This window comes from Streptomyces sp. NPDC102406 (genome assembly GCF_044765725.1).
In the GTDB taxonomy this organism is placed as follows: Bacteria; Actinomycetota; Actinomycetes; order Streptomycetales; family Streptomycetaceae; genus Streptomyces.
In genome coordinates this window covers 280773-337950 of the sequence record NZ_JBIWKP010000005.1, presented here as the reverse complement: position 1 = coordinate 337950, position 57178 = coordinate 280773, and the positions used below count along the sequence as shown (strand labels likewise).

Sequence of the window (57178 nt, the reverse complement as noted above, 5' to 3'; positions counted from 1 at the left end):
CCAGGGGCAGCGCGGCCTGCCGTCGGGGCCGGGGACGGCGTCCCCCAGCGGCGTACTCACCGCAGGTCCTCCCCCGTCTCGCTCCCGAACCCGCCGGGCGGTGCGAAGCCGCTGCCGGGTCCGCGCTCGGCCGGCTGCCGGGCCTGGGCGCCGGCGAGGGCGGACTCCAGCTCGCAGATGCGGGCGTCGCGCTCGGCCAGCTCCGCACCGAGCCGGTTCAGCGCGTCGTCGACCTCCGCCATGCGGTACCCGCGCACCGCCGTGGGCAGGCGCAACTCCTCGACGTCGGCGCGGACCACCGGCCGGTCCTGGGGCAGCGGGTCCGCGTAGAACTGGGGCGGCTCCTCGCGCAGGGTGCCGCCGTCACCCCCGCCGAGGACCGCGAGCGTCACCGCCGCGACCACCACGACGAGCGCGGCGACCAGAAACAAGAACATGACCATCGCTGCCGTCCCCTGGGTCCGATCGGGCCGGTACGTGCGTACACGGGCATCCCGAAACCGTCAGGCTCCGATCGTGCCATGCCGCACCGACAGTTAAGGTCGCAGGCGACTGTTGCAGCGGGATCCAGAGGAGAGTCACAGGGATGCTCAGGTTGGGCCGGCGCGAGTTCGACGCGCACGAGCCGGTGATCATGGCGATCGTGAACCGGACCCCGGACTCCTTCTACGACCAGGGCGCCACCTTCCAGGACGAGCCCGCGCTCGCCCGGGTCGAGCAGGCGGTGGCCGAGGGCGCCGCGATCGTCGACATCGGCGGGGTGAAGGCGGGCCCCGGCGAGGAGGTCGACGCGGCGGAGGAGGCGCGCCGGACCGTCGGGTTCGTCGCCGAGGTGCGGCGCCGCTTCCCCGACGTGATCATCAGCGTGGACACCTGGCGGCACGAGGTCGGCGAGGCCGTCTGCGAGGCGGGCGCGGACCTGCTCAACGACGCGTGGGGCGGCGTCGACCCGAAGCTCGCCGAGGTCGCGGCGCGCCACAAGGTGGGCATCGTCTGCACGCACGCGGGCGGGGCGCAGCCGCGTACGAGGCCGCACCGCGCCACGTACGACGACGTGATGGCGGACATCCTGGCCGTGACGGTCGGGTACGCGGAGCGGGCCGTCGCGCTCGGGGTGCCGCGCGAGTCCGTGCTGATCGACCCGGGCCACGACTTCGGTAAGAACACGCGCCACTCCCTGGAGGCGACGCGGCGGCTCCCGGAGATGGTGGAGACAGGCTGGCCGGTGCTGGTGTCGCTGTCCAACAAGGACTTCGTGGGCGAGACGCTGGACAAGCCCGTCAAGGAGCGGGTCATCGGGACGCTGGCGACGACGGCGGTGTCGGCGTGGCTCGGGGCGCAGGTCTACCGGGTCCACGAGGTCGCCGAGACCCGGCAGGTCCTCGACATGGTGGCGTCCATCGCGGGACACCGGCCCCCGGCGGTCGCCCGCCGGGGACTGGCGTGACGGGCTACTTACCGGTCTCCTTGGTGACCAGGGCGATCGCCTCCTCCACGTCGTCCGTGACGTGGAACAGGAGCAGGTCGACCTCGCTCGCCTTGCCCTGGGCGATCACCGTGTTCTTCAGCCAGTCGACCAGGCCGCTCCAGTACTGCGTACCGAAGAGGACGATCGGGAAGCGGGTCACCTTGGTGGTCTGCACGAGGGTGAGCGCCTCGAAGAGCTCGTCCAGGGTGCCGAGACCGCCGGGCAGGACGACGAAGCCCTGGGCGTATTTCACGAACATGGTCTTGCGTACGAAGAAGTAGCGGAAGTTCAGGCCGAGATCGACGTACGGGTTGAGGCCCTGCTCGAACGGCAGCTCGATGCCGAGACCGACGGAGATGCCCTTGGCCTCCACGGCGCCCTGGTTCGCGGCCTGCATGGCGCCCGGGCCGCCGCCTGTGATGACCGCGAAACCGGCCTCCACGAGCGCCTTGCCGATCTCGACGCCCGCCGCGTACTCCGGTGAGTCCACCGGGGTGCGCGCGGAGCCGAACACACTGATCGCGGGCGGCAGTTCGGCGAGGGTTCCGAAGCCCTCGATGAACTCCGACTGGATGCGCAGGACCCGCCAGGGGTCGGTGTGCACCCAGCCCGAAGGCCCCTCGGTGTCGAGCAGACGCTGGTCGCTCGTCCCGGGCTGCACCTGCTCGCGGCGACGGATCACCGGCCCCGTCCGCTGCTCCTTGGGATGCCGCTTGCCCTCCGGGTTGCTCATGTCCGCTCCCTCCATGCGCAGATATCGCGCGCTTACGTAGAGCAAGGGTAGGTCTACGCGGGTTACATGCGAGGGACCTCGGAGTGTCAGGCGGTGAGCCAGGCGGCCAGGCGTTCCTCCGCCTCCAGGATGAGCGCCGTGTCGACGCGCTCGTCGATCTTGTGGGCGAAGATCGGGTTGCCGGGCCCGTAGTTCACCGCGGGGACGCCGAGCGCGCTGAAGCGGGAGACGTCCGTCCAGCCGAACTTGGGGCGCGCCTCGCCGCCCACGGCGGCCAGGAAGGCCGCGGCGGCGGGGTGGGTGAGGCCGGGCCGCGCGCCGCCCGTGTGGTCGTCCACGACGAACTCCTCGATCGGGCAACCGGCGAAGAAGTCGCGGACGAACTGCTCGGCGTCCTCCATCGACCGGTCCGGCGCGTAACGGAAGTTGACCGTCACGGCGCAGGCGTCGGGGATGACGTTCGTGGCGACGAAGCCCTCGATCCGTACGGCGTTGAGCCCTTCGTGGAACTCCAGGCCGTCGACGACGGGCTTGCGCGGCTCGTAGGCGGCGAGCCGCTCCAGGATCGGCGCCGCCGCGTGGATCGCGTTGTGCCCCATCCACGCGCGCGCGGAGTGGGCCCTTTCGCCCTTCACCTTGAGGATGACGCGCAGGGTGCCCTGGCAGCCGCCCTCGACCAGGCCCTCGGTTCCCTCCAGGAGGATCGCGAAGTCGCCCGTCAGCCAGTCCGGGTGGGCGTCGGCGATGTGCCCGAGGCCGTTGAGGTGGGCGGCGACCTCCTCGTTGTCGTAGAAGACGAAGGTGAGGTCGCGGTTGGGCTCCGTGACCGTCTGCGCGATGCGCAACTGGACCGCGACGCCCGACTTCATGTCGCTCGTCCCGCAGCCCCACAGGGTGCCGTCCGCGTCGAGGCGCGAGGGTACGTTGCCGGCGATGGGGACCGTGTCGATGTGACCGGCGAGGATGACGCGTTCGGCGCGGCCGAGGTGGGTGCGCGCCACCACGTTGTTGCCGTGGCGGTCGACCGTGAGGTGCGGCAGGGGGCGCAGGGCCGCCTCGACGGCGTCGGCGAGCTCTTTCTCGCTGCCGCTGGGCGACGGGAAGTCGACCAGTCGGGCGGTGAGAAGGGCGGCGTCCTGCGTGAGGTCGAGAGAGGTGCGGTCCATGGCGCCGACCTTATCGCCCGCGTGGCGGCGGCCCCGTGGCCCCTCAGGGCGTCCAGTACCTTGGACGCGTGTCAGAGCACCCCGTCCTCGCCCGTCGCGGCCGCCTCCTGCGGATCGGCGCGGCCGTCGTCGTGCTGCTCGCCGTGGCCGGCTACGTGGCCGTGCAGTACGCCACCGGGAGCCGGCCCACACCGAGATGCGTGGTCGTCTCGGCCCCCACCGACCAGGACTCAGGCGCGCGTTACGAGTTCACGGCCGAGCAGGCGGCGAACGCGGCGACGATCTCCGCCGTCGGCACCTCGCGGGGCATGCCGGAGCGCGCCGTCACCATCGCCCTCGCGACGGCGCTCCAGGAGTCGGGGCTGCGCAACATCCGGCACGGCGACCGCGATTCGCTCGGCCTGTTCCAGCAGCGCCCCTCCGCGGGCTGGGGCAGCGCGGAGCAGATCATGGACCCGGCGTACGCGGCGGAGCGGTTCTACGCGCATCTGGACAAGGTGCCGGGCTATTCGCGCCTGCCGCTGACCGTGGCCGCGCAGCGGGTGCAGCGCAGTGGCTATCCGCAGGCGTACGCGAAGCACGAGCCGGACGCCACGCTGTTGTCCGCCGCGCTGACCGGGCGCGTCGCGGCGTCGCTGACCTGCGAGGGGCGGCCGGTCGGCGGTGAGGGGGCGCGCCCCGGCGAACCGGACCGCGTGCGGGCCGCGCTCGTCCGGGACTTCGGGCGTGACGTGCGGGCCGCGGCGGGCCGTGACGCACGCTCCGTGCGGGTGCCCGTGCCCGCGACCGTCGCCTCGGCGCAGGGCGGTGAGCGGCAGCGCGGCTGGGAGCTGGCGCAGTGGGCGGTGGCCAACTCGTCCGCGTTGCGCATCGATCGGGTGTCCTACGCGGGGCGCGAGTGGGTCGCCGGCGATGCGGGGAACGCGTGGCACAAGATGTCGGTTCGCGGGCGCGCGGGTGCCGCTTCGAAGGCGGCGGCGTCCCTCGACGAGGTCCGAATCGTCACCGGTCAGTAGTGCGGACGATCACTCGATCGGGGCATGTGACGCCTGCACGGCGGGCTGGGCCGGGACCGCGCGGGGCGGAATGCGGTCCGAGCGCGGTTTCCCTTGTGAGCACGGAGACGTAAGGGTTCTTCAGCGGTGTGGGCATATGCGGAATGACCGGTTTTGCCCGGAGCCGATTATGCGACGCATTACCAACCCTTTGCGTTGCCGACCCGCAACCTTCATGGGGCCTGGGGCTGTTGTCACGGCGTCCGATCGCCGCACGGCTTCCGGACGACACAGTTCTCTCCCGTCTGAAGGAGCACCATGTCCCTCCCCCTGACCCGCCGGATCGCTCGCGTCGCGCTGCTCGTAGCGGCGGGAGCGGCACCCGTGGTCGGTGCGGCCGGCTCCGTGAGCGCTGCCGAACTCCCGGCCACGCCCGACCTCGGCGGTGTGACCGCGCTCGACGGCGCGAACCTGGGCAACACGGTCGACGGCGCGAGCCGCAACGTCAGCGGTGTCGCGGGCGACACCGGCAGCAAGGCCGTGAAGAAGGCCGTCCCGGCCGCGGGCAAGACGGTCGGCAAGGCCGCCAAGACCGCCACCCCGGCCGCGCAGAAGGCCGCGGGCGACCTGGCCGGCAGCGCCGGTGACGTGGTCGGCAAGACGGCCGGTTCGGCGACGGACGGTGGCCTGCCGGCCGCCGACGTGCCCACCGGCGCGCTCACCAAGGGCGGCCTCCCGGTCTCCGGGCTCCCGCTCGGCTGATGACCCGGTGACACCGACGGGGGTGCGAGGAGCGGATCCGCTCCTCGCACCCCCGTTCTCGCTGCCCGCATCCGGCGGACCGGCCGTCAGGACAGGCGGGCCGCCGCCGCCTCGATCCGCTCGTCACTGGCGGTCAGGGCGACGCGGACGAACTCCTCGCCCGCCTCGCCGTAGAAGTCGCCGGGCGCGACCAGGATGCCGAGATCCGCGAGGCGGGCCACCGTGTCCCAGCAGGACTCGCCGCGGGTCGCCCACAGGTACAGGCTCGCCTCGCTGTGCTCGATGCGGAAGCCGTGCGCGAGGAGCGCCGCGCGCAGCAGCTCCCGGCGGGCCGCGTAGCGGGCGCGCTGCTCGCGGACGTGGCTGTCGTCGCCGAGCGCCGCGACGACGGCCGCCTGCGTCGGGGCCGACGTCATCATGCCGCCGTGCTTGCGGATCTGGAGCAGATCGCCGAGGACCGAGGCGTCACCGGCGAGGAACGCCGCGCGGTAACCCGCCAGGTTCGAGCGCTTGGAGAGCGAGTGGACCGAGACCAGGCCCTCGGTCGAGCCGCCGTTCACGTCCGGGTGCAGGACCGAGACCGGGTCCGCCTCCCAGCCCAGCTCCAGGTAGCACTCGTCCGAGAAGACCAGGATGCCGTGGCTGCGGGCCCAGGCGACGATGCGGGTCAGTTCGTCCTTGGACAGGACCCTGCCCGTGGGGTTCGACGGGGAGTTGAGCCACAGGAGCTTGATCCCGGCCGGGTCCAGCTCCGTGGGGTCGTCGTACGTCACGTGCTCGGCACGGGCCAGCCGCGCGCCGACCTCGTACGTCGGGTACGCGAGGCGCGGGTGGGCGACCTTGTCCCCCGGGCCGAGGCCCAGTTGCGTCGGGAGCCAGGCCACGAGCTCCTTGGAGCCGACCACCGGGAGGACGTGGTGGTGCGTGAGGTCGCGGGCGCCGAGGCGGCGCTCGCACCAGCCCACGAGCGCGTCCCGCAGCTCGGGCGTGCCCCACACCGTCGGATAGCCCGGCGAGTCGGCGGCGTCGACCAGCGCCTTCCGGATCAGCTCGGGCACCGGGTCGACGGGCGTCCCGACCGAGAGGTCGACGATGCCGTCCGGGTGCGCCGCGGCCGTCTTCTTGTACGGCTCCAGCTTGTCCCAGGGGAACGTGGGGAGACGGTCGATGGGGGCCGGGGCTACGGACACCTGGTCAGCTCACTTCTCTCGCGTGGTGGACAAACGCCCCGGTCCCGTACGGCAGTCGAAAGCCGTACGGGACCGGGGCAGCGCCTGTGCGTACCGCTGAGCGCGATTACTGGTTCTGCGGCGGCAGGGCGGCGATGAACGGGTGGTCCTTCTCGATGAGGCCCATCTTCGAGGCACCACCGGGCGAGCCGAGCTCGTCGAAGAACTCGACGTTCGCCTTGTAGTAGTCCTTCCACTCCTCCGGAGTGTCGTCCTCGTAGAAGATCGCCTCGACCGGGCAGACCGGCTCACAGGCACCACAGTCGACGCATTCGTCCGGGTGGATGTACAAGGACCGGGAGCCCTCGTAGATGCAGTCGACCGGGCACTCCTCGATGCACGCCTTGTCCTTGACGTCGACACAAGGCTGCGCGATGACGTAGGTCACGCTGTCGTTCCTCCTCGATAGGGCGCTGGCGGGCCTCCACAGGCTCCGCCGCCTGGCGCGCGGGAGCGCGGCGTCGTCGATGCCCGCCCCTAGTATCTCCGTTCCGGGGCATGATCCGAACAGGAGGGGTGGAACGAGCTGTGGAATTCACTGCGAGCGGACGGCTCGAGCTTCGCTTGACCCCCGCTGACGTGGGCAAACGCGTATCCGTGCGGCGGATGGACGAGGAACCGTCCGCGGGTCGGAAGTTCACCGATACGGTCGGGGTTCTCACATCGTGGAATAACGGTGTGCTGCTCATCACACGGCGGTCCGGTGAGCGGGTCTCGATCGACGCCTCCACCCTGGTCGCGGGGAAGGTCGTGCCCGCCGAACCCGCGCGGCGCCGGGGCCCCTCCGCCACCTATCCGGAGCTCGCGCGCGTCGCCTCGCGCGCGTGGCGGCCGATCGAGAGCGAGCGGCTCGGCGAGTGGGAGCTGCGAGCGGCCCAGGGGTTCACCCGGCGGGCCAACTCCGTGCTCCCGGTGGGCGACCCGGGCCTCCCGCTCGACGACGCGCTCGACCGCGTACGGGACTGGTACGCGGAGCGCGGGCTGCCCGCCTACGCGCAGACGGCGACCGGGGCGGCGGGCACGCAGGAGGTGTTGTGCGCGGAGCTGGAGGCGCGCGGGTGGGCGCGGGAGGTGAGCGCCGAACTGCGGATCGCGGCGCTCGCGCCGATCGGCGACGCTCCCGACGGCCGTCCGGTGCTGCTGAGCAGGGAGCCGGGGGCGGCGTGGCTGGGGCGTTATCAGCGCAAGGGAGCGAGTGAGGTCGCGTCGCGGGTGCTGTGCGCCGGTCCGTCCGTGTGGTTCGCGACCGTGCCCGGCGAGGGCGAGGTGCCCGCGGCGATCGGCCGGTGCGTGGTCGACGGACGGTGGGCCGGGTTCGCCGCGGTCGAGGTCGACCCCGCTCAGCGGCGCCAGGGGCTCGCGTCGGCCGTGATGACGGCGCTGGCGCGCCGGGCCCTCGACGAGGGCGCCTCGGCGGCCTGGCTCCAGGTCGAGTCCGACAACGCCGGGGCGCGGGCGCTCTACGACCGTCTGGGTTTCGCCACACATCACGCGTATCACCACTACCGTGCTCCGGAGCGCGGCACCGGGTGACCCGTCGTCGATCGCGCTATCGATCGGTCTGAGAGGGCACGAAACTCGTATGTCCCCCCACTTGTCCCCCCGCTCCACGGAGCTTCGGCGCCGGTTCGCCGAGGAGGCACGGTCCGAGCGGCCCGATCTCGCGCTGTTGTGCCTGCTGCTCGCCGCGCAGGCCGACGGCTCGCTCGACGAGGCCGGTATGGACGCCGCGCAGATCGAACTGGACGACCTGGCCGGGCAGTTGCCGTTCCGGCCGGGCGGTCCGCGGTCCTGGGCCACCGCGCTCGCGGAACTGCTCGGTTCGCGGCTCGGGTTCCACGGGGTGGCGGCCGACTACCAGCGCCTTGAGTCGTCGCTGCTGCACGAGGTGCTGCGGCGCAGGCGCGGGCTGCCGATCCTGTTGTCGGTGGTGTGGATGGAGGTGGCACGGCGGGCCGGGGCCCCGGTGTACGGGGTGGCGCTGCCGGGGCATTTCGTCGTGGGCTTCGGCGACCCGGGGGAGCAGGTGCTCGCCGATCCGTTCGGCGCGGGGCGGGTGCTGACAGGGCCGGACGCGGAGCTGTTGGTGGCCGGGGCGACGGGGGCGCCGTTGGATCCGTCGATGCTGCGGCCCGTCGATCCGCTGGAGGTCGTGCTGCGCATCCTGAACAACATCCGCGCGTGGGCGTCGACCCGCCCCGAGCGCTCGGACGTGGCGCTGTGGGCGGTGGAGCTGTCGCTGCTGCTGCCGTCGCATCCGGCGCGGCTGCGCTACGACCGGGCCCAGTTGCTGGTGCGGCGGGGCGACTTCGTCGCTGGAGCCGCGGAGTTGGAGGCGTACGCGGAGGTCGTCGGGGCGGTGGACGCCGCGGCGGCGGAGCGGGTGCTCGGCCAGGCCAGGGCGGCTCGCGCCATGTTGAACTGAACGGCACAGGTCCCGCGAGGCGTCTGCCCGCGGGACCTGTGCCGGGTGTGCCCTGCGGACCCGACTAGGTGGGGTTCGTGTCGATCGTCGCGGTGCGTTCGGCGGGGGTCTTGCCGAGCAGGGCCTTGCCCATGGCGGCGGCGACGTCGGTCGGCTGGACCGGGGTCTTCTTGCCGTTGCCCCGGGTGATGAGGACGCCGTCGAAGACGTTGCCGTAGAGCTCCTTCAGGGCCGGGAGGTCGTACGTCTCGACGAGTTTGCCGTCGACCGCCTTCATCCCGAGGATCTTCGGCAGTGACTTGTCCGGGCCGAACGGGATGGAGGCGTTGCCCGCCTTGATGGTGACGAGGCCGGACATCGCGGGCTCGGCGAACTGCTTCATCTTGCGGTCGACCTCGGCGTCCGAGACCGTCGGCTGCCGGGTCGTGGTGGCCACCTGGACCGGCGTCGACGTGCCCGTCTCGACCTGCTTCTGGTACGCCTCCTCGACGGCGGTGGTCGACTTGTCGACGTCGATGCCCTTGCCGGTCTTGCCGTAGACGGCGACGGCCTTGCCCGGGACGAACTTGATGGTGCCGTCGCCGGACGCGGCGGCGCCGCCCGCGGCCTGCTCCAGAGCCGCGTGCAGCTTCTCCTCGTCGACCGGCATGACGGGATCGACGACGCGCTCGTTGCCGAACAGCGAGCCGATGACGGAGACCGGGTTGTAGTCGCTGCCCGCGGCGGCGGAGACGGTGGCGGCGCTGTCCAGGGAGAGGCCCGCCTGGTCCGGCTTGAGCGGCACCGTCTTCCCGTCGACCTGGAGCTTCAGGTCCTGCCCTGTGCGCTTGCCGAGGGCCTCGTCGAGCTTGGCGGCGGCTTCGTCGCGGGTCCCGCCGCCGATGTCGACGCCGAGGACGGTGGTGCCCTTGGGCACGTCCGAGTGGTTCATCAACAGGCCCGCGCCGTACGCGATTCCGGCGACGCCCACGATGCCCGCGCCGAGCAGGACCAGCTTGCTGCGGCCCTTCTTCCTGGCGGGGGTCGCCGGGGCGCTCTGCACGGGGTCGGGCAGCTTCGGCGGGGTGTGCGGGGTCGGGGCCGGGGCGCCCGGCGCGAACGGGGAGCCGGGGCCCTTCCCGCCCTGCGGGACGACCGGCATGCCGCTGGTGAGCGTGTCGCCCGAGACATGTTCCGGCCGCTCGGGCGCGGGCTTCTGCGGCGTCAGGATGGCGGTGTCGTCGCTCATCCGCGGCGGGTGCTGGGCGCCCGGTCCTGGACGGACCTGCGGGTCGGCCGCGAGGGGCGGCACCATCGGGCCGTCACCGGTGACGGGACCCGTCGTCGGCCCGGAAGGACCGGAGGGGCCAGCGGGGCCGGAGGGGCCAGCGGGGCCGGAAGGACCACCGGCACGGGGAGCGCCGGCACGGGGAGCGCCGGGGGTCGGGGCACCGGAGTTGCCGACGTCACCCGGGTTACCCGCGTTGCCCGCGTTACCGGAGAAGTAGGGCAGGTCGCCCCGGTCGTCGCGGTTGCGGGCGGGCGGTGTGGCACCGTCGCCGAGCGGTCCGGCCGCCAGGGCGCCGGTCACGTCGAAGCCGCCGGACGTGCCGGAGGGAGCGCCAGGGGCACCGCCCGTGGCCGGGCCCGACGCCGCGGCACCGGCGCCGTTCGCGGCGGCACCGCGGCCGGTGGCGCCCTTGCGCGGCGCGAACCAGTCGCTGGTCTTCTCCTCGCGGGACGCCTTGGCGGCGCCGTCGCGCGGGCCCGTGCCGGGGCCGGGGTCCGAGGCGGCGCCGTTGCCGTTGCCGCCCGCCGGTTCCCCGGTGGCGTACTCGGCGAGGGCGGAGGCGCGGCCGGGGCCCGGCTCGGGCGGCCCGGCCGGTGCCTCGGCATCACCCTGCGGTCCACCGTCGACATCGCTCATCGGCGTGCGCATCACGACCGGCGGGATCGGACGCGAGCCGGGGATGTTGATCCGGATCCGCGTCGTCAGCGTGGTCTCGGTCTTGGGGCTGTCCTGGTCGCCCGGGGGCACCTGGCCCAGCGGGTCCGCGTCACCGGCCGCCGCGCCCTGGGCGGACGTGCCGTACGGAGGCGTCCCCGACGGGTAGGCGGCAGCGCCGCGCCCCTGGGGCCCGGAGGACGAACTGTCAGTTTCACGACTCAAAGCAGGTTCTCCCGGTTGGCTCCGCCGCCCGTCTCGACCTCACGCGGGCTGCTCGGCGGCGCGCACCACCATACTGGCCGCGGCTGGACGGCACGGTGTGACGGATGGTGAATCCCGTGCGGGACACGGCGCATGGTGGCCGCAAGTGCGACGTCACTTCCCAAGTCGGGCGGCGGAGGCGGGCGGTTGCCGCGAAAGTCCGAGGGTGGCACACATCACAGCGACGGCCATGCCACCGATGAGGAAGAGGTAGGAGCCGAGTCCCGCGCCGAACAGGAAGTCGCCCTCGGGACGGGTCGCCGTGAGCAGGATGACCGCGACGAGCCAGCCCGCAGCGGGCGCCAGGGCCCCGGATCTGCCCCCGGTCAGCCACACCCCGCCGTGGAAGAGACCGGCCGTGCCGAGCAGTGCGAGCAGCAACCCGCCCGGGAACCAGCCGCCTTGGAGCAGCGCGCCCGCGACGCCGACGAGGGCGCCGAGCACGAACAGGACGAGGAACGCGGCGGCCCTGGCGGGGGTGAGCGACATGCTGAAGGGGAGGTCGACCTGGGGTGCCGCGGCCTTGCCGCTCGTGGCGCCGCCGGTCTTTTCGCTGCTCATCACGCGCGTTCTCCCTCGATGCCCTCGAACAGGTCCTTCTCGTACGTCGATCCGGGCTCGCCCCGCACCAACTCGTAGTACTCGGTGTCGAACAGGGGCTGCGCGAGCCCGTTCGAGAGCGCGAATACCCGGAAACCGCCGGTTTCCCCGCCGACGGTGACCTGGGTCGCGTGCGCGGCCATCGCGGCCGCCTTGCGTGCGGCGTGGGGCCCTCCGTCGATCTCGGCGGTGATCCGCTCGTCGTCGACGACGCCGGGGACGTCGCAGACGGCGGCGGCGACGGTGAAGGGCGTGCGGTGCAGTTCGTCCGCCAGTACGCGGAAACGTTCCTCGGCGACCGTGCGGGGCACCCGGTTCCAGTAGATCTTGGCGATGGTGTGGGCGGCGCCGAGGTCGCGCCGGAAGGCCGGTTCGGCGGCGAGGTCGGCGGCGCGCATGGCGACGCGGTGCGCCTGGATGTGGTCGGGGTGGCCGTAGCCGCCGTCCGGGTCGTAGGTGACGAGGACCTGCGGTCTGACCTCGCGGATCACGGCGACCAGATGGGCCGCCGCGTCGTCGAGGTCGGCCGACCAGAACGCCTGCGGGCGCTCGTTCTGCTCGGCGCCCATCATTCCGGAGTCGCGGTAGCGGCCGGGGCCGCCGAGGAAGCGGTGGTCGGTGACGCCCAGCTCCTTCATGGCGGCGGCCAGTTCACCGATGCGGTGCGGGCCGAGCAGATCCTCACGGTCCGGGGCGAGATGGGCCAGTTCGTCCGGAATGACCTCGCCCTCTTCGCCGAGGGTGCAGGTCACGAGCGTGACGTGGGCGCCGTCGGCGGCGTACTTGGCCATCGTGGCGCCGTTGTTGATCGACTCGTCGTCGGGGTGCGCGTGCACGAGGAGCAGACGCCGACCAGGCAGTTCCGTCATGCCCCCAGCCTAGAACCCGCGCCCCTCCCGTCAGAACTTGATGCCGCTGATCATGCCCGCCACGTTCGTCGTCAGCTCCTGGATCGTGGGGGCGATGGAGGAACTCGCCAGATAGAAGCCGAGGAGCACGCAGACCACCGCGTGTCCGGCCTTCAGACCGGACTTCTTGACCAGGATGAAGACGATGATCGCGAACAGCACCACGGCCGAGATCGAGAGTGCCACAGCGGTCCCTCCTCCAAAGTGATCGATCGCCGACGGATGTCCCCTGTTGGATACCCACACAGCGCTACTGATCATAACTATCCGTCGCCCCGCATGAGTCGTCATGCCGGAGCATCGGGGGCGGGCGGGAGCGCGTGGGGGCGCATGGTCGACTCGCGCCCTAGTCTTCGGGGATGACCAAAGAGAGCGGCGACGGCGCCGGGCCCGGTAGTGGGAACGAGACGTATTCCTTTCCTCGTCAGCACGCGCGTACGCAGCGCTTCACGTCCGGCGCCCCGCGCGCTTTCACGGTGTCGCCGGACGGGGAGCGCGTCGTCTTCCTGCGCTCCGGCGCGGGCACCGACCGGGCGAACGCCCTGTGGGTCCTCGATGTGGCGAGCGGTCAGGAGCGGGTGGCCGCGGACCCGTCGACGCTGCTCGGCGGCTCGTCGGAGCGGTTGTCGGCCGAGGAGCGGGCCCGGCGCGAGCGCAGCCGGGAGGGCGGCGCGGGCATCGTGGGGTACGCGACGGACGGCGCGGCCGAGCTGGCGGCGTTCGCCCTGTCGGGCCGCCTGTTCGCGGCGGAGCTGAGGGCGGGCACGGCCCGTGAGCTCCCGGTGCGCGGGCCGGTGCTGGACCCGCGCCCGGCTCCGGACGGCCGGCACGTCGCGTATGTGGCACGGGGCGCGCTGCGGGTCGTCGGCGCTCAGGGCGAGGACGACCGGGTTCTCGCCGCCCCCGAGTCGGAGACGGTGACGTACGGGCTCGCGGAGTTCATCGCGGCCGAGGAGATGTCGCGGTACCGGGGTTTTTGGTGGTCGCCCGATTCGCGGCGGCTGCTCGTGGCCCGCGCCGACGACGCGGACGTGCGGCGCTGGTTCATCGCCGATCCGGCGCACCCGGACCGCGAGCCGGTGCGCACCGCCTATCCGGCGGCCGGGACGCCCAACGCCGAGGTGCGGCTGTTCGCGTACGGCCTCGACGGCAGCCGGACCGAGATCAACTGGAACCGGTCGGCCTACCCGTACCTGGCCCGCGTCCACTGGTCGGCGGACGGCGCCCCTCTGATCCTCGTACAGGCCCGTGACCAGCTCAGCGCGTTGTACCTGGCCGTGAACCCGGACGACGGTTCGACGCGGATGGTGCACGCCGACGAGGACGACCAGTGGCTGGAGCTGTTCCCGGGAGTGCCGTGCTGGTCGCCGAGCGGGCAGCTCGTGCGGATCGCCGACGAGGGCGGGGCGCGGGTCCTCGCGGTCGGTGAACGCCTGTTGACAGGGCCGCAGTTGCACGTGCGGTCCGTGCTCGACGTCGGCGACGGCGACGTCCTGGTCTCGGCTTCGGCGGGCGCCGACGCGGCGGCCCCGGAGACCGGCGAGATCCATGTCTACCGCGTCAACGAACTGGGCGTGGAGCGCCTCACCACCGAGCCCGGCGTGCACACGGCCGCCCGCTCGGGCAACGTCACGGTGCTGGTCTCCGCCACCCTCGGCTCCCCCGGCGCGCGGGTGCGCGTGGAGCGCGACGGCAAGCAGGTCGCCGAGATCGCCTCGCACGCCGAGCGCCCGCTGCTCTCCCCGCGCGTGACGCTGACGGAGGCCGACGGTATCCCGTGTGCGGTCCTGCTCCCTTCCTCGTACGCGGAGGGGGACGGCCCGCTGCCGGTGCTGCTCGACCCCTACGGCGGCCCGCACGGGCAGCGCGTCGTGGCGGCGCACAACGCGCATCTGACCTCGCAGTGGTTCGCCGACCAGGGCTTCGCGGTCATCGTCGCGGACGGCCGGGGCACGCCCGGCATCTCGCCCGGCCGCGAGAAGTCGATCCGCGGTGACTTCACGCTGACGCTCGACGACCAGGTGAGCGCCCTGCACGCGCTGGCCGGCCGCTTCCCCCTCGACCTGTCCAAGGTGGCGATGCGCGGCTGGAGCTACGGCGGCTACCTCTCCGCGCTGGCCGTGCTGAAGCGGCCCGACGTCTTCCACGCGGGTGTCGCGGGCGCGCCGGTGACGGACTGGCGGCTGTACGACACGCACTACACGGAGCGGTACCTGGGCGATCCCGGCACGTCCCCGGCGACGTACGCGGCGAACTCGCTGGTGACGGACGACGGGCTCGCGGAGCCGGCCGGGCAGCACCGGCCGCTGCTCATCGTGCACGGGCTCGCCGACGACAACGTGGTCGTGGCGCACGCCCTGCGGCTCAGTTCGGCCCTGCTCGCGGACGGCCGCCCGCACGAGGTGCTGCCGCTGTCAGGGGTGACCCACATGACGCCGCAGGAGCAGGTCGCGGAGAATCTGCTGCTGCTCCAGGTGGACTTCCTGAAGCGGTCCCTGGGCCTGGGCTGAACGGCGACCGGGCCGGGGCGACCTGCGCCCCGGCCCGGCCAACGGCACCCGCACGGCCGTACGCGGATCATCCTGGCGCGTCCGTGTGGCGGCGCTGCGTCCGCGGAGTTGCACGCTTGTAAAGGCATTACTGCTCGGTGGGCACGACCTGCTTCTCCTCGGCGAAGTGGCAGGCCGAGGGGTGCTGCGCCGGGCCCGCGTCGCCGAGGCGGAAGACGGCCGGGACGGCGAGCAGCGGGACCTCGTCGGCGCAGCGCTGCTGGGCCTTCCAGCAGCGGGTGCGGAAGCGGCAGCCGGAGGGCGGGTTGGCGGGCGAGGGCACGTCGCCGGTGAGGATGATGCGTTCGCGGTGCTCGCGCGCGGCCGGGTCGGGGACGGGTACGGCCGACAGGAGCGCCTGCGTGTAGGGGTGCGTCGGATGCTCGTAGATCTCCTCGTCGGAGCCGATCTCCACGATGCGGCCCAGGTACATCACGCCGACCCGGTCGGAGATGTGGCGCACGATCGAGAGGTCGTGGGCGATGAAGACGTAGGAGAGGTCGAACTCGTTCTGGAGCCGGTCCAGGAGGTTGATCACCTGGGCCTGCACGGAGACGTCGAGCGCGGAGACGGGTTCGTCGGCGACGATGATCTCGGGGCGCAGCGCGAGGCCGCGGGCGATGCCGATGCGCTGGCGCTGGCCGCCGGAGAACTGGTGCGGGTAGCGGTTGATGTACTCGGGGTTGAGGCCGACCACGTCGAGGAGGTCCTGGACGCGCTTCCTGCGGTCGCCCTTCGGCGCGACCTCGGGGTGGATCTCGTAGGGCTCCCCGATGATGTCGCCCACCGTCATACGCGGGTTGAGGGAGGTGTACGGGTCCTGGAACACCATCTGGATGTTGCGGCGCACGGCCTTCAGGGCGCGGCCCGAGAGGCGGGTGATGTCCTCGCCCTTGTACTTGATGACGCCGGCCGTGGGGCGTTCCAGGTTCACCAGCATCTTGGCGACGGTCGACTTGCCGCAGCCGGACTCCCCCACGATGCCGAGGGTCTCACCGTGTCCGAGGTCGAAGTCGACGCCGTCGACGGCCTTGACCGCGCCGACCTGCTTCTTGATGAGGACGCCCTGGGTGAGGGGGTAGTGCTTGACCAGCCCCCGTACCTCCAGGAGGGGTTCGTGTCCGGACTCCGAGCCGTTCTTCGCGAACGCGGACTCGGCCTGCGCCTGGTGGAGGAGGTGTTCGGCGATCCGGCCCTCGCGTCGGAGATCGCCTTTGCTGACGTGCGAGCCGCCCTCAGCGTGAGGCATCGATCGTCTCCTTCCAGAAGTGGCAGGCGCTGCGACGGTCATCGGAGACGCGGTAGAGCGGCGGGACGTCCGTGCGGCACACGTCCTGGACCATCGGGCAGCGCGGATGGAAGGCGCAGCCGGGCGGGATGTGCATGAGGTTCGGTGGCAGGCCCTTGATGGCGAAGAGTTCCTGCCCCTTCTGGTCCAGGCGCGGGATCGATTCGAGGAGGCCCTTGGTGTACGGATGGGCGGGCGCCCGGTAGATCTCGTGGACGGGGGCGTGCTCGACGATGCGGCCCGCGTACATCACGGCGATCTTGTCGGCGACGTCGGCGACGACGCCGAGGTCATGGGTGATGAGGATGAGCCCCATGTTGAGTTCGCGCTGCAATTCGGCGAGCAGGTCCATGACCTGGGCCTGCACGGTCACGTCGAGGGCGGTGGTGGGCTCGTCGGCGATGATCAGGTCGGGTTCCAGGGCGAGCGCCATCGCGATCATGATGCGTTGGCGCATACCGCCGGAGAACTGGTGCGGGTACTGCCCGACGCGCTCCTTCGCCGCCGGGATGCGGACCCGGTCCATCAGCTCGACGGCCTTGGCCTTGGCGTCCTTCCTGGACATCCCGCGGTGGACGGTGAACAGCTCGCCGATCTGGTCGCCCACGGAGAGGACCGGGTTGAGGGAGCTGAGGGCGTCCTGGAAGATCATGGCCATCTCGGCGCCGCGGACCTTCCTGCGCTCCTCCTCCTTGAGCCTCAGCAGGTCCCGGCCCTTGAAGAGGACCTCGCCGCCGGTGATGCGGCCGGGCGGGATGTCGAGGATGCCCATGATCGCCTGGGCGGTGACCGACTTGCCGGAGCCGGACTCGCCGAGCACGGCGAGGGTCTCGCCCGCGTCGACGGTGTAGTTGACGCCGTTCACGGCCTGGGCGATGCCGTCCCGGGTGCGGAACTCGACGTGCAGGTCGCGTACTTCGAGCAACGGCATGGGCGCTACCTCAGCTTCGGGTCGAGGGCGTCGCGCACCGCGTCGCCGAGCATGATGAACGCGAGGACCGTGAGGGCGAGGGCTCCGGCCGGCCACAGCAGCATGTGCGGGGCGTTGCGGATGTAGCCGGAGGCGGCCGAGATGTCGATGCCCCAGCTCACCGCCGGCGGTTTCAGACCGACACCGAGGTACGAGAGGGTCGCCTCCAGGGCGATGTACGTACCGAGGGCGATGGTCGCGACGACGATGACGGGCGCGACGGCGTTCGGGGCGATGTGGCGCAGCAGCATCCGGGAGTTGGAGGCGCCGAGCGCGCGGGCCGCCTGCACGTAGTCGTTCTGCTTGGCGGTGATGACCGAGCCGCGGGCGATGCGGGAGATCTGCGGCCAGCCGAGCAGCACCATGAAGCCGATGACGGGCCAGACGGTGTTGCTGGTGACGACCGACAGCAGGACGAGGCCGCCGAGGACGACGGGGATCGCGAAGAAGATGTCGGTGATGCGGGAGAGGACCGCGTCCCAGAACCCGCCGAAGAACCCGGCGAGTCCGCCGAGGACCGAGCCGAGCAGCGAGACGCCGATCGTGGCGCAGACGCCGACGGTGATGGAGTTGCGGGCGCCGTACACGGTGCGGGTGTAGACGTCGCAGCCCTGGCCGTCGAAGCCGAAGGGGTGGCCCGGCTGGGAGCTCTGCTGGCGCTTGGACAGGTCGCAGGAGAGCGGGTTGCCGGAGGCGATGAGCTGCGGCCAGATCGAGATGACCACCAGGAAGAGGATGACCAGGGCCGAGATGATGAAGACGGGGTTGCGGCGCAGGTCGCGCCAGGCGTCGGACCACAGGCTGCGGGGCTTGCCCGCGGGGCCGCCGGGCCCGACGGCCGGTCCCTCGATGAGCGCGCCCTCGCTCGTGGCGAGGTCCATCGCGCCGCCCATGCCGGTCGCGGCGATGGCACCGTCCTCGGGTACGCGCCCGCCTCCGGACGCTCCGGGCCGCCCGGCGGGGGGCTCTGGCGCTTGCGGTTCAGGCATAGCGGATCCTCGGGTCGAGTACGGCGTACAGGAGGTCGACGATCAGGTTCACCGCGAGGAAGACCAGGACGAGGATGGTCACGAAACCGACCACGGTCTGGGTGTTCTGCCGCAGGATGCCCTGGTAGAGCTGGAAGCCGACGCCGTGGATGTTGAAGATGCGCTCGGTGACGATGGCGCCGCCCATCAGCGCGCCGACGTCGGCGCCGATGAAGGTGACGACGGGGATGAGGGAGTTGCGCAGCAGGTGCCGGGTGATGACACGGCGTCTGGGCAGGCCCTTGGCGATGGCGGTGCGCACGTAGTCGGCCCGTTTGTTCTCGGCGATGGAGGTCCGCGTCAGGCGGGTCACGTAGGCGAGGGAGACGGAGGCGAGGACGAGGCCGGGCACGATCAGTTCGCCGAAGGACGCCTCCGTGGACACGGCCGGGTTGATCCAGCCCCATTGCACGCCGAGCAGCAGTTGCAGGAGCAGACCGGTGACGAACGTCGGGACGGAGATGACGACGAGGGTCAGCAGCAGCACGCCGGTGTCGACGGGGTGGCCGCGCCTGAGGCCGGTGACGACACCGAGCGTGATGCCGACGACGATCTCGAAGAGGATCGCCACGATGGTGAGGCGGATGGTGACCGGGAACGCGGTCGACATCAGCTCGGTGACCTTCTGGCCGTTGAACGCGGTGCCGAAGTCACCGGTGAAGACGTTCCCCATGTACGTCAGGTATTGCTGCCACACGGGCTTGTCGAGGCCGAACTCCTTGGAGAGCTGGGCCTTCGTGGCGGGGTCGCAGGCCTTGTCGCCGCACAGCCCCGCGATGGGGTCGCCCATCACGTTGACCATGAGGAAGATGAGCAGCGTGGCCCCGATGAAGACCGGGATCATCTGCAACAGCCGCCGGATCACATACCGTCCCATCGCGGGCTCCGTCCCTGGCGTCCGTGTCGGTCAGTTGACCTTGATCTCGTTGTAGACGGGGACGCTGAACGGGTTGAGCGTCACATCGGAGACCTTGTCCGAGTAGCCGGCGCTGCCGTTCTGGTACCAGAGCGGGATGGCCGCCATGTTGTCCCGGACGACCTCCTGGGCCTGCTGGAACGTCTTGACCGCCTTGGCCTGGTCGGGTTCGGCGTTGGCCTTGTCGACGAGGGAGTCGAACTCCTTGTTGGACCAGTGGCCATCGTTGGACGAGGCGTTGGTGTAGTACAGCGGCTGGAGGAAGTTCTGGATGAGCGGGTAGTCCATCTGCCAGCCGGCGCGGAAGGGGCCTGTCATCTTCTTGTCGGTGATCTTGTTGCGGAAGTCGGCGAAGGTGCCGGTGGGGCTGGCGACGCAGGCCCTGTCGTTGTCGAGGGCGTTGTTGATGGAGTTGCAGACGGCGTCGACCCACTCCTTGTGGCTGCCGGTGTCGGCGTTGTAGCCGATCCTCACCTGGCCGCCTGGGATGCCGCCGCCCTCCTTGACCAGCTTCTTCGCCTCGTCGGGCTTGTACTCGCAGAACTCGCCGCACAGCCCGGCCTTGTAGCCGCCGTCCTTGCCGAGCACCGGGGACGTCCAGTCGGTGGCCGGGGTGCGGGTCTTCTCGAAGATCGACTCGGTGATCTGCTTGCGGTTGATCGCCATGGACAGGCCCTTGCGGACCTTGTCGCTGTCCGCCTTGTTCCACGCCGCGTCGTAGAACGGGAAGGCGAGGGTCTGGATGATGCCGGCCGGGGTGTTGATGTACCGGCCGTTCAGGTCGCTGTCCGCGTTGCCGAGCTGGGAGGCGGGCACGTCGTCGACGAGGTCGAGGTTGCCCGCGGTCAGGTCGGTGTAGGCGGTGTTGTTGTCGGTGTAGACCTTGAGGTCGACGCCGCCGTTCTCCGCCTTGTCGTCACCCGGGTACTTGTCCCACTTGCGCAGGGACATCTGTGAGCCCTTCTGGTACGACCGCACGGTGTACGGACCGTTGCCGACGGGCTTGCTCACATAGCTGTCGTGGTCGTCGAAGAACATCTTGGGCAGCGGCGCGAAGGCGGCGTAGCCGAGCGTGTCGGGCCAGGTCGAGAACTTCTGGTTGAGCTTGACCGTGAAGGTGCGGTCGCCGGTGACCTTGAGGCCGGAGAGGGTGTCGGCGCTCTGCTTGCCCGAGTCCGGGTGCACCTTGTCGTAGCCCTCGATGTAGCCGAAGAAGTACGCGTTCTTCTGGTTGTTCTTCAGGCTCGCGCCGTAGTTCCAGGCGTCCACGAAGGACTTGGCGGTGACCTTCTCGCCGTTGGAGAACGTCCACCCGTCCTTAATGGTGATCTTGTAGTTCGTCTGGTCGGACGTCTCGATCTTCTCCGCCAGCATGTCCTTGGCGGCGCCCGTCTTCGGGTCGTACCGCTTCAGACCGCGGAAGATCATGTCCAGGACCTTGCCGCCCTGCACCTCGTTGGTGTTCGCGGGCTCCAACGGGTTCTGCGGGTCGCCCCAGGAGGACCGGACCACACCCGAGCCGTCCCCACCGCCGCCACCGCCGCTGTCGCCGCCGCCCCCGCAGGCCGTCGCCGCCAGGGCTACGACGACCGCGACAGCGGTCCATTTGGCGTGCGTGGCTCCACGCATGGAGTGCCTCCTCATACCGGCTCGTACTGATCACGTGTCACGTACGCCTAAATATCGGCCCAACACGGACATAGCGCACTCTGAGGACGGCCTTACGGGAAAACCCCTGGCGGGCCCGCCGACCGGGCACGATGATCGGCCGGTGCCCGATCACGCCTACACCGACGCCCGGCTCGCCGCCCTCTACGACGCCCTGAACCCGTGGGGCCCCGGCGACGACTTCTACCTGGACCTGATCCGCGGAGCCGGTTCCGTGCTCGATGTGGGCTGCGGGACGGGGGCGCTGCTGATCCGGGCGCGGCAGGAGGGGCACCCGGGGCGGCTGTGCGGGCTCGACCCGGCGGCGGCCATGCTGGGCGTCGCGCGGCGCCGGACGGATGTGGAGTGGGTGCACGGCACGCTGTCCTCGCCGGACCGCCCCGACGGCCCGTTCGACCTGGTCGTGATGGCCGGGCACGCGTTCCAGGTCCTGGTGGACGACACCGAGATCCGTACGTTCCTCGCGGCGGTGCGGGGGCTGCTCGCGCCCGGGGGGCGGTTCGCGTTCGAGACGCGCAATCCTGCGGCGCGGGCGTGGGAGGGGTGGACCCCGGCGCGGGCCGTCCAGGTGGACGGGGTGCGGGTGGCGCACGAGGTCGTGGACGGCTTCGACGGACGGACCGTCACCTTCGACACGACCTTCGGCGGGGCGGGCCGGGACGGGGGCGAGGTCAGCCGCAGTACCCTCCGGTTCGTCGCGGAGGCGGGGCTGGACGCTTTCCTGGCGGGGGCCGGGCTGAGTGTGCAGGCGCGCTACGGCGACTGGGACCGCTCCCCACTGACGGCTTCCAGCCCGGAGATCATCAGCGTGTGCCAGGCGGACTGAGCATCGGCCGCGGCCCGATGGGGGCTGGTCGCGCGGTTCCCACGCACGCACCCCACCCGGCAGACGCGAAAAGGCGTGGGCCCGGCCCGGTGGAATCACCTGGCCGGGCCCACACCCCGCTAAAGCGACGGAGTCACTCGTCGCCCTCCAGCGCACGAAGCGCCGGGTCGAGGACGATGTCCTCCGCGCGGGCCTCGATGGACGGCTCCTCGGGGAAGTGGCAGGCCGTCAGGTGCCCGGGCTTGCTGCCCGCGATCTGCACGAGCGGCGGCTCCTCCGTGGCGCACTTGTCCTGCGCCTTCCAGCACCGGGTACGGAACCGGCAGCCGGACGGCGGCGCGATCGGCGAGGGCACATCGCCCTGGAGGCGGATGCGCTCCTTCTTGTTCACGTCGATGTCCGCCTCCGGCACGGCCGACATCAGCGCGTGCGTGTACGGGTGACGGGGACGCTGGTAGAGCGAGTCGCGGTCCGCGATCTCCATGATCTTGCCGAGGTACATCACCGCGACGCGCTGCGAGAAGTGCCGCACGATCGCCAGGTCGTGGGCGATGAAGACGAACGCGATGCCCATCTCCCGCTGCACCTTCTGGAGCAGGTTGATGACCTGGGCCTGGATGGAGACGTCGAGCGCCGAGACCGGCTCGTCGGCGACGATCAGCTTCGGTTCGAGGGCCACGGCCCGGGCGACGCCGATGCGCTGACGCTGGCCGCCGGAGAACTCGTGCGGGAAGCGGTTGTAGTGCTCCGGGCTGAGACCGACGATCTCCAGGAGCTCGCGGACCCGCTGCTCACGGCCGCCGGGCGGGTTGATCCCGTTGATCTCCATCGGGCCGGAGATGATCGAGCCGACCGTCTGCCGCGGGTTCAGCGACGCGTACGGGTCCTGGAAGATCATCTGGATCTCGGACCTGATGGGCGCGAGCTGCTTGCGGCTGGCGTGGCTGATGTCCTGGCCGTTGTACGTGACGGTGCCCGCGGTGGGCTCGTACAGGCGGGTCAGGAGACGGCCCGTCGTCGACTTGCCGCAGCCGGACTCGCCGACCAGGCCCAGGCTCTCGCCCGGGTAGACCTCGAAGTCCACGCCGTCGACGGCCTTGACCGCGCCGACGGTGCGCCGGATCGGGAAGCCGCCCTTGATCGGGAAGTGCTTCTGCAGGCCCTCGGCCTTCAGCAGCGGGGCGGTGGAGCCGTCGCGCTGTCCGGGGATCGCGTCGGCGACCGCCGTGGTGCTGTTGTTCTTGTCGCTCATGGTTCTGCCCCAGTCGCCGGTCTCTGCTCAGCCCAGCCGGGGCTGAATCGTCTCGATGAACACCTGTTGCTTCTCTGCCGCCGTCAGGTGGCAGGCGGAGCCCCGCCCGACCGGGAGGACCGGCCGCTCGCCCGAGCAGCGGTTCCCCGACACCTTGTCGGTGAAGGTGCAGCGCGGGTGGAACGGGCAGCCCGTGGGCGGGTTGAGCAGCGAGGGCGGCGAGCCGGGGATCGGCAGCAGCGGCGCGTCGACGTCCGAGGAGAGCCGCGGCATCGAGCTCAGCAGCCCCCAGGTGTAGGGGTGTTCGGGCGACTTCAGCACCTCGCGGGTGGAGCCCCGCTCGACGGCCCGGCCCGCGTACATCACGAGGATGTCGTCGGCCATGTTCGCGACCACACCCAGGTCGTGGGTGATCATGATGATCGCGGAGCCGAACTCCTGCTGAAGGTCCTTGAGCAGGTCGAGGATCTGCGCCTGCACGGTCACGTCGAGCGCGGTGGTCGGCTCGTCCGCGATGAGCAGTTCCGGGTTGCAGGCCAGCGACATCGCGATCATGGCGCGCTGGCGCATACCGCCGGAGAACTGGTGCGGGTAGTCGTCGACGCGCTGCTTGGGGTGCGGGATGCCGACCTTGCCGAGCATCTCGATGGCCCGGTCCCGGGCCTCCTTCTTGCTGGCGCCGGTGTGCTTGCTGTACGGCTCGGCGATCTGCCGGCCCACCGTGTAGTACGGCGAGAGCGCGGTCAGCGAGTCCTGGAAGATCATCGCCATCTTGTTGCCGCGGAGCTTCTCCAGCTCGTGCTCGGTGGCGGTGAGCAGTTCCTTGCCGTCGAGGACGATCTCGCCCTCGATGGTGGTGGTCAGCGGGTTGTGCAGGCCGAGCACGGACAGGTTGGTGACCGACTTGCCGGAGCCCGACTCACCGACGATACCGAGCGTCTTGCCGCGCTCGAGGTCGAAGGAGAGGCCGTCCACCGCCTTGACGGCGCCGTCCTCGGTGGAGAACTGCACCCGCAGGTCGCGTACCGAGAGGAACGCCTGGGAGCCGGACGGAGCCGGGGCGTCCTCGGTCTTGGTGAGTGTGGTCACGGGGGTTCTCCTAGGACAGGCGCACGCGCGGGTCGATCACGGCGTACATGGCGTCCACGACGACATTGCAGATGATGATGAAGGCAGCACTGATGATCATGACGCCCATGAGGACCGGCAGGTCCTTCAGGACGACCGAGTCACGGGCGAGGCGGCCGAAGCCGGCCAGGCCGAAGGTGAGTTCGGTGACCATGCCGCCACTGAGCAGGGCGCCGATGTCCATGCCCAGGATGGTGATGATCGGGATGATCGAGCCACGCCAGGCGTAGCGGAAGAAGACGTACCGGCTGCTCATGCCCTTCGCCTTGGCCGCCCGCACGTGTTCTTCCTGGAGCTGCTCGATCATCGAGGAGCGGGACAGACGCGTGTAGTTGGCCGTGAAGATCGTCGCCATGACCAGCCACGGGATCAGCAGCCCCATGAACCAGCCGGTCGGATCCTCGGAGATGGGCACGTACTTGGGCTTGTCGAGCCAGCCCGTGCTGTAGACGAAGATGCCGAGCACGATCGGGCCGAGGAAGTAGATCTGGAACGAGCTGAGCACCAGCGAGCCGCCGCTGAAGGTCTTGTCCAGCCAGGTGCCGCGGAAGCGGGCGGCCATCAGGCCGGCGCCGAGACCCACGACCAGGAAGACGATGAGGCCGCCGAAGGTCAGCGAGAGGGTCAGCGGGAGGCGGTCCATGATGGTGTCCCACACCATCTGGTTGTTGCGGAACGAGACGCCGAAGCACGGCGCGTCGCAGTGTCCCACCGCGAAGTCACGTCCGGCGAAGATGCCGCTCAGGTAGTGCCAGTACTGCACCGGCACCGGGTCATCGAGCCCGAGGTTCTTGTGAATGATGTCGAGCGCGGCCGGAGTGCAGTTCTTGCCGCACGCGAGTGTCGCCGGGTCCTGTGGGATGGCGAAGTACATGAAGAACGTGAAGGCGCTGATCAGCAGAAGGATGAGTGCTGCGCCAGACGCCCGGCGTATGAGGAATCGAAGCATGGCAGGAAGCTGCTCTCAGGACGGCGGCGGTGGGAGGCCAGGAGGGGGGACCGGCGGGGCCGGGGATGAGGGCTCCGCCGCGCCCTCACCCCCGGCAACTGCCTGTGGCTGCTTACTTCTTGAGGTAGATCGTGGTCGGGTCGGTGTAGCTGACCACCTGGCCGTAGCGCAGGCCGCCCACGTTCGAACCGGCGATCTGGAACACCTTGGTGTAGTAGATCGGAGCAGCCGGGTTGATCTTCTCGGAGATGTACTTCGAGAGCTTCGCGTACTCGGTGGCGCGCTGGTCGGCATCCGCGATCTTCTGGATGCGGGCGAGCTCGGAGTTCACGTGCTTGTCGTTGGTGTGCGAGTAGTTGTTGGACCCGTCCTGGATGGAGTTGCCGTCGAAGGACGGCGGGAAGACGGTGTTGCCGTCCGCCCAGTCCTGACCCCAACCGGTCATGTAGAGGTCCATGCCGTTCTTGACCTTGCCCATCTGCTCATACCAGGTGGCGTTGTCGACTTCCTTCTTCTGGATGTCGAGGCCGATCTTGTCCAACTGGTTGATGATGAGGTTGGCCTGCGTGGTGCGGACCGGGGTGTTGGCGTACGCGTAGACGAGCTTCTTGCCCTCGGCGCCCGCCTCCTTGATCAGCTTCTTCGCCTTGGCGATGTCACCGTTGGGCTTCTTCACGCGGTTGAACGGGTCGTACGCCTTGTCGTAACCGGGCGTGGTCGGCGACATCAGCGACGTGGCCGCGTCACCGCCGTAGGCACCACCGTCGGCACGGGCGGCCGAGGTGGCCGGCAGCGCCAGGGCGATGGCGTCGCGGATGCGCTTGTCCTTGACGCGGTCCATGTTGAAGTTGAGCTGCCACACGTACGGGGCGTAGCCCTGGATCGTGCGCTTCATCACGGCCTTGTCGGACGTGACCTTCTGGAGCTGGGTGGCGTCGATCTGGCCGGTGAACATGATGGCGTTCTTGGCGGCGCCGCGGTCGGCCAGGATCGTCTTGGTCTGGTCGGCCTTGTCATGGTTGAACTCGATGTTCCAGCCGTCGACGTAGGCGTGGCGCAGCGGGTCCGTCTTCTCGTCCCAGTTGCTGTTGCGCACCAGGGTGAGGGACTTGCCCGACTTGTAGGAGCCGACCTTGTACGGGCCGGTGGCGACCGGCGACTGGTCGTACTTCTGCTTGGTGTCCGTCTTCTCGGGCACGACGGAGTAGGCGGCCATGGCGAGCGCCTGCGGCACGTCGGTGTGCGCCTCAAGGAAGTGGAACGTGATGGTCTTGTCGTCCGGCGTGGCCAGGACCGAGTCGGGCAGGTGCTTGCCCTTGTACGGGCCCTGGTAGGCCTTGCGGTACTTGGTGCCGGCGCCGGAGAGCCACTGCTGGATGTACGTCGGGCCGTCCGTCATGAACGGGTCGTACATGCGCTCGATGCTGTGGCGTATGTCGGCCGACGTGATGACGTGGCCGTTCTGGTCCTTGACGCCTTCCTTCAGCGTGAAGGTCCAGGTCTTGCCACCCTCGGAGGACTTGCCCGGGTCGGTGGCGAGGTCGCCGACGACCGTCTGGTTGCCCTTGTCGTCCTCGGTGTACGTGGTCAGGCCACGGTAGAGGAGCTTGCTGAGCAGACCGGCGTCGGAGACGTAGATCTGGCCCGGGTCCAGGTGCGAGAAGTCGCTCTCCTGGTAGACCTGGACGGTGCCGCCCTTCTTGGCACCGGCAACCGCCTTGGCGGGGCCGACCGAGTCCTGGGCGGTGCCCATGGTGACCGGCTTGGCCTGCGCGAGCGCGTCTTCCTGGGACTTGCCCACCGGCTTGTTGCTGCTCTTGCTGCCGCTGCTGCAGCCGGTCAGCGCGAGGGCGCCGACAGCCGCCGCGGCGACCGTTGCCTGCGCCGTGCGCGATCGAAGGATGCTCATGGAGTCGAGTCCACCTGCCTGTGAGTAGTGATCCTGCGGTGCTGCCTGGCGCATCCGGCCTTGGTCGTCCGGCGCCCGGGTGGCAGCTTCCCCTGGGTGACGCTGGTTCAGCGTCCGGTCTTGGGATCGAAGGCGTCCCGGACCGAGTCACCCAGGAGGTTGAACGCCACGACGAAGACGACCATGGCGACACCCGGGAAGAACATGTAGGTCGGGTCCTGCTCGTAGATGTTCGCGGCTGTGGCGAACATCAGTCCCCAGTCCGGGGTGGGGTCCTGGTAGCCCACGCCGACGAAGGAGAGGAAGGCGACCGAGAGGATGGTGCTGGGGAGCAGGTACGTGCCCTGCACGATGATCGGCGTGACCAGGTTGGGCAGCAGCTCCTTGCGGATGATCCGCCAGGGCGAGGCGCCCGCGACCTTGGCCGCCTCCACGAACTCCCGCTCGCGCAGGGAGAGGGTGACGGCGCGGATCAGACGCGCCAGGCTCATCCAGGTCAGCAGCCACATCACGCCGGTGATGGCGAGGAAGCGGACGTAGGTCGGCGTCTCCTCGTCGGGCGCGACGAACACCGTGACGATGACGGGCATCACCGCGACCATGAAGAGCTGGTTGGGCAGGGCCAGCATGAAGTCGATGAGCCGGCCGAGCCAGTAGTCGATCTTGCCGCCGAAGTAGCCCGCCGTCAGACCGATGACGATGCCGATGAGCACCATGCCGATGGTGGCGAGCAGGGCGGTGAACAGCGAGGTCCTGATGCCGTAGAGCAGGTACGCGAGCACGTCGCGGCCGTAGTTCGGGTCGATGCCGAACCAGTGCTCGGGCGACATACCGCCGTTGGGCCCGGCGGGCAGGTTGAACTCGTTGAGCAGCGTGGGGTCGTCCTGGCCGTAGAAGGTGTACGGGTCCTTGCCGTACAGCTTCGTGATGACCGGGGCGAGCGCGGCTATGAGGAAGAAGAGAAGGACGATGCAGGCGGACACGATGCCCGTCTTGTCCCGCTTGAAGCGGCGCCACATCAACTGTCCGGGGCTGCGCCCCGCCAGCTTCTTGGGCTCCTTCGCGTCACCCTGCGGCGCGCTCTCTTTGTCCAAGACGGAAGAGGTTACGGCGCCCTCAATCTCGATTGGACTCGTCATGATTCGTCCATTTCACAGGTGTTGGAGGTCGTCGGCCGGGTATCCGGGAGATCCGACGGCCTTCGCACGGCGTACGTCATTCGAAGCGCGCGATGGGAACAACGACTGGGGTGAACCCACCCCTGAGGAACCCTGGCCCGCGGCCGGCCTCGGCCGGTTCCGTGGACCGAGTCGTCAAAAGCGTTCGCGACGCTGGATCGTTACCTCGTCCACCACGGGGACGGTCTTGAACGTGCCCGCGGGACCTACACCTGCCATCGGGGACGACGCGACCCATATGGCGCTTGTGGCACCTCGCATGGGTTCCTCCTCATGAGTCCACTTTGTTCACTACAAGTGGGGGCACATGTCACCTGGCCGACACCCCTGACGGCGTAGGTTCAAGTGCCCCAGTGTGCTCGCGAGTCGGCGCTCCCCACAGCGCGTGACCCATTGACCCGAGCTCTACGCCGTCAACTATTAGCCACGCGGCCCGCGCCGACCACACCCTTTTGGTCTCGGTTCGATCACACCTGATGCGTACATTGCCCAAAATCCGGACAAACAGATCCGAGATAGAGGGACACGAAACGGACGTGTTACATATCTATCGACCACCGGCGTCCGGATAGCGGACACCGGCGTGGACTTAATCACTTGCGCACCGACAGGTTTTGACCCTTTGTTGGGCGGCGCCTGACGTTCCCCGCTGTCAATCCGCGTAGACAGGGGCAGATTAGCGCCAACGCGAAGGGCCCGGCACCCCCTTCGGGGTACCGGGCCCAGCCGCGTCAGCGGGGGGTGCGTCAGCCGTGCTTGGCGCGCGAGGCGGAGCGACCGCGCTCCTTCTGGTCCAGGACGACCTTGCGGATGCGGACGGCCTCCGGGGTCACCTCGACGCACTCGTCGTCGCGGCAGAACTCCAGGGACTGCTCCAGGGACAGCTTGCGGGGCGGGACGATCGCCTCGAAGGAGTCGGCGGAGGAGGAGCGCATGTTGGTGAGCTTCTTCTCCTTGGTGATGTTCACGTCCATGTCGTCGGCGCGCGAGTTCTCACCGACGATCATGCCCTCGTACACCTCGGTGCCGGGCTCGACGAACAGCACGCCGCGCTCCTGGAGGTTGGTCATCGCGAAGCCCGTGACGGCGCCCGCGCGGTCCGCGACGAGCGAGCCGTTGTTGCGGGTCGTCAGCGTGCCGAACCAGGGCTCGTGGCCCTCGTGGATGGAGTGGGCGATGCCCGTGCCGCGGGTGCTCGTCAGGAACTCCGTGCGGAAGCCGATGAGGCCGCGCGACGGCACGACGAACTCCATGCGGACCCAGCCGGAGCCGTGGTTCGACATGTTGTCCATACGGCCCTTGCGGACGCCCATGAGCTGCGTGACGGCGCCCATGTGCTCCTCGGGGACGTCGACCGTCAGGCGCTCGACGGGCTCGTGCACCTTGCCGTCGACCTCCTTGGTGACGACCTGCGGCTTGCCGACGGTCAGCTCGTAGCCCTCGCGGCGCATCTGCTCGACCAGGATGGCCAGCGCCAGCTCACCGCGGCCCTGCACCTCCCAGGCGTCCGGGCGCTCGGTGTCCAGGACACGGAGGCTGACGTTACCGATCAGCTCGCGGTCCAGGCGGTCCTTGACCTGGCGGGCGGTGACCTTGCGGTCCTTGACGGCGGACTTGGCGGCGGCGCCCTTGCCCGTGCCACCGCGGCCGACGAGCGGCGAGGTGTTGGTGCCGATGGTCATGGAGATGGCCGGCTGGTCGACCGTGATCAGCGGCAGCGCGACCGGGTTCTCCGGGTCGGCGAGGGTCTCGCCGATCATGATGTCCGGGATACCGGCGACGGCGCAGATGTCACCGGGGCCCGCCATCTCGGCGGGCTTGCGGGTGAGCGCCTCGGTCATCATCAGCTCGGTGATGCGCACGTTCTGGATCGTGCCGTCGCGCTTGATCCAGGCCACGGTCTGGCCCTTGCGCAGCTCGCCCTGCTCGACACGCAGGAGCGCGATACGGCCGAGGAAGTTGTCGGCGTCCAGGTTGGTGACGTGCGCCTGGAGGGGGGCCTCCTCGTCGTACGTCGGGGCCGGGACGTGCTCCAGAATCGTGGAGAAGAACGGCTCCAGGCTGGTGGAGTCCGCCGGGACCGTGCCGTCCTCCGGCTTGGTCAGCGACGCGATGCCGTCACGGCCGCACGCGTAGACGATCGGGAACTCGATCTGGTCCTCGTCGGCGTCCAGGTCGAGGAAGAGGTCGTACGTCTCGTTGACGACCTCGTCGATACGCGAGTCGGGACGGTCCGTCTTGTTGATGCACAGGATGACGGGCAGCCGCTGCTGGAGCGCCTTGCGCAGCACGAAGCGGGTCTGCGGGAGGGGACCCTCGGAGGCGTCCACGAGCAGGACGACCGCGTCGACCATCGACAGACCGCGCTCGACCTCGCCACCGAAGTCGGCGTGGCCGGGGGTGTCGATGATGTTGATCGTGATGACCTCGCCGCCGTCCTTGGGGTGATACTTCACCGCCGTGTTCTTGGCGAGGATCGTGATGCCCTTCTCACGCTCCAGGTCATTCGAGTCCATCATGCGATCGTCGAGGGACTCGGCGGCGTGCGCGGCGAACGAGCCCGCCTGCTTGAGCATGGCGTCGACGATGGTCGTCTTGCCGTGGTCGACGTGGGCGACGATAGCGACGTTTCGGATGTCGTGGCGCGTGGCCATATTGCGGCGTACTCCCGGAATAGGTGACGGCTGCGCGTACATCAGTGATACGCGCGCCCTGCCGGGCTGGACACGCCACGGCCTCACCCCATGGTACGTGGCTTGACGAGTGGGGGCGCTTCCGGCCCTGTGGGGGAGGAACCGGAAGGGTGGTCACGCAGGGGTTCGTGCAAAGAAAACCGCAGGTCAATGGGTACAACGAACCTTGCCCGCAGGGCAGTCCCGCGGGCAAGGGAGTTGAGGTTGATCTGAGCTAGGAAATCATCGGAGCCTACTTTTCCGATGATCCGGCGCCGGGCCGCCCGCCGCTCCCGAGGTAGCCGATGTCCTCGTACTCCGGCTCCTGGAAACCGAAGGCGCCGGCGTTGGCGAGGTCCGCGCGGGCCGCGACCAGCTCGGGACGCTGATACAGCGGAATCGATCCTGCGGCGGCCCAGATCTGGGCGTCCGCCTGCTTCACCAGGGCCCGCTCCTCGTCGGCGTCGAGCTCGCCGATGGCCTGGTCGAAGAGCTGGTCGATGTGGTCGGTGCCGACCCGGGTGTAGTTCTGCTCGACGGTGAGCGAGCCGTCGGCGGCCGGGACCGGCTTGGCGTAGATGGGGCGCGCGTCGGTGGCCGGATAGGCGGAGGCGGGCCAGGAGTAGAGCGCGAGGTCGTACTCGCCGGACGCGATGTGGTCCTTGAAGTAACTGTCGTCGTCGACCTTCATGACGTCGGTGCGGACGCCGATCGTCCGCAGCATCCGCGTGATCCGGTCCGCGACGGTGCGCAACTGCTCGGAGCCGGGGCCCGAGGGAAGGACGAAGCGCAGCGTGAGCGGCTTGCCGTCCTTGGCGAGCGCGCCCGCGGCGGCGCCGCCCGGTGCGGCGGTCCCCATCGGGGCGTACGCGCCGCCCGGGTGCTCCTTCCTCGCCTTGTCGCTGTCGGCGCGGCGCACCTTCAGGGCGTCGGCCTGGTGCAGGAGCGCGGCGTGCTGGGCCTCGGCGACCGGGCCGGGGGCGAGCAGCGGCGCGTTGCCGCCGGGCTTGCCGTCGTCGTCCCGGGCGCCCGCCGCGCTGTCGGCCTTGCCGCCCGCCGTCTTCGGCTTCTCCTTCTTCCCCTCCACCGGTCCGCCTGGCACCCAGCCCGCCTCCGTGAGCAGCGCCTGCGCCTCGGCGGTGTCCTGGTCGCCCAGCGCGTTGCTGTTGTCGGCGTACGCGGGCTGTCCGGCCAGAGCGAGGTGGTTGTCGACGGTGGTCACCGGCAGGCCGAGCGGCTTGAGGGCCACCTCGGCGAGTTCGGTCCTGTCCAGGGCGCGGGCCACGGCGCGGCGCACGCGTTCGTCGGCGAGAGGGCCCGAGGCGCCGTTCAACGCGAGCTGCGTGTACGCCGGTTCGAACGACTTGCGGACCTCGAAGCCCTCCAGGTTCGCCTGCTCGTCGGCGTACTTCCGCACCGCCTTGCGCATCCTCTTGCGGGCGGTGATCTCCTCGTCCGCCGCCTCCTCGTCGGCGCCGTGCGCGAGCGCCCAGGAACGCAGCGCCCGGCCCGGGGTGAGGGCGGCGCCGGGCCCGTGGGTGAGCGGGCCCGAGGCGCCCTTGTCGCGGGCGGCGTGGGCGATGCGCTCGGCGCCGCCCGCGTCGAGCTCGGCCAGGTCGAGGCGGCCCGCGGCGAGGGCGGCGGTCCGCTTGGCGCGGGGCACGACGGTCAGGACGACCTTGTCGAGCTTGGCGACCCGGCCCCACCAGCGCGGGTTGCGGTCGAGGGTGATCTTGTCGGCGCCCCGGTCGACGGAGTCGAGGACGAAGGGGCCCGCGGTCACCTTGAGCTTGCGGCGCGCGTCCTCGTTGAAGCCGTCCGGCGTCCCCGTGACGTCCTTGGGGTACAGCGGCGAGAACAGGGAGCGCCAGTCCGCGTACGGCTTGGCGAACGTGACCCGGACCTCCAGGTCGTCGGCGCCGCGCTCCACCTTCTCGATCCGGTCATAGCCCGCGTTGTGCGCGGTCCAGTACCCGTTGTCCTTGCCGGACAGGGCGCGCCACTGCGCGGCGAAGTCGGGGGCGCCGATCTCGCGACCGTCGCTCCACACGGCCTGCTGGTTCAGCTTGTAGAGGACGACCTGCTTGGGCTCGGTCTCGATGACCTCGGCCTTCTCCAGGAAGTCGGCGTCTCGCTGCGGGCGGCCCTGCGCGTCGAGCCGGAACATCGACGGCAGCACGGCGCCCGCGACCCGGCCGGTCACCGGGTCGGCGTCGGCCTGGAAGGCGTTCAGGGTCCGCGGCATGGCGTCGACCGCCCAGCGCAGTGTGCCGCCGTCCTTGATCCGGTCGCGGGCGGCGGGCGCGATGTCCTGGCCCGCGGAGGGGGCGCTCGTGTCGTCGTCGGAGGCGCATCCCGCGAGGGCGGTCACGGCGAGCGCCCCGCTCACGAGGAACGCGGCCGAGCGGGTGGCTGCGCCTGGGCGCCTGGGGTGGGAGTGCATCTCGGCGTCTACCTCCGGTGCGGGCCGGTTGATCACGATTGGCCGTATATGTCGTTGATCACATCTATCGGGCCACTGAAGTGGCTGGGGGTGCCGGGCACCGGACGACACGGCGGTGCTCCGCGCAAAGCCCACCCGGGCGGGTTAATCGGGGACGGATGAGCACCGGAGGCAATCCGCCCCGGTCCCTTCACAAAGGGTGATGTGACGCGCGACACTCGCAGGCGCATGAGCAACTCCGCCGCACCAGCGGAAGCGAGGCAAGTCATGTCCCTGGACGACGACCTGACGGTCATTCAGCGCTGCGTCGACGAACTCGCACGGGCCGTGGGGCGGCTGCAGCCCCAGCTCGTCGGCCCGGACCTGCGCCGGGTCCGCGCCGACACCGACCACCTGCGCGAGAGCGTGGCCCTGCTGCGCGCATCGGCCGCGGCGCCGGGCGCCTCGCCCCTGCCGCAGGGGCTCGTGTCGATCCCCGACACCCCGTACGACAGCTCCCTGTGGACCGACTCGGACGACGAGGGGCTCGGCGCACGCAACAGGCACGCCCCCTGACGCACGCACCCATCCGTCCCTTCGAGCGGAGGTCTCGTTGGCCACCGGCACGCAGCCCACCAGCACCGAACCCCATACCAGGAGCGGCACCGGCGTCCGAGGCAGGACGCGTGCCGCGATCGCCGCGCCCCATCTGCGCACGGACCGCTGGTGGCTGGCCCCGGCCGCGACCGCGGCGGGCCTGTTCGCCTTCGTCGTCTACTCGACATGGCGGGCCTTCGCCGACGCCGACTACTACGCGGCGCCGTACGTGTCACCGTTCTACTCGCCGTGCATCGCCGAGAACTGCGCACCGATGCGGCACGGCCCCAACTGGGAGATCTTCGGAAGCTGGTGGGGCCTCTCCCCCGCCCTGCTCATCCTGATCTTCCCGCTCGGCTTCCGCCTGACCTGCTACTACTACCGCAAGGCGTACTACCGCGGCTTCTGGGCGTCACCACCGGCCTGCGCGGTGGCCGAGCCGCACAAGAAGTACTCGGGCGAGACGCGCTTCCCGCTGATCCTCCAGAACATCCACCGGTACTTCTTCTACGCGGCCGTGCTCGTCGCCTGCATCCTCACCTACGACACCGTCCTCGCCTTCCGCGACGAGACGTACGCGTGGGGCCACATGGGCCTCGGCACCCTGGTGTTCCTGGTGAACATCGCGCTGATCTGGGCGTACACCATCTCCTGCCACTCCTGCCGGCACATCGTCGGCGGCCGTCTCAAGCACTTCTCGAAGCACCCCGTGCGCTACCGCCTGTGGGGCTGGGTCAGCAAGCTGAACGGCCGTCACGCGCTGCTGGCCTGGGCCTCGTTGGTGAGCGTCGCGCTCGCCGACTTCTACGTGTACCTGGTCGCGTCCGGCGCCTTCGACGATCCGCGGTTCTTCTAATGGTGGGGGCTCATCGATGAGTGTGGTGGAGCGGCAGCAGTGGGACGTTGTCGTCGTGGGCGCGGGCGGCGCCGGACTGCGGGCCGCGATCGAGGCGCGGGAGCAGGGCGCCCGTACGGCGGTGATCTGCAAATCCCTCTTCGGCAAGGCCCATACGGTGATGGCCGAGGGCGGCATCGCCGCGGCCATGGGCAATGTGAACTCGGGCGACAACTGGAAGGTCCACTTCCGCGACACGATGCGCGGCGGCAAGTTCCTCAACCAGTGGCGGATGGCGGAGCTGCACGCCAAGGAAGCCCCGGACCGCGTCTGGGAGTTGGAGACCTGGGGCGCCCTCTTCGACCGCACCCGCGACGGCCGGATCTCGCAGCGCAACTTCGGCGGCCACGAGTATCCGCGCCTCGCCCATGTCGGCGACCGCACCGGCCTGGAGCTGATCCGCACCCTCCAGCAGAAGATCGTCCAGCTCCAACAGCAGGACAAGGAGGAGTTCGGCGACTACGAGTCCCGCCTGAAGGTCTTCCAGGAGTGCACGGTCACGCGCATACTCAAGGACGACGACGGCGGCCGGGTCTCCGGCGCGTTCTGCTACGAACGCGAGAGCGGGCGCTTCTTCGTGCTCGAAGCGCCGAGCGTGGTCCTCGCCACCGGCGGCATCGGCAAGTCCTTCAAGGTGACGTCGAACTCCTGGGAGTACACCGGCGACGGCCACGCCCTCGCGCTCCTCGCGGGCGCACCCCTGCTCAACATGGAGTTCGTGCAGTTCCACCCGACCGGCATGGTCTGGCCGCCGTCCGTGAAGGGCATCCTCGTCACCGAGTCCGTGCGCGGCGACGGCGGGGTGCTCAGGAACTCCGACGGAAAACGCTTCATGTTCGACTACGTCCCGGACGTGTTCAAGGAGAAGTACGCCGAGTCGGAGGCCGAGGGCGACCGCTGGTACGAGGACCCGGACAACAACCGGCGCCCACCCGAACTGCTCCCCCGCGACGAAGTCGCCCGCGCCATCAACGCCGAGGTCAAAGAGGGCCGCGGCTCCCCGCACGGCGGCGTGTTCCTCGACGTGTCGACGCGGATGCCCGCCGAGGTCGTCCGGCGCCGACTGCCGTCCATGTACCACCAGTTCAAGGAGCTGGCGGATGTCGACATCACGGCCGAGGCGATGGAGGTCGGGCCCACCTGCCACTACGTGATGGGCGGCATCGCCGTCGACTCGGACACGGCAGCCGCCCGCGGCGTACCCGGCCTGTACGCCGCCGGAGAAGTCGCAGGCGGCATGCACGGATCGAACCGGCTCGGCGGCAACTCGCTCTCCGACCTCCTCGTGTTCGGCCGGCGCGCGGGCCTGCACGCCGCCACCTACGCACGGGGCCTGACCGAGCGCCCCGCCGTGGCCGACCTCCAGCTCGACGCCGCCGCGGCCGAGGCGCTGCGCCCGTTCTCCGCCGAGAGCCACGAGGACGGCACCGTCCCCGAGAACCCGTACACCCTGCACCAGGAACTCCAGCAGACCATGAACGACCTGGTCGGCATCATCCGCCGCGAACCCGAGATGCGGCAGGCCCTGCGCACACTCGCCGACCTGCGGGTGCGGGCACGACGGGCGGGGGTGGAAGGACACCGGCAGTTCAACCCCGGCTGGCACCTCGCCCTCGACCTGCGCAACATGCTCCTCGTCAGCGAGTGCGTCGCGCGCGCCGCCCTGGAGCGACAGGAGTCCCGCGGCGGCCACACCCGCGAGGACCACCCGGCCATGGACCGGCAGTGGCGCCGCGCCAACCTGCTGTGCCGGCTGCGCGACCCCACCGACGGTCCGGCGGCCATCGATCCGGTCCCCGCCGACCCGATCCCCACGGACCCGGCCCGCGGCCAGATCGCGCTCACCCGCGAGACCACCGAACCCATCCGCCCCGACCTGCTCGCCCTCTTCGAGAAAGAGGAGCTGGTCAAGTACCTGGCCGAAGAGGAGCTGTACGAGTGAGCGCGTATGAGGCCCGCTTCCGGGTGTGGCGCGGGGACACGGCGGGCGGCGGCCTCCAGGACTACGACGTCGAGGTGAACGACGGCGAGGTCGTCCTCGACATCATCCACCGCCTCCAGGCGACCCAGACCCCTGACCTCGCGGTCCGGTGGAACTGCAAAGCCGGCAAGTGCGGTTCCTGCTCCGCCGAGATCAACGGGCGGCCCCGGCTGCTGTGCATGACGCGGATGTCCGTCTTCGGCCCCGACGACGTCATCACGGTGACGCCACTGCGCGCGTTCCCCGTCGTGCGGGACCTCGTGACCGACGTCGGGTTCAACTACGCCAAGGCCCGCGAGGTGCCCGCGTTCGTGCCGCCCGCCGGGGTGGGGGCCGGTGAGTACCGGATGATGCAGGAGGACGTCGATCGGCCGCAGGAGTTCCGCAAGTGCATCGAGTGCTTCCTGTGCCAGGACACGTGCCATGTGGTCCGGGACCATGAGGAGAACAAAGCCGCCTTCGCCGGGCCGCGCTTCCTGATGCGCGTCGCCGAGCTGGACATGCATCCGCTGGACGAGGCCGCCGAGAGCGGACTCGACCGCAAGCGGGCCGCTCAGGAGGAGCACGGGCTCGGCTACTGCAACATCACGAAGTGCTGTACGGAGGTGTGCCCCGAGGGCATCAAGATCACGGACAACGCGCTGATTCCTTTGAAGGAGCGGGCTGTCGATCGGAAGTACGACCCGGTGGTGTGGCTGGGGAACAAGATCCGCCGGAGGTCTTCGTCCGCCTGAGTCGAGGGTGGCCGCCGCTTCTTTCGGGTTCGTGCGTTTCAGGGCGGTGGTCGGGGAACCCGGGGTCTGGGCAGGGTGGGCCGGTGTCGCGGCCGGGGTGCTGTGGGGGCGTCCCGGTCGCGGCACCTTCCTTGCGGACATACCCTCCGAAATGTGTCCCCGTCCGAGACTCGTCCCCGCCCGGTACCCATAGCCGCGCGGACGGTGGCGGCCACGTTGCTCGTGCTGCTGTGGCTGCTGCTGCCCGCCGCCTCCGTACGTGCCGAGGACCCGGTCGCCCTCTCCCGGACCGGGCAGATCACCGACAAGGCGGGCGCCCTCGGTGACCGCGAGGACGCCGTCGTCAGCGCGCTCGGCGACCTCGACGACGCGCGCGGCATCCAGCTCTTCGTCGCCTATGTGCGGGACTTCTCGGGCCGTTCGGCGCAGGACTGGGCCGACGCCACCGCCGACAGGAACGGGCTCGGCCTGAACGACGTACTCCTCGCCGTCGCCACGCACGACCGGCAGTACGCGCTCTCGGTCGACCAGGACTCCCGGCTCACGGACGCGCGGATCGAGGAGATCAACCGGGTCGGCGTCGAACCCGCGTTGCGCGGGAACGACTGGCCCGGGGCCGCGATCGGTGCCGCGCACGGGATCGATGCCGTCGTCGCCGGTCGGCCCGTGCCCACCCCGACGATCACGCCGGGCGCCGCGGACCCGGGCGCCGGTGAGCGCAGCGGCGCGGGCAACGGCGACCTGGTGCTGCCCGTCGTCGCCGTCGGCGCGGCGGGCGCTCTGGCCGCGTACTCGTACACCCGTCGCAAGCGGCGCATGAGTGGGCGCACCACCCCGGGACCCGGTGGGCACGTCGCCCCCGTCGCCGAGCTGGACCGGCAGGCTCGGCATCTGCTGGTCGAGACCGACGACGCGGTGCGCACCAGTACCGAGGAACTGGGCTTCGCCACCGCCCAGTTCGGGGAGGAGGCGGTCGCGCCGTTCGATGCGGCGCTGGCGTACGCGCAGTCGGAGCTGACGACCGCGTTCGAACTGCGCCAGCAGCTCGACGACGCGTTCCCCGAGGACGAGCCGACGAAGCGACGGATGCTCGACGAGATCATCAGCCGCTGCACCGAGGCCGGGCGCCGGCTCGACCAGGTGTCCGGGGACTTCGACCGGCTGCGCTCCCTGGAGCGGACCGCGCCGGAAGCGCTCGCCCACGCCGAGAGCGCCTTCCGCGAGCTGACGGCGCAGACCACTCGCGCGGAGGAGACCCTGACCGCGCTCGGTACGCGGTACGCGCCGGGTGCGCTGCTTTCGGTCGCCGGCCATGTCGACCAGGCCAAGGACCGGCTCGTGTTCGCCACCGGCCGGCTCGACGAGGCCCGCCGGTGCGTCGACGCGGGCGACAACGGCAAGGCCGCCGTGTCCCTGCGGGCCGCCGAGGGAGCCATCGACCAGGCCGCCACCTTCGTCGCCGCGATCGAGCGCCTGGCCGGTGAACTCGGAGAGGCCACGGACACACTGCCCGCCGCGCTCACCGAGTCCGAGGCCGATCTCGCCGACGCGCGCGGCCTGCTCGACGGCACCGCGCCGGGTACGTCCACGGCCGATCTGCGGGGACGTATCGCCCGCGCCGAGTCCGTTGTCGGCGACGTACGCCGGGAGATGGCCGCGGGCCCGTACGACCCGATCGACGCGTTGCGCCGCGTGGAGGAGGCGGACGCGGCGCTCGACGAGGCGCTCACGGCGGCGCGGGAGCGCGAGGCGGGCACCACACGCGCCCGGTCGCTGCTCGGTCAGGCCCTGCTCGCGGCGCGCAGCGGCACCAGGGCCGCCGCCGACTTCATCACGACGCACCGGGGCGCCGTCGGCAGCGAGGCCCGCACCCGGCTCGCGGAGGCCCAGCGGCATCTGGCGAACGCGCTGGGCGCCGAGGGGAGCGATCCGGCGGCGGCGCTCGTGGAGGCGCAGCAGGCCGACGCGCTGGCGCGGCAGGCGCAGGCGCTGGCCGAGCGGGACGTGCGCTCGTACGGCGATCCGTACCGGGGCGGAGGCGGCTCGGGCGGGGCCGTGCTCGGCGGGATCCTCCTCGGGCAGCTCCTCGGGGGCGGGGCGCGCGGTATGGGCGGCGGCCGTCGGGTCGGGGGCGGCGGGTTCGGCGGTGGGCCGGGCAGTTTCGGGGGCGGCGGGACCCGCGGCCGACGAGGGGGCGGCGGACGTTTCTGACCAGCATGCCGGGCGGTACCGACCCCAGCCCGCGTCACCCGACATCCGTAGGCCCACGTTCCGGAGGACTTGACCATGACGAAGCAGACCGTCTTCAGCCGGGTCGCCACCCTCGCCAAGGCGAACATCAACGCGCTGCTCGACAGCGCCGAGGACCCGCAGAAGATGCTCGACCAGCTCATCCGCGACTACACGTACAACATCAGGGAGGCCGAGGAGGCCGTGTCGGTCACCATCGGCAATCTGCGGATGCTGGAGCAGGACCACAAGGAGGACGTGGACGCGGCGGCCGAGTGGGGCACCAAGGCGCTCGCGGCCAGCAAGAAGGCGGACGAGCTGCGGGCCGGTGGCAGCGCGGCCGAGGCCGACACGTTCGACCGCCTCGCGAAGGTCGCGCTGGGGCGGCAGGTGCGGGCCGAGAAGGAGGCCAGGGACGCCGAGCCGACGATCGGCGCGCAGACCGTCGTGGTCGACAAGCTGAAGGCCGGGCTCGACCAGATGAAGACGAAGCTGGTGCAGCTCCAGGCGAAACGCGATCAGTTGGTGGCCCGCGCGAAGACCGCGCAGGCGCAGAACCAGATGCTGGACGCGGCGAAGAACATCGACGTCCTCGACCCGGCGAGCGAGTTGAGCCGGTTCGAGGAGAAGGTGCGCCGCGAGGAGGCCAGGGCGCTCGGCAAGCAGGAGCTGGCCGACTCCTCGCTCGACGCGCAGTTCGAGCAGCTCGACGCGCTCGGTGACGACGCCGAGATCGAGGCGCGGCTCGCCGCGCTCAAAGGTGCCTGAGGCATCGGCTTACGGGCGCCTCAGAACAGGCTGAGCAGTGCCTCCGTCGGGTCGGCGAGGCCGGTCTCCCCGTCGGGCAGGGCGAGTTCGAACCAGACGGTCTTGCCGCGCGGGGTACGGCGCGAGCCCCAGGCCGCACTGAGCAGGCCGACGAGCTGGAGACCGCGGCCCCCTTCGTCGGTGTCGCGGGCGCGGCGGCGGCGCGGCTGCACGAGCCCGGCGTCCCACACCTCGCACACCAGCGTGCGGTCGAGCAGCAGCCGGAGCCTGATCTCGCCCTCGCCGTACCGCAGGGCGTTGGTGACCAGCTCGCTGACGAGCAGCTCGGTGGTGTCCACGAGGGGTTCGAGGTCCCAGGCGACGAGCTGGTCGCGGGCGAGCTCGCGGGCCCGGCCCACGGACTTCGGTTCGCGGGGCAGCGTCCAGTCGCCGACGCTGTCGCTCGGCAGTCCCTGGATGCGGGCCATGAGGAGGGCGATGTCGTCCTCGCCGTGGTGCGTGTCGAGGGTGGTGAGGACGTGGTCGCAGACGTCCTCCAGGGCCGGTGCCGGGTCGTCGAGCACGGCGCGGAACGCGGAGAGCCCCTCGTCCAGGGGGTGGTCGCGGGACTCGACGAGGCCGTCCGTGTAGAGGGCGAGCAGGGAGCCCTCGGGCAGGTCCACCTCGACCTCCTCGAACGGTTCGCCGCCCACGCCGAGCGGCATCCCCGGCGGCACGTCGAGCATGAGGGCGCCGTCGCCGGGTTCGACGAGCACGGGCGGCAGGTGCCCGGCGTTGGCGAAGGTGCAGCGGCGGGTGACGGCGTCGTAGACCGCGTAGACGCAGGTGGCGAGGTAGACCTCGGACAGGTCGGCGTCGGAGGGCTTGCTGCGGGCCGAACGCGTCGCCTGCTGGACCCCGCCGGGCGTGCCGAGTCCGCGGGCGATCTCGTCCAGCGCGCTGAGCACTTCGGCGGGTTCGAGGTCGAGCAGGGCCAGCGTCCGCACCGCGGTGCGCAGTTCACCCATGGCGACGGCGGCGCGCAGGCCGCGCCCCATGACGTCGCCGATGACGAGGGCGGTGCGGTGGCCGGGGAGTTCGATGACGTCGAACCAGTCGCCGCCGACCTCCGTCGCCGCGTTCCCGGGCAGGTAGCGGCAGGCGATGTCCAGGCCGGACGCCTCGGGGTTGTCGGGCGGCAGGAGCGAGCGTTGCAGTATGAGGGCGCGCTCGTGCTCGCGGCGGTACAGGCGCGCGTTGTCGATACAGACCGCGGCGCGTGCGGCCAGCTCGACCGCGAGGGCACGGTCCCGGTCGTTGAACGGTTCGCTGCCCTTGGTACGGGAGAACTGCACGAGCCCGACGACGGTGTCGTGGGCGACCATGGGCACCGCGAGCGTGGACTGCACGAGGCCGCCCGGCTCGGCGGGCAGCAGTTGGGGCCGTGCGGTGCGCAGGGCGTCCGCGGGCGCCGAGTTGAAGGGGAAGCGGTGCACCGCGCCGACGCTGACGGGGGCCTCGCCGCCCAGGTCGAGGAAGGGCACGTCCGCGACGGCGCTGGCGGCGGCGACGCGGCGCAGCTCGGCGCTGCCGTCGGCGAGGCTGTGGCTGCCGAGCGCCGCCTCGTCGCCCGCGAGCAGCCCCTGGTACAGGTCGACGGAGGCCAGGTCGCAGAAGCCCGGGACGACGACGTCGAGGAGTTCTCGGGAGGTCGTCTCCAGGTCGAGGGAGTTGCCGATGCGGGCGCCCGCCTCGTTGAGAAGGGCCAGGTTGCGGCGGGCGTGCGCGGCCTCGCGGGCGGCGGCGTGGCGCCGGGTGACGTCGGTGGACAGCCCGGCGATGCCGATGGGCCGGCCCGAGCCGCTGTGCACGCGGTAGAGGTTGATGGACCAGTGTCGCCGCTCGGCGGAGTTGGGGACGGTCCCCACCAACTGCATGTCGGTGACGGCCTCGCCGGTCTCCAGGACCCGGCGCAGCGCGCCCTGCACCCGGTCGGCCTCGTGGCGCGGCAGGTAGTCGTGGACGGTGCGCCCGCGGTGGTCGTCGGTCTTGCCGCCGAAGACCGAGGTGAACGTGCGGTTGGTGCGCCGCACCTTGAGATCCGTGTCGAACAGCAGGAAGCCGAACGGAGATTGACCGAAAATCGCCTGCGAGGCGGCGAGGTCCGTCTCGATGCGCCGCAGGGTCCGCACGTCCACGACGATGCAGACCGCGGCGCGCTCACCGGACTCGGTCGTCGTCGGCATCACGTAGACCTCGGCGCTGCCGGTCGGCCGGTCCGCCGAGGCCTCCGCGTCGTCGGCGGCGGGCGGCATGCGGAACGGGACGCTGCCCGTCCACTCGCGGCCGTCCAGGATCTCCGCCATCTTGCGGTAGCCGCGCTCGCGGAGGTCGGCGGGGACGAACGCCTCGATCGGGTCCTTGCCCACGGCGTCCTCGGGCGGCACACCGAAGATCTGCGCGGCGCGCAGGCTCCACTGATCGATCAGCCCGTCCGGCCCGATGGAGAAGGACGCCACCTTGATGTAGTCGTAGATGGAACCTGGCGGGCTCGACTGCCAGACGTCGGCCGCTGTCGGCCCGTCACCGTCCCGCGGCGTGCGGTCCGCATCCCGCGCCGACTCCGTGCCCGAGGGACCCTCGGACATGCTGGCCTTCGCTGGTATCTCGCTCACGCGAACCGTCCCCTCCAGCTCACCACGTCCGGCACCGGTCACCGGGGCGGCTGCCCGCAGTATCCAGCACTACGGGGCCGCGCAACACGGTGTTCACGATCACACCACGCTCCCGACGCTTTTTGGCCCGTCGGGGCCGACTGTTTCCGTACCCAGGGTGGCGGTACGCCCACACACGACGACCCGCACCCACTGTTCCCGATCACTGTTCACGATCTTCGCCGTCTGTCGTCTAACCGGGCAGAGCGAGCTCGAACCACACCGTTTTGCCACCCGTGCGGGGGTCCCCGGGTCGCGTGCCCCAGCTCCGGGAGGCGTCCGCGACCAGTTGCAGGCCCCGGCCGCCCTCGTCGTCGGGGGCGGCGGCCCGGGCGCGGGGCGGGTCGGGCAGCGGGTCGGAGACCTCCACGAGCAGGGCGCCGTGGTCGCGGGGTTCGGGCGGGCGGTGCAGGCGTACGCCGATGGGGCCCGTGGCGTACCGGAGGGAGTTGGTGACCAGCTCGCTGACCAGCAGCGTCGTGATGTCGCCGAGGTCGCCGAGGCCCCAGTCGGCGAGCTGTGCGCGGACCGCAGCGCGGGCTTTGCGGACGGCTGTCGGGTCGGCGGGGAAAGCCCACTCGGCGCTGTCACGTTCGGTGTGGAGCACGCCGATCACTTCCCTGGCCCGCAAGAGCTTCGTCCGATTTCGTAGGGTTAATTGGCATATACCCGTGCGGAACGTGGTGCTATCGCGTCAGGGGGTGCGTGGTGGCACGGACGGCGTACGCGATGACTGCGCAGGCGCGCGACCGAGGTGCCCGTGCGCCGGTCAGCCCTTACACGCGTCCAGGGCGAGCACCGCTTTCACCGCGGGGACGTCCTGGTCCAGCCAGTCGACCGACCAGATGTCGTCCGGCGTCAGCCAGCGCAGCTCGTCGTGGTCCTGGAGCGGGGCCGGGGCGCCGGAGAGGAGGCGGGTGCGCCATACCCGCAGGACATAGCCGGGTTTGAGGGGCCATTCGCCCGGCACCCGGTCGACGGGGTCGGCCGCGACGCCCAGCTCCTCGCGCAGTTCCCGGACGAGCGCGCGCTCGGGGGCCTCGCCCGGCTCGACCTTCCCGCCGGGCAGTTCCCAGCGTCCGGCGAGCTCGGGGGGCGCACTCCGTCGCGCGGCGAGCAGACGTCCCGCGTCGTCGTGGAGCGCGGCGGCGACCACCACGACCGGTTCGGGGGAAGAAGGTGCAGACGGCATACGCGGGAGCCTACGGCTCCGTCAGCGCGCCGCTCCGTTCTGCCCCGGTCCGGGGTTCTGGGCGAGCCGCTCGACCCAGTAGAGCTGCTTGTGGCCGCGGTCGTCGAGGCTGTCCGCCGTGCGCTGCGCCTCGGCCCTGGTCGCGTACCTGCCGACGCGATAGCGGTTGCCGTTGTCGTCCTGGCGTATGACAAGCCACGGAAGCGTGGTCGAGCTGTCACTCATCGCGCCCCTCCACTCCCCGACTCCAGCTCGCACGATGCCCCGCCCCCTAAGGATTCTGAGGAAACCGCAATCCGCATATGCCCGAGCTTACGCCTGACCTTTACGGAGCGGATACGGATTGGCACAAAGAGATACGCAACAAGCCACGAAGGCGGCACTCCGCGTTCATAGGGAAGGGGCGCATCCGCATAGATGCGCCCCCTGTATCGCCTCGGTGCCGTCTCAGCGCGCGCGCACCGTCGGTATCGGCATCAGCACCGCCTCCCCGGCCGGTCGCTTCGTGCAGGCGTCACCGCATTCCGCGTCCAGGGAACAGCACAGCGAACAGATCGGTCCCGCGTGGACGGGGCAGTCGGCGATGTCGGGGAGTTCGTACGCCGTTTCACAGACACCGCAGGTGTGCGTCGCGGTGACGTCCGCTACGTCGACGTCCGGACCGTTCACCGGATTCGGCCGGGCCAGGTAGTACTTGCCCTTCGTCGCCCACGCGATCAACGGGCACAGGACCAGTGCGAGACCCGCGGCGATGAAGGTCGAGAACGCCTCCGCGTATTCTCCGAAGAGGCCGAAGAAGGCGAGGATCGAGACCACGGACGCCACGACCATCGACCCGAACCCGGCGGGGTTCACGGCGTACAGGTACGCGCGCTTGAACTCGATGTACTTCGGACTCCACCCCACCCGCTTGTTGATGACGAGGTCGGCGGCGACGGCCGCGATCCAGGCGATGCCCACGTTCGAGTAGAAGCCGAGCAGTTTGTTGAGCGCGGCGAACATGTTCATCTCCATCAGCGTCAGCGCGATGGCGAGGTTGAGGAAGATGTACCAGACCCGGCCCGGGTGCCGGTGTGTCACCCGGGAGAAGAAGTTCGACCACGACAGCGAGCCGCTGTAGGCGTTCGTGACGTTGATCTTGATTTGTGACACGACGACGAACAGCGCGGCGACCGGCAGCGCGACCGAGCCGAGCCACGGTTTCAACGCCTCCACCTGCGGGGCGATCGGTTCGAGCGCGTGCGTCTCCCCCACGGCCGCCAGCGCCACGAAGGCGAGGAGCGCCCCGCCGAGCTGCTTGGCGGCACCGATGATCACCCAGCCGGGCCCCGCGGCGAGAACGGCCAGATTCCATCGCTTCCTGTTCGCCTCCGTCTTCGCCGGCATGAAGCGCAGGTAGTCCGCCTGCTCGCCGATCTGCGCGATGAGGGAGAGCGCCACGCCGGTACCGAGCCCGAAGCCGAGCCAGTCGAAGCCGCTGCCCGCGCCCTGGGTGCCGCCGAAGTGTGTGAAGTCGGCGAACGACCCCGGCGCGTGGAAGGCCAGCACGATGAAGGGGAGCACGAGTCCGATCAGCCACACGGGCTGGGTCCACGCCTGCACCTTGGCCAGCGCGCCCATCCCGCGGAACACGATGGGGATGACGATGAGCGTGGTGAGCAGGTAGCCGACCGGCAGCGGCAGTCCGACGACCTCGTGCATGGCCTGCGCCATGATCGAGCCTTCGAGCGCGAAGAAGATGAACGTGAACGAGGCGTAGATCAGCGAGGTCAGTGTCGAGCCGAAGTAGCCGAAGCCCGCGCCGCGCGTGATGAGGTCCATGTCCAGGCCGTACTTGGCGCACGCCCGAGCGATCGGGATGCCGGTCAGGAAGATGATCGTCGCCGCACAGAGGATCGAGGCGAGCCCGCTGGTGAATCCGTAGGTGAAGACGATGGACGCCCCGATCGCGAAGTCCGCGAGGTAGGCGATGCCGCCGAGCGCCGTGGAGGCGACCATCGTCGGCGACCAGCGCCGGTAGGAGTGCGGGGCGTAGCGCAGCGAGAAGTCCTCGCGGGACTCGTCGGCGGCCAGCTTGGCGTAACTGCGCCGGGGCAGGCGGGTGTCGGGCGGTTCGGGGACCGCCGGGTCGGCGGTGGGCAGAGCGGTATCGGTCATCGTCGGCTTCCCGTTCGTCCATCCGTCAGCGGAATACCGGTCGGCCCGGTACGGCTGGTACGGACAGGGAAGTTAGGAGCCGTGCATGACAAGTCGGTGCGGCGCGGCATTGCCCACGGGTTACGGAGCCCTCTCCCGCGTTAACTCGCGATCACATGCCACGGACAATCCGCCCCGGCTATCGGTCACTCACCCCGAATTCCGGAAGCGAAGGACTTCACTTCACGGGCAGGTGATAGGCGATGCGATAACGGTCGGCCGGAACCACGACATCTGCCGTCTCCACCGGTCTGCCCGAGGCGAAGAACGTCCGGTGGATGACGAGGACGACATGGCCCGGCACACCGCCGAGCGCGCTCAACTCCTCGGCGAGACCGGGGCGGGCGGCGACCTCCTCCGTCACGTTGTCCACGATCACGTCGATCGCCGCCATGCGCTCGACGACACCGCAGCCACCGAGCGGCCCTTCCTCGGGAAGCATCACCGGCGTGCGTCCCGTGACGGCCAGCGGCTCCCAGGAGGTCGCCAGCATCATCGCCTCGCCCGCGTCCCGGTACACGTATCTCGTGCACATCACGCGGTCACCCACGCGGATACCGAGCCGCTCGGCGATCCCGCCGTCCGCCTCGACCTGCTCGCTGCGCGAGTCCCAGGTGCCGCGCGCCGCCGGGTCGGCCTGCTCCTGCCGGAACGGCGTGGAGCCGCTGCCCGCCCGGTATCCGGAGCGGGCCACGCGGCGCGGCACCGGTCGCTCACGCACATAGGTCCCCGACCCGGACCGCCCCTCGACGAGGCCCTCCGCCATGAGGACCTTGCGGGCTTCCAGCGCGACCGTGTCCGAGACCCCGTACTCCTCGCGGATGCGGGCCTGTGAGGGAAGGCGAGTGAGCGGCGGCAGCGAGCCGTTGACGATCTTCCTGCGCAGATCTCCCGCGACGCGCAGGTACGCCGGCTGCTCACCGAATGTCACTAGCTTTCCCCCTCGGTTCCCCGTCGGATTGACAGACAGCAACAGCGTGGCAACCGTGGGTTGAGCCATGCAAGCAAAGGCCAGGGAATCACTCGAAGTGATGACATGCGGCCTCGGAGGGCTTTACGCAGCGACTTTCTCCAGGTAGTGGACCATTCATACATCGGGCCGCGGATCGAGTAGCCGTACGGCTCAGTCCTCGGCAGGGTCCGCCATCCCGGTCTTGAGTCCCGCCCCGCACAGCGGAACCACGGCGGTACGCGCGTGCAGAGCCGCGGCGACGGGCCCCCCGTCACGCACGGCGGCCCAGCACGCCGCGCCGGTCGACTCCACGAACAGACCACGCGAAGCCAGATCCGACTGAGCGTGCCGGATCTGATCGTCCGTCACCGTGTGGACGGCGCCCCCCGATTCCCGTACGGCCCGCAGGATCTGCCGCGCCCGAGGAGGCCGGGCGATCGCGATGCCCTCAGCGAGCGTCGAAGTCCCCGCGGCGCCGCTGTCGACCAGATCGTCCGCCCCGGCCCGCCAGGCGGCGGCCAACGGCGCGACCGCCGCGGCCTGCACCGCGTGCAGCGCGGGCCGCCGGTCGATCAGACCCGCCGTATGCAACTCGGCGACGGCGAGCGCGGCACCGAGCAGCAGCGTCCCGTTGCCGACCGGCAGGACGAGGACGTCGGGGAGCCGCCCGCCCAGGTCCTCCCACACTTCATGGACGTACGTCTTCGTGCCGTGCAGGAAGTACGGATTGTGGACATGGCTGGCGTAGAAGACACCACTCTCGTCCGCCGCCGCACGGGCCGCCCGCGCCGTGTCCTCACGATCCCCGGCGACCACTTCCAGCCGCGCCCCGTGCGCACGGATCTGCTCCGACTTCTTCGCCGACGTGCCCTCGGGAACGTATACGGTGCACGGCAGTCGAGCCCGCGCGCAGTAGGCGGCGACGGCCGTCCCGGCATTGCCACTGCTGTCGGCGACGACCCGCTCGGGCCCCAGCCGGGTGGCGAGGGCGGCGAGCATGACGGCCCCGCGGTCCTTGAACGACAACGTCGGCATGAGGAAGTCCAGCTTGGCCGAGACGTGGTCGGTGAGCCGCACGAGCGGGGTACGCCCCTCACCGAGGCTGCACTCCGGTTCGGCGAGCGGCAGGCACTCGGCGTACCGCCACAGCGAGTTGACCCGCCCGCCCAGGGACGTGAGGGAGGCGGGCGTGGGCGCGTAGTCGAGATCGAGCGGCCCGCGGCAAGCGGGGCAACACCAGTCGAGCGATCCACCGGGGACGCGGGTGCCGTCGACGGGGCAGTAACAGTCGGGGAGGACGGTCATGGCGGCAGCCTAGGCGCAGGGACCGGCAAGGCCGGCGGGGTCGCACCCACCACCGGTCGTCGCTCGCGTACGAGTCGGGTAACCGACCGTCGAAGGCGGCGGGCCGCGACCCACCACCGTCGATCAGAGGCGTACGAGACGGGAGGGGCCGGTCGGGGTATGTGCGCGCGCAGCACAACCGGGGTATGTGCGTGCAGCACACCAGCACGCGGTAGCGGAGCCCGAAGCAACCGGCGAGGCCATCAAGAGGGCGAGCACGGACATACCCCGGGCGGCCCCGCACCCACCACGACACCTGTCGGACCGAACCGGAAACCCGCCGACGCACCCCAGACGGCCACCCTCCCTTCAAGCGCCCCCGCCGAGGCTCAACCATGCGCCCACCCTCCGTTCAAGCGCCCCCGCCGAGGCACAGCCATGCGCCCACCCCACCGACACCCCCGGCGCGCATCCGCCCCCCACCCGCCCACACCCCGCACGCTCTGACCTGTGACCCCCACAACCCACCTGCTCACCGCCCTGGCCCTCACCCTCACCAGCGCCGCGGCCCTACCGGCCACCACCACAACCACGGTCGCCGCCCACCCCGCCCCACCCTGCAACGCCCCCACCTGGACCCTGACCACCCACACCCCGCTCCCACCCGACAACCCCTTCCACGCCTACACGGGCAACGGATACCTGGGCGTCCGCGTCCCACCCTCCGGCACCGGCTACGCCACCCCCGGCGGCCCGGAAGCCAAGACGGGCTGGCCCCTCTACACCCACCCCTACGACGGCTCCTTCGTCTCGGGCCTCTACGCCCGCGGCCCCGCCGCCACCGCCCACCGCCAGGCCATCGCCGCCCTCCCCACCTGGACCGGCCTCGACGTGACGGCGAACGGCGAGACATACGGCCCGGCAAGCCGCACCACGCACTACCGGCAGAGCCTCGACCTGCGATGCGGCATCATCCGTACGGACGTCACATGGCTGCACAAGGACGGCCGCCGCACGGACCTCGCCTACGAGGTGCTCACGGACCGGGCCCGCCCGCACGTGGGGGCGGTCCACCTCCGCGTGACGCCGCACTGGAGGGGCGGGGTCAAGGTGGTCGACTCGATCGACGCCCGAGGCGCCCGCCGTCTCACCCCGACGGGCGCGGGCCCGGCCGGCAAACGCACCGCGACGGTCGGGTTCCGCACGAACGGAACGCACACGCCCGGCACGGTGGCCTCCACCCTCCACGCCCCGGGCCGAACCCACCCAGCCCCCGCCCCCGGATCGACGCCCCGAGCCCCCCACCTCACAACCCACCAGACCGCAAACTTCAAGGTGACCCCAGGCACCACCTACGCCATCACCAAGTACGTCGGCGTGGACACGGCCCTGACCTCCCCCTCCCCCCGCTCCCCCCGCTCCGACGCGATCACGGCTTCCCAACGCGCCGCGGCGGCCGGATGGAAGGCACTGAAACGCGAACACACGCGCGCGTGGCGCCGATTGTGGACATCGGACATCGAGATCCCGGCCCACCCCACGTTGCAGAAACAGGTACGCGCGGCCCAGTACGCCCTCCTGGCCTCCCTACGCCCCGGCGGAGCCGACAGCATCGCGCCGACGGGCCTGAGCAGCGACAGTTACGCGGGCATGGTGTTCTGGGACGCGGAGACGTGGATGTTCCCGTCGTTGCTCGCCACGCGCCCGCGCCTGGCCGAACCCGTACTGGAGTACCGCTACCGCACGCGTCGGGCGGCGGCCGACAATGCGCGCAAGACGTCACTCAGGGGCCTCATGTACCCCTGGACGAGCGCGAGTGCGGGCAAGCTGTGGGCCGAGTGCCAGAGCTGGAATCCTCCCCACTGCGTCACGCAGATCCACCTCCAGGGGGACATCGCGTTGGCGGCCTGGCAGTACTACCAGGCGACGGGGGACCGCGCATGGCTGCGGGCGAAGGGGTGGCCGCTGCTCAGGGGCCTGGCGCGGTACTGGACGTCGCGGGTGACGAAGAACGCCGAACGGAGCGGAACCTCCTACTCCATCAAGGGCGTCGCGGGCCCGGACGAGTACAGCAACGGCGTGGACGACGGTGTCTACACGAACGCCGTCGCGGCGATGTCGCTGCGCGCGGCGGCCCAGGCGGCACGGCTCGTCGGGGCGAGGCCCGACCCGGCCTGGACGCGTATCGCCGCGGGTCTGCGCATCCCGTACGACGCGCGACGCAAGGTCTTCCTCCAGTACGCGGGGTACGAACTGGACGACGGCGCCTCCGACAGCAAGCAGACCGACATCAAGCAGGCCGACGCGGTCCTACTGCTGTATCCCCTGGACTGGCGGCCGATGCCCCGGGGCGCGGCGGCGGCGACGCTCGACCATTACGCGGCGCACACCGACCGCGACGGCCCGGCGATGACGGACTCGGTGCACGCGGTCGCGGCGGCGGCGATCGGCGAGCCGGGCTGTGCGACGTACACCTTCCTGGAACGGGCTTCGCGGCCGTTCTTCCGCGAGCCGTTCGCCACGTTCTCGGAGGCGCGGGGCGCGAAGGCGGGCGCGGGGGACGCGCTGGCTGGTTCACCGGCGCAGGATTTCCTCACCGGCAAGGGCGGCTTCCTCCAGGTGTTCACGCACGGCCTGACGGGGCTGAGGCTCAGGGACGACGACGCCGTGCATCTGGACCCGATGCTGCCACCCCAGCTCGCAACGGGCGTCAACCTGCGGGGACTGCGCTGGCGGGGCCGCTCGTACGACGTGCGGATCGGCGCCGAGCGGACGACGGTCCGGCTCACGTCCGGGGCGCCCTTCGTGCTGGACACCCCGTCGGGCCGTACGAGGGTCACGGCCGACGGCGTCACGCTGCGGACCCGGCGCCCGGACCGCTCCCCGACGACCGACCTGGCGCGCTGCCGCCCGGCGACGGCGACGTCCGAGGACCCGGGCCAGTACGCGGGCGCGGCGGTCGACGGCAACCCGGCCACGACCTGGCTCCCGGCCCGCCCCGGCGCGGCCCTGACCGTGGACCTGGGCGCGGTGCGACCGGTGTCCCGGGTGACGGTGACGGGCCCGCGCTCGTACCGGATCCGGACATCGGCGGACGGCACCCACTGGGTACCGCTCACACCGGGCAGGACGATCCGCTTCGTACGCCTTACAGAAACCGGCAGGACGGCGGAGCCGGTCGGTGAGATGACGGTCAGCTAAACGACCGGGCCCCAAGAACCCGGCGAGGCAGTGGGGCGGGGCCGCCCCCTGGCGGAACCGGCCCCGCCCCATCGGCCTGACCCGCGACGCGCGTCGAGGCAGCGATCAGACGTCGAAGCGGAACTGCCCCACAAGGCCTTGAACTGCAGAAACGTGGGCGCATTCCAGCTCATATCCAGACGGGAGCCGCGACAGGGCACAAGAAGATCAGGGGCGCCAAGATTGCGTGCACCGATGCGGCCTACACAGCACTACAGCGCTGTAATAGTTCCTGTAATAGACTGGCGTCATGAAGTCACCCCGCCCCGGCGGCACGGAGAACATCTCCGTCTCGATGCCTTCGGAACTCCTCGGTGCTCTACGCACGCGCACCGGTAAGCGCGGCGTGTCCGCGTACGTGACCGCGGCGGTCCGCCATCAACTGGCGATGGACGGCCTCGCTGAGATCGTGGCCGCCTACGAAGCCGAGCACGAACCCTTGAGCGAGGCCGAGATCCAGGCCGCACAGCACGAGTTGTTCGGTGACGCGCCTGCGCCGTACGCATCCGACGACAGCGCCGCATGAAGGAACCCGCGGCCAGGTCCATGGTTCTGGACTCCCAGGCGTTGTCGCTCCTTCTACGCAACGACCGCCAGATGGTCACCCGGATCGAGGCCGCTCGGCGCATAGGCGTGCCCGTCCTCGTGTCGGCTCTGACGGTGGTGGAGGCCGTCCACGGGAAGACGGACACCGCCCGGCTGCACTGGATGCTCTCCCGCCTTCAGGTCCAGGACGTCACCCAGGCGGACAGCCTCACGGCAGTGCAACTGCTGAGCGACGCCGGTGGCCTGCACGGTCACAAGTACGCCATCGACGCCCTCGTCGCCGCGATGGCGCTCCGCTCCCCGGCACCCGTCCTCGTCCTGACTTCGGACCACGACGACTGGACGAAACTGTGCGGCGACCGCGTACAGATCAAAAACGTCTGAACTTGGCCATACCCCGCATGGTGATCACCTGCGGGTCAGCCCAGCTCCCCCACGCGGGCCGTCGGCCAGTCCGGCCACGGCCCGCTCGACGGCGACCCGGTTGTCGGCGGCGGTGACCTCCGACATCGACGAGGCGTTGTCCGGGGCGGCGGGCGCGGTGAAGGCGGCGAGGCCGACGCCGACGAGCGCCACCAGTCACACGCCGACGACGGCCCATCGCCCTCGGAAGGCCAGCCGGCCGAGTAGGTGAAGGAAGGTAGCCACGACGAGGTCTCCACATCTGTTCCGGGGCACCTCACCAGCCTCCCGAATCGGCCCCTCAGGTCGAAGCGGAATGCACCGACCGGCCTCTGGAAGAACAACTCGCCGAGATCGTGCAGGAGGCCGGACTCCGCGGCGAGGCCACAGACCGCAAACGCCTTGCAGAGTTCCGCCGGGGCAGGAGCGGACCGAGATCGAGGCGTGGCTCGCGTTCGCGGACGCGCACCTCCACAACCTCACCGAATCGGTTTCAGCGCCGAAACTGCCCACGCCGCCGAAACCCAGCGGCGACGACCTCAAGCCCTTCCTCGGTCACTGGAGCCCCTACGGACCCCGCTCCTACTGAGCTGAGCCGGACCAAGGGAAATCACACCGCCACGAGCCGGACCCGCTCGCCGCACAGCTTGGCCATGTCGTCACTATCGGAAGTCAGCATGGCCACGGGGCGGTGCTGTCGCAACGCGGCCTCGGCGACGGCCGCATCGATCGCGTACTGCAGATAGACCGCGAGCCGGTACTGCGGGGCAATGTGCTCCGCGATCAGATCAACCTCGCCCAGCGTGGGAATCTCGTCCTCGTTGACCGCACACGGGGCTGTCCGGGATACCCGGACGCCGCGGGCGGGGTTGTGCGGGATGCGTTTCTCAACGACGGCCGCCTCCAGCATCGCGGCCACCATCACCAACCGATCATTGATCGTGGAGACCGCCAACCCGGCGCCGGAGGAGTGTAGCTGCTTGGCAAACTCCTCGAAGTCGCGCCGTGCCAGCCCGGCCGGCATCTTCCGTCCCAGTCGCGGCACGAGATAGTTCTGGATGAACCCTTCGTAGTTGCGGCGCGTCGATTCACCGATGACCCGGCGCTCCAGCCACTCCTGCGCCCAGACGTGCAATGACACCCGTCCAGGCGCAAGATCGAAGCGAACGTCGGCCTTCTTATCGTTCTCGACCTTGTCGGCGAAAGCATCCACACCATCCGCGCCCACCCGCCGGGCAAACGACCTCTCCCGCTGCCACCCTCGCCTACCGCCCGGCTCCCGGTACCGCACCGTCCACCCGTGCCGACACCGCGGACGGTCACAGGGGAAGTTCCGGTCCCGGACGTCCCTCTTGCACCCCTGAAAAACGCTCGCCACTCAAGCCCCGATCCGTCGCCTGGCCCGTGCTCGAAACCGAGCACCGGCGCCGCAGAACCCGGCAAGGCATCTATCGCTAATCCGCTCTTTCCAGCCAATATGAACCCAGCCTCCCCCGCAGCATCGGCCCGCCGAGACCCCTCACCGGACGCGTTCGCACCCCAACGCTCGCTGGCGCGTGAAGCGCACATCGACACCGAAGGCCATATCGCACTATGGTCGATGTATGGCTACCAAGAAGGTGACTATCACCCTCGACGAATCCCTGGTCGAAGCCCTGGCCGGAGCCGCCGAGGAAGAAGGCATCCCACTCTCCCGCCTCGTCGCCGGAGCAGCCGAACGCGAGCTACGCCTGCGGGCCGGTCGCGCCGTCATCCAGGAGTGGCAGGCCGAGCACGGCGCCTTCACCCCGGAAGAGCTTGCCGCCGCCCGCGCGGATCTGGCCTCCGCCGACGCCGAATACCTCAGCAGTTCGGGAGCCTCAGCCGCGTGAACATCCCCTACCTGTACGACGCTGGGGTCCTCATCGCCATCGACAACGACGACCGGCGCATGTGGGCCCGACACAGCCTGGCCCTGGAAGACGGGCGGGACATCCACGTCCCGTCCGTCGTCGTCGGCCAGGCATGGCGGGACCCCCGCCGCCAGGTCAGACTCGGCAAGTTCCTCGCCGGATGCCACGTCGTACCCGTCGGCCTCGAAACCGCCAAAACCGCAGGCATCCTCTGCGGCAAGGCCGGCACCTCCGACGTCGTCGACGCCACCGTCGTGACCATGGCAGCCAGCCTCGGCGCCATCATCTGGACCTCAGACCCAGACGACATCCACGCCCTCATCGACGCCCAGGACATCAAACCTGCCCCTGTCATCCGCACCGTCTAACCACAGATGATCCCCGGCGACCAGCCTCTACGGGCCCCAATACGCAGGGACGGGGATAGGCACGGCTACCTGATCGCGCACGAGTGGACAGGGAGTGTCAGGACCTCCCGACAGGGGCGCCCACGTAACTGGGCCACAGACATGATCTTCGATGATTCCCGTCGAAGTCGATCAGAATCTTGACGGCCTGATGGCCCAGCCAGCGAAAGCAGGTGAACTCGTCCGGCCATCCCGCTCGGATCTAACGTGAGTTACTTCCGACGTGAGCTGCCCCGTTTTCCACGTCGTCAAGGTGAACGATAATGTCCGCAATGGAAAGCGATTGCATCAATGCCTTAGTAGGCACCTGAATACCGCTTCCCATGCGCATAGTCAAGCAGGGGAAAGATCCCGCTCTCACCATTTTATACGCAGCAGATTTGGCGATTCCCAATGCTTCGGCAGCAGCCGGAAGGGCAACGAATTTGGGATACAAGTCGGAGGTGTACTAATAGTAATTACTGCCCGTAACCCAAGTGCGGGCCAGCATCGCTTCTGTCACGAGGATGCCTCGAATGCCCGGGCGACGACCTGCCCGGAGGTCCTCATGATAGCAATTGACTACTTCACTTAGGCCGTACATCTGCCATAACGCTCCAGTCCGCTCTCCCCCAATTTGCTCGACGACGGCGGGATCTCTCGGATCAGCGTCGTGGATAATCGAAGACGCCTTCAGTACGGAATCCATAGCAGCTTCTTCAAATATCAACAGATCTTCTACGTCACCGGTCGAACTTTCACCCTCATGGACATTCGCACGCCGATAGGCGGCGTTGATGGCCGCCTTGACCATCAACGTCGGAACCTCTCGAGGGGGAACACCCTTCGCCGTCTCCTCCCAAACATCGAGAGCGGCTTCAAACATGTCCGATCGAACGTCCCCTAAATCGCAATAAAATTCTCGGGAGATCACCCAAGAGCGCGTGCGAAGGAAAGGGGTGAGGCAGTCCACAACGATCATCCGCCACTTGTTGTCGCCGCCCGCGTCCGACATACGTCCCATGGCGACCATCGATTCCCATAGCTGAGACGGTTTCCGCGCCGCTCGTGCAGCTACAGCTCTGGAGCGGAACTCAGCATAGTCCGGGTGCCGTTTGATCTGACATTCGCGCGCGTCGTCCACATGGACACAGACCGGTCCTTCACCGCAGACATCACGGACATACGCCGCTACGCAGCCGAAGACGTCAGCCACCATCTGTCCTCCGGGTTTCAATCTCTGAGGTTCAGCAGTGTATGAAGTACCGAGCGATCGTTCGACCAGAGAGCAAATGAATGCTGAATCCGCTCACCATTGACACTAACGAGTGGCGATTACGGCAGGAATTGACGAGATTTTTTCTCAGGTTGAACGGAGCTTCGTAGCTCACTACAGATGTAGGACCGAGGAGCGCGCGTGGGAATGTCCATGGTTGGAGCCCTGTCTACGCCCTACTGCTCCGAAAGGGCCTTGCGTGCCGCCCCACCGTTCTCGCTTATGCGAGCTGGATGCGCCTGACGGCCGATGCTCCGCTTTGGCTCGCCGTAGCGGCCTCGGCAATCGCGGGAAACTTTGAGAGCAAGCGGCACGAGACGCCCTGAGACCGCAAGTGGGCTGGCGCGCATCGCATCATCGAAGGAGTGAGGCGATGCACTGCCAATCAGGCGCAGCCACTGTGCAGGCACAGCTGCCATGCAGACGCCATCTGCAAGGCCCAGGCGGGGTCAACACAGGAACCCGCCAAGGGGCCGAGCCCAGGAGAGGGCTCGACCCCGAACTCGCACGTTGACGAGTCGCATAACGTACAGCAATTGATCGTCAGACGTTGAACCGGAACTCCACCACATCCCCGTCCTGCATCACATACTCCTTGCCCTCCATGCGCGCCTTGCCCGCCGCCCGCGCTTCCGCCACCGAGCCCGTCTCGACCAGGTCGTCGAAGGAGATGACCTCGGCCTTGA

50 protein-coding genes and 1 pseudogene (2 of these 51 only partly in view) are annotated in these 57178 nt (G+C 70.1%); 18 read left to right on the top strand and 33 right to left on the bottom strand.

The features are described from left to right. Window positions 1-60: the start of a DNA-3-methyladenine glycosylase I gene (locus ACIRF8_RS22720; RefSeq protein ID WP_404217256.1), read on the bottom strand. 534 nt of this gene lie to the left of the window's left edge; only the first 60 of its 594 coding nucleotides appear in the window; it begins with the start codon at window positions 58-60; the stop codon falls past the left edge of the window. After that, window positions 57-443 carry a DivIVA domain-containing protein gene (locus ACIRF8_RS22715; RefSeq protein ID WP_404217254.1) on the bottom strand — a complete coding sequence of 129 codons (387 nt, stop codon included), beginning with the start codon at window positions 441-443 and terminating at the stop codon, window positions 57-59. Before ACIRF8_RS22715 ends, ACIRF8_RS22720 begins: the two co-directional genes overlap by 4 nt. Before the next feature lie 143 nt (window positions 444-586). On the opposite strand from ACIRF8_RS22715, the gene folP reads away from it, so the two are divergent. Beyond that, window positions 587-1447, top strand: a complete 861-nt coding sequence (gene folP, locus ACIRF8_RS22710) for a dihydropteroate synthase (protein WP_404217253.1) — start codon at window positions 587-589, stop codon at window positions 1445-1447. 4 nt (window positions 1448-1451) lie between these two features. Here the strand turns inward: folP and ACIRF8_RS22705 are convergent, their stop codons facing one another. Beyond that, window positions 1452-2201 (bottom strand): TIGR00730 family Rossman fold protein, encoded by a 750-nt coding sequence (locus ACIRF8_RS22705; protein ID WP_404217252.1) that lies wholly within the window; start codon window positions 2199-2201, stop codon window positions 1452-1454. 86 nt (window positions 2202-2287) lie between these two features. Then, window positions 2288-3367: a succinyl-diaminopimelate desuccinylase gene (gene dapE, locus ACIRF8_RS22700; RefSeq protein WP_404217251.1), complete on the bottom strand. Its 1080-nt coding sequence runs from the start codon at window positions 3365-3367 to the stop codon at window positions 2288-2290. 68 nt (window positions 3368-3435) lie between these two features. On the opposite strand from dapE, the gene ACIRF8_RS22695 reads away from it, so the two are divergent. Further along, window positions 3436-4383, top strand: a complete 948-nt coding sequence (locus ACIRF8_RS22695; RefSeq protein ID WP_404217250.1) for a heavy metal transporter — start codon at window positions 3436-3438, stop codon at window positions 4381-4383. Between the two features lie 297 nt (window positions 4384-4680). After that, window positions 4681-5124: an ATP-binding protein gene (locus tag ACIRF8_RS22690; protein WP_404217249.1), complete on the top strand. Its 444-nt coding sequence runs from the start codon at window positions 4681-4683 to the stop codon at window positions 5122-5124. Window positions 5125-5210: 86 nt separating this feature from the next. Here ACIRF8_RS22690 and ACIRF8_RS22685 read toward each other — a convergent pair whose 3' ends face one another. Together ACIRF8_RS22685 and fdxA are read right to left on the bottom strand one after the other, a co-directional pair. Further along, window positions 5211-6314, bottom strand: a complete 1104-nt coding sequence (locus tag ACIRF8_RS22685; RefSeq protein WP_404217248.1) for a bifunctional succinyldiaminopimelate transaminase/glutamate-prephenate aminotransferase — start codon at window positions 6312-6314, stop codon at window positions 5211-5213. Between the two features lie 106 nt (window positions 6315-6420). After that, window positions 6421-6741 (bottom strand): ferredoxin, encoded by a 321-nt coding sequence (gene fdxA, locus ACIRF8_RS22680; RefSeq protein WP_111666449.1) that lies wholly within the window; start codon window positions 6739-6741, stop codon window positions 6421-6423. A gap of 140 nt (window positions 6742-6881) precedes the next feature. On the opposite strand from fdxA, the gene ACIRF8_RS22675 reads away from it, so the two are divergent. Both ACIRF8_RS22675 and ACIRF8_RS22670 read left to right on the top strand, forming a co-directional pair. Further along, complete coding sequence (locus ACIRF8_RS22675; protein WP_404217247.1) at window positions 6882-7886, top strand: GNAT family N-acetyltransferase; 1005 nt, start codon at window positions 6882-6884, stop codon at window positions 7884-7886. Window positions 7887-7935: 49 nt separating this feature from the next. Next, window positions 7936-8778, top strand: a complete 843-nt coding sequence (locus ACIRF8_RS22670; RefSeq protein ID WP_404217246.1) for a transglutaminase-like domain-containing protein — start codon at window positions 7936-7938, stop codon at window positions 8776-8778. 64 nt (window positions 8779-8842) lie between these two features. Here ACIRF8_RS22670 and ACIRF8_RS22665 read toward each other — a convergent pair whose 3' ends face one another. From ACIRF8_RS22665 to ACIRF8_RS22650, 4 genes are all read right to left on the bottom strand, one after another. Then, window positions 8843-10927 (bottom strand): hypothetical protein, encoded by a 2085-nt coding sequence (locus ACIRF8_RS22665; protein WP_404217245.1) that lies wholly within the window; start codon window positions 10925-10927, stop codon window positions 8843-8845. A gap of 153 nt (window positions 10928-11080) precedes the next feature. Further along, a complete protein-coding gene (locus ACIRF8_RS22660; RefSeq protein WP_404217526.1) occupies window positions 11081-11455 on the bottom strand; it encodes a DUF6113 family protein in 375 nt (124 codons plus the stop codon). A gap of 71 nt (window positions 11456-11526) precedes the next feature. Next, window positions 11527-12435 carry an N-acetyl-1-D-myo-inositol-2-amino-2-deoxy-alpha-D-glucopyranoside deacetylase gene (gene mshB, locus ACIRF8_RS22655; RefSeq protein WP_404217244.1) on the bottom strand — a complete coding sequence of 303 codons (909 nt, stop codon included), beginning with the start codon at window positions 12433-12435 and terminating at the stop codon, window positions 11527-11529. A 30-nt stretch (window positions 12436-12465) separates the two neighbouring features. Beyond that, on the bottom strand, window positions 12466-12660 hold the full coding sequence (locus ACIRF8_RS22650; protein WP_404217243.1) for a hypothetical protein: 195 nt from the start codon (window positions 12658-12660) through the stop codon (window positions 12466-12468). A gap of 173 nt (window positions 12661-12833) precedes the next feature. Here ACIRF8_RS22650 and ACIRF8_RS22645 point away from each other — a divergent pair, with 173 nt between their 5' ends. Next, the gene (locus ACIRF8_RS22645; protein ID WP_404217242.1) at window positions 12834-14984 is read left to right on the top strand and encodes a prolyl oligopeptidase family serine peptidase; all 2151 of its coding nucleotides are present in this window, start codon (window positions 12834-12836) and stop codon (window positions 14982-14984) included. Between the two features lie 127 nt (window positions 14985-15111). Here ACIRF8_RS22645 and ACIRF8_RS22640 read toward each other — a convergent pair whose 3' ends face one another. From ACIRF8_RS22640 to ACIRF8_RS22620, 5 genes are read right to left on the bottom strand one after another with little or no spacing between them, the layout of a single operon-like run. After that, the gene (locus ACIRF8_RS22640) at window positions 15112-16272 is read right to left on the bottom strand and encodes an ABC transporter ATP-binding protein (RefSeq protein WP_404217240.1); all 1161 of its coding nucleotides are present in this window, start codon (window positions 16270-16272) and stop codon (window positions 15112-15114) included. Continuing rightward, on the bottom strand, window positions 16259-17242 hold the full coding sequence (locus ACIRF8_RS22635) for an ABC transporter ATP-binding protein (RefSeq protein WP_404217239.1): 984 nt from the start codon (window positions 17240-17242) through the stop codon (window positions 16259-16261). Before ACIRF8_RS22635 ends, ACIRF8_RS22640 begins: the two co-directional genes overlap by 14 nt. A 5-nt stretch (window positions 17243-17247) precedes the next feature. Then, the gene (locus tag ACIRF8_RS22630) at window positions 17248-18270 is read right to left on the bottom strand and encodes an ABC transporter permease (RefSeq protein WP_404217238.1); all 1023 of its coding nucleotides are present in this window, start codon (window positions 18268-18270) and stop codon (window positions 17248-17250) included. Then, entirely contained in the window at window positions 18263-19186 is a 924-nt protein-coding gene (locus ACIRF8_RS22625; protein ID WP_404217237.1) for an ABC transporter permease, read from the bottom strand. The genes ACIRF8_RS22630 and ACIRF8_RS22625 overlap by 8 nt, the downstream gene beginning before the upstream one ends. Before the next feature lie 30 nt (window positions 19187-19216). Next, on the bottom strand, window positions 19217-20854 hold the full coding sequence (locus ACIRF8_RS22620; protein WP_404217236.1) for an ABC transporter substrate-binding protein: 1638 nt from the start codon (window positions 20852-20854) through the stop codon (window positions 19217-19219). 142 nt (window positions 20855-20996) lie between these two features. Here ACIRF8_RS22620 and ACIRF8_RS22615 point away from each other — a divergent pair, with 142 nt between their 5' ends. Next, window positions 20997-21719 (top strand): class I SAM-dependent methyltransferase, encoded by a 723-nt coding sequence (locus ACIRF8_RS22615; RefSeq protein ID WP_404217235.1) that lies wholly within the window; start codon window positions 20997-20999, stop codon window positions 21717-21719. A gap of 133 nt (window positions 21720-21852) precedes the next feature. On the opposite strand, the gene ACIRF8_RS22610 is transcribed toward ACIRF8_RS22615, so the two are convergent. The 7 genes from ACIRF8_RS22610 to ACIRF8_RS22580 form a co-directional block, all read right to left on the bottom strand. Continuing rightward, a complete protein-coding gene (locus tag ACIRF8_RS22610) occupies window positions 21853-22971 on the bottom strand; it encodes an ABC transporter ATP-binding protein (protein WP_404217234.1) in 1119 nt (372 codons plus the stop codon). Between the two features lie 27 nt (window positions 22972-22998). Further along, window positions 22999-24060, bottom strand: a complete 1062-nt coding sequence (locus tag ACIRF8_RS22605) for an ABC transporter ATP-binding protein (protein WP_404217233.1) — start codon at window positions 24058-24060, stop codon at window positions 22999-23001. Window positions 24061-24070: 10 nt separating this feature from the next. Further along, entirely contained in the window at window positions 24071-25048 is a 978-nt protein-coding gene (locus ACIRF8_RS22600) for an ABC transporter permease (protein ID WP_404217232.1), read from the bottom strand. Window positions 25049-25160: 112 nt separating this feature from the next. Beyond that, entirely contained in the window at window positions 25161-26957 is a 1797-nt protein-coding gene (locus tag ACIRF8_RS22595) for an ABC transporter substrate-binding protein (protein WP_404217231.1), read from the bottom strand. A gap of 107 nt (window positions 26958-27064) precedes the next feature. Further along, window positions 27065-28096: an ABC transporter permease gene (locus ACIRF8_RS22590; protein WP_404217230.1), complete on the bottom strand. Its 1032-nt coding sequence runs from the start codon at window positions 28094-28096 to the stop codon at window positions 27065-27067. Between the two features lie 785 nt (window positions 28097-28881). Beyond that, window positions 28882-30789, bottom strand: coding sequence for a translational GTPase TypA (gene typA / locus ACIRF8_RS22585; protein WP_404217229.1), 1908 nt, complete (start codon window positions 30787-30789; stop codon window positions 28882-28884). 271 nt (window positions 30790-31060) lie between these two features. After that, window positions 31061-33250: an ABC transporter family substrate-binding protein gene (locus ACIRF8_RS22580; RefSeq protein WP_404217525.1), complete on the bottom strand. Its 2190-nt coding sequence runs from the start codon at window positions 33248-33250 to the stop codon at window positions 31061-31063. Between the two features lie 267 nt (window positions 33251-33517). Between ACIRF8_RS22580 and ACIRF8_RS22575 the strand changes: the two genes are divergently transcribed. The 6 genes from ACIRF8_RS22575 (at window position 33518) to ACIRF8_RS22550 (ending at window position 40433) form a co-directional block, all read left to right on the top strand. Next, window positions 33518-33805 carry a hypothetical protein gene (locus tag ACIRF8_RS22575; RefSeq protein WP_404217228.1) on the top strand — a complete coding sequence of 96 codons (288 nt, stop codon included), beginning with the start codon at window positions 33518-33520 and terminating at the stop codon, window positions 33803-33805. 37 nt (window positions 33806-33842) lie between these two features. Next, on the top strand, window positions 33843-34682 hold the full coding sequence (locus tag ACIRF8_RS22570; protein WP_404217227.1) for a hypothetical protein: 840 nt from the start codon (window positions 33843-33845) through the stop codon (window positions 34680-34682). A 16-nt stretch (window positions 34683-34698) separates the two neighbouring features. Continuing rightward, window positions 34699-36663 (top strand): fumarate reductase/succinate dehydrogenase flavoprotein subunit, encoded by a 1965-nt coding sequence (locus tag ACIRF8_RS22565; protein WP_404217226.1) that lies wholly within the window; start codon window positions 34699-34701, stop codon window positions 36661-36663. Continuing rightward, window positions 36660-37436 carry a succinate dehydrogenase/fumarate reductase iron-sulfur subunit gene (locus ACIRF8_RS22560; protein WP_404217225.1) on the top strand — a complete coding sequence of 259 codons (777 nt, stop codon included), beginning with the start codon at window positions 36660-36662 and terminating at the stop codon, window positions 37434-37436. Before ACIRF8_RS22565 ends, ACIRF8_RS22560 begins: the two co-directional genes overlap by 4 nt. Before the next feature lie 153 nt (window positions 37437-37589). Further along, window positions 37590-39647 carry a TPM domain-containing protein gene (locus tag ACIRF8_RS22555; protein WP_404217224.1) on the top strand — a complete coding sequence of 686 codons (2058 nt, stop codon included), beginning with the start codon at window positions 37590-37592 and terminating at the stop codon, window positions 39645-39647. Window positions 39648-39722: 75 nt separating this feature from the next. Then, window positions 39723-40433, top strand: coding sequence for a PspA/IM30 family protein (locus ACIRF8_RS22550; RefSeq protein ID WP_404217223.1), 711 nt, complete (start codon window positions 39723-39725; stop codon window positions 40431-40433). Between the two features lie 20 nt (window positions 40434-40453). Here ACIRF8_RS22550 and ACIRF8_RS22545 read toward each other — a convergent pair whose 3' ends face one another. From ACIRF8_RS22545 to ACIRF8_RS22515, 7 genes are all read right to left on the bottom strand, one after another. Beyond that, a complete protein-coding gene (locus ACIRF8_RS22545) occupies window positions 40454-43087 on the bottom strand; it encodes a SpoIIE family protein phosphatase (RefSeq protein ID WP_404217222.1) in 2634 nt (877 codons plus the stop codon). 232 nt (window positions 43088-43319) lie between these two features. Further along, entirely contained in the window at window positions 43320-43733 is a 414-nt protein-coding gene (locus ACIRF8_RS22540) for an ATP-binding protein (RefSeq protein ID WP_404217221.1), read from the bottom strand. 162 nt (window positions 43734-43895) lie between these two features. Beyond that, window positions 43896-44318: a (deoxy)nucleoside triphosphate pyrophosphohydrolase gene (locus tag ACIRF8_RS22535; protein ID WP_404217220.1), complete on the bottom strand. Its 423-nt coding sequence runs from the start codon at window positions 44316-44318 to the stop codon at window positions 43896-43898. A gap of 21 nt (window positions 44319-44339) precedes the next feature. Then, entirely contained in the window at window positions 44340-44543 is a 204-nt protein-coding gene (locus ACIRF8_RS22530; RefSeq protein WP_404217219.1) for an SPOR domain-containing protein, read from the bottom strand. Window positions 44544-44765: 222 nt separating this feature from the next. Beyond that, window positions 44766-46475 carry a purine-cytosine permease family protein gene (locus ACIRF8_RS22525; protein ID WP_404217218.1) on the bottom strand — a complete coding sequence of 570 codons (1710 nt, stop codon included), beginning with the start codon at window positions 46473-46475 and terminating at the stop codon, window positions 44766-44768. A 217-nt stretch (window positions 46476-46692) separates the two neighbouring features. After that, window positions 46693-47445, bottom strand: coding sequence for a GntR family transcriptional regulator (locus ACIRF8_RS22520; protein WP_404217217.1), 753 nt, complete (start codon window positions 47443-47445; stop codon window positions 46693-46695). Between the two features lie 192 nt (window positions 47446-47637). Next, window positions 47638-48771 (bottom strand): pyridoxal-phosphate dependent enzyme, encoded by a 1134-nt coding sequence (locus ACIRF8_RS22515; RefSeq protein ID WP_404217216.1) that lies wholly within the window; start codon window positions 48769-48771, stop codon window positions 47638-47640. Between the two features lie 489 nt (window positions 48772-49260). Here ACIRF8_RS22515 and ACIRF8_RS22510 point away from each other — a divergent pair, with 489 nt between their 5' ends. From ACIRF8_RS22510 to ACIRF8_RS22500, 3 genes are all read left to right on the top strand, one after another. After that, window positions 49261-51951, top strand: coding sequence for a discoidin domain-containing protein (locus tag ACIRF8_RS22510; protein ID WP_404217215.1), 2691 nt, complete (start codon window positions 49261-49263; stop codon window positions 51949-51951). Between the two features lie 289 nt (window positions 51952-52240). Further along, the gene (locus tag ACIRF8_RS22505; RefSeq protein WP_404217214.1) at window positions 52241-52516 is read left to right on the top strand and encodes a hypothetical protein; all 276 of its coding nucleotides are present in this window, start codon (window positions 52241-52243) and stop codon (window positions 52514-52516) included. Next, complete coding sequence (locus ACIRF8_RS22500) at window positions 52513-52920, top strand: PIN domain-containing protein (RefSeq protein ID WP_404217213.1); 408 nt, start codon at window positions 52513-52515, stop codon at window positions 52918-52920. Before ACIRF8_RS22505 ends, ACIRF8_RS22500 begins: the two co-directional genes overlap by 4 nt. A gap of 24 nt (window positions 52921-52944) precedes the next feature. Here ACIRF8_RS22500 and ACIRF8_RS22495 read toward each other — a convergent pair whose 3' ends face one another. Next, entirely contained in the window at window positions 52945-53112 is a 168-nt protein-coding gene (locus tag ACIRF8_RS22495) for a hypothetical protein (RefSeq protein ID WP_404217212.1), read from the bottom strand. 436 nt (window positions 53113-53548) lie between these two features. Then, window positions 53549-53677, bottom strand: a pseudogene (locus tag ACIRF8_RS22490) (DNA-binding protein); the annotation flags it as partial. 865 nt (window positions 53678-54542) lie between these two features. Here ACIRF8_RS22490 and ACIRF8_RS22485 point away from each other — a divergent pair. Next, entirely contained in the window at window positions 54543-54809 is a 267-nt protein-coding gene (locus ACIRF8_RS22485) for a hypothetical protein (RefSeq protein WP_404217211.1), read from the top strand. Then, window positions 54806-55198: a PIN domain-containing protein gene (locus ACIRF8_RS22480; RefSeq protein WP_404217210.1), complete on the top strand. Its 393-nt coding sequence runs from the start codon at window positions 54806-54808 to the stop codon at window positions 55196-55198. The genes ACIRF8_RS22485 and ACIRF8_RS22480 overlap by 4 nt, the downstream gene beginning before the upstream one ends. A 487-nt stretch (window positions 55199-55685) precedes the next feature. Here ACIRF8_RS22480 and ACIRF8_RS22475 read toward each other — a convergent pair whose 3' ends face one another. Beyond that, the gene (locus ACIRF8_RS22475) at window positions 55686-56435 is read right to left on the bottom strand and encodes a hypothetical protein (protein ID WP_404217209.1); all 750 of its coding nucleotides are present in this window, start codon (window positions 56433-56435) and stop codon (window positions 55686-55688) included. Between the two features lie 600 nt (window positions 56436-57035). Further along, on the bottom strand, window positions 57036-57178 hold the end of the coding sequence (ychF, locus tag ACIRF8_RS22470; protein ID WP_404217208.1) for a redox-regulated ATPase YchF. 946 nt of this gene lie beyond the right edge of the window; the window shows 143 of its 1089 coding nt (coding positions 947-1089); the start codon falls outside the window, past its right edge — the gene reads right to left on this strand; the stop codon is at window positions 57036-57038.

Excerpts from the sequence above, each read along its gene's own strand:
- ACIRF8_RS22715 (WP_404217254.1), bottom strand. The coding sequence starts at position 443 with ATGGTCATGTTCTTGTTTCTGGTCGCCGCGCTCGTCGTGGTGGTCGCG.
- folP (WP_404217253.1), top strand. The coding sequence starts at position 587 with ATGCTCAGGTTGGGCCGGCGCGAGTTCGACGCGCACGAGCCGGTGATC.
- ACIRF8_RS22705 (WP_404217252.1), bottom strand. The coding sequence starts at position 2,201 with ATGAGCAACCCGGAGGGCAAGCGGCATCCCAAGGAGCAGCGGACGGGG.
- dapE (WP_404217251.1), bottom strand. The coding sequence starts at position 3,367 with ATGGACCGCACCTCTCTCGACCTCACGCAGGACGCCGCCCTTCTCACC.
- ACIRF8_RS22690 (WP_404217249.1), top strand. The coding sequence starts at position 4,681 with ATGTCCCTCCCCCTGACCCGCCGGATCGCTCGCGTCGCGCTGCTCGTA.
- ACIRF8_RS22670 (WP_404217246.1), top strand. The coding sequence starts at position 7,936 with ATGTCCCCCCACTTGTCCCCCCGCTCCACGGAGCTTCGGCGCCGGTTC.
- ACIRF8_RS22660 (WP_404217526.1), bottom strand. The coding sequence starts at position 11,455 with ATGTCGCTCACCCCCGCCAGGGCCGCCGCGTTCCTCGTCCTGTTCGTG.
- mshB (WP_404217244.1), bottom strand. The coding sequence starts at position 12,435 with ATGACGGAACTGCCTGGTCGGCGTCTGCTCCTCGTGCACGCGCACCCC.
- ACIRF8_RS22645 (WP_404217242.1), top strand. The coding sequence starts at position 12,834 with ATGACCAAAGAGAGCGGCGACGGCGCCGGGCCCGGTAGTGGGAACGAG.
- ACIRF8_RS22640 (WP_404217240.1), bottom strand. The coding sequence starts at position 16,272 with ATGCCTCACGCTGAGGGCGGCTCGCACGTCAGCAAAGGCGATCTCCGA.
- ACIRF8_RS22635 (WP_404217239.1), bottom strand. The coding sequence starts at position 17,242 with ATGCCGTTGCTCGAAGTACGCGACCTGCACGTCGAGTTCCGCACCCGG.
- ACIRF8_RS22630 (WP_404217238.1), bottom strand. The coding sequence starts at position 18,270 with ATGCCTGAACCGCAAGCGCCAGAGCCCCCCGCCGGGCGGCCCGGAGCG.
- ACIRF8_RS22625 (WP_404217237.1), bottom strand. The coding sequence starts at position 19,186 with ATGGGACGGTATGTGATCCGGCGGCTGTTGCAGATGATCCCGGTCTTC.
- ACIRF8_RS22620 (WP_404217236.1), bottom strand. The coding sequence starts at position 20,854 with ATGCGTGGAGCCACGCACGCCAAATGGACCGCTGTCGCGGTCGTCGTA.
- ACIRF8_RS22610 (WP_404217234.1), bottom strand. The coding sequence starts at position 22,971 with ATGAGCGACAAGAACAACAGCACCACGGCGGTCGCCGACGCGATCCCC.
- ACIRF8_RS22600 (WP_404217232.1), bottom strand. The coding sequence starts at position 25,048 with ATGCTTCGATTCCTCATACGCCGGGCGTCTGGCGCAGCACTCATCCTT.
- ACIRF8_RS22595 (WP_404217231.1), bottom strand. The coding sequence starts at position 26,957 with ATGAGCATCCTTCGATCGCGCACGGCGCAGGCAACGGTCGCCGCGGCG.
- ACIRF8_RS22590 (WP_404217230.1), bottom strand. The coding sequence starts at position 28,096 with ATGACGAGTCCAATCGAGATTGAGGGCGCCGTAACCTCTTCCGTCTTG.
- typA (WP_404217229.1), bottom strand. The coding sequence starts at position 30,789 with ATGGCCACGCGCCACGACATCCGAAACGTCGCTATCGTCGCCCACGTC.
- ACIRF8_RS22580 (WP_404217525.1), bottom strand. The coding sequence starts at position 33,250 with ATGCACTCCCACCCCAGGCGCCCAGGCGCAGCCACCCGCTCGGCCGCG.
- ACIRF8_RS22575 (WP_404217228.1), top strand. The coding sequence starts at position 33,518 with ATGTCCCTGGACGACGACCTGACGGTCATTCAGCGCTGCGTCGACGAA.
- ACIRF8_RS22565 (WP_404217226.1), top strand. The coding sequence starts at position 34,699 with ATGAGTGTGGTGGAGCGGCAGCAGTGGGACGTTGTCGTCGTGGGCGCG.
- ACIRF8_RS22550 (WP_404217223.1), top strand. The coding sequence starts at position 39,723 with ATGACGAAGCAGACCGTCTTCAGCCGGGTCGCCACCCTCGCCAAGGCG.
- ACIRF8_RS22535 (WP_404217220.1), bottom strand. The coding sequence starts at position 44,318 with ATGCCGTCTGCACCTTCTTCCCCCGAACCGGTCGTGGTGGTCGCCGCC.
- ACIRF8_RS22530 (WP_404217219.1), bottom strand. The coding sequence starts at position 44,543 with ATGAGTGACAGCTCGACCACGCTTCCGTGGCTTGTCATACGCCAGGAC.
- ACIRF8_RS22525 (WP_404217218.1), bottom strand. The coding sequence starts at position 46,475 with ATGACCGATACCGCTCTGCCCACCGCCGACCCGGCGGTCCCCGAACCG.
- ACIRF8_RS22515 (WP_404217216.1), bottom strand. The coding sequence starts at position 48,771 with ATGACCGTCCTCCCCGACTGTTACTGCCCCGTCGACGGCACCCGCGTC.
- ACIRF8_RS22505 (WP_404217214.1), top strand. The coding sequence starts at position 52,241 with ATGAAGTCACCCCGCCCCGGCGGCACGGAGAACATCTCCGTCTCGATG.
- ACIRF8_RS22500 (WP_404217213.1), top strand. The coding sequence starts at position 52,513 with ATGAAGGAACCCGCGGCCAGGTCCATGGTTCTGGACTCCCAGGCGTTG.
- ACIRF8_RS22485 (WP_404217211.1), top strand. The coding sequence starts at position 54,543 with ATGGCTACCAAGAAGGTGACTATCACCCTCGACGAATCCCTGGTCGAA.
- ACIRF8_RS22475 (WP_404217209.1), bottom strand. The coding sequence starts at position 56,435 with ATGGTGGCTGACGTCTTCGGCTGCGTAGCGGCGTATGTCCGTGATGTC.